Here is a 57,671-nt window from a genome sequence, read left to right on the forward strand (position 1 = left end):
CTTTTATTATTAATAAAAATGAAGCTCTTTCTGATGAAAACGCATTTCAATGGCGTAATTATCTCATTGATTGTTTTAAGAATGATATTTCTTTAGAAGAGCTATCCCTATATGAAGAAATCTTAGAAAGTATTAGATAACCCACAAAAATCTTTCACAATCCTTGCCGATATACGCCCTGCTTCCTCTACAAACTCGTTATAGGATATAGCATTACCCTCACCAGCCTTATCCGAGATGGCACGCAGCATTACAAAAGGAACTGAGAATAGATAACAAGTCTGTGCAATAGCAGCAGCTTCCATTTCTACAGCCTTAGCATCAGGAAAAGTATTAGCTATTTGCTGAAGCCTATTAGGGTCTGATATAAATGAGTCTCCACTCACTACCTGCCCGTAATGCATCGTATACCGATGCTTTTCTGCAACCTCTTTTATCACCCCCGAGTATAACTCATCTGCCTTAAAAGTCGGTGGCATCTGTGCTTGCTGACCTATTTTATAGCCAAAAGCCGTAACATCTACATCGTGATAACACACTTCTGTAGCCAAGATAATATCGTGCACTAAAGTACCTGCAAGCCCCCCTGCAGTACCTGTATTTACAATAAGTTTAGGATGATAGCGTTCTATAAGTAAGGTAGTTCCTACAGCAGCACTCACTTTTCCTATGCCCGAAAGTAGCACCACTACAGCTTTCCCCTCAAGAATACCCTCATAGAACGTAAATTTCCCTATTTTCGTTTCTTTACAATTACTAATAGCTTCCTTTAAAAGAGCTATTTCAAGTTCCATTGCACCTATAATTCCTATCATAATTTTCTACATTAAAAAAAAGTAGTTGTTTATAAGTTCAAAACAACTACTTTCATATTATCAATAAAAACTCCTCTTATTTATGTTCAACCAATAAAGGCTTCATATTCTCAGTCATAAAAGACTGTACTTTATTATCCTTATCACTATATATTAATAATGCTTTTATTTCAGGATGTTTAGATAAAAACGCTTTACTTTTTTCAAGTCCTATAAGCATAAACATTGTAGCATATGAATCAGATTGTCGTGATGATTTTGTTACTACAGTAGCACTTAGCATTTCACTTTCCAATGGTTTTCCTGTAAAAGGATTGATAATATGCACAAAACGTTTCCCTGTACCATCAATCCACACACGGCGAAAACTCTCATCAGTAGATACTGCCTCATTATCTAATTTCAAAGTAATTTCACTATAATTATCATCTAATTGATAAGGATCAACTACATCTATCACCCAAGTTTTTCCATCAATAATATTCTTGCCGCTTGCTTTTATCTCTCCAGCCACTTTCACCACATAATTATCTATCCCTTTCTTTTTCAAAAAGTCTCCAATAACATCTACGGTATAACCTCTCACTACTGAAGTCAAATCTATTTGAATAGGTTGAGATTCCTTCTTTACATAACCATCAGCATCTATTTTTACCTTATCAAAACCCACATAACGTTTTAAGCTGTCAAGCAACTCATCTGTAGGAAGTTCAGAGATAGGCTGTACCGATTCTCCTCCAAATCCCCATACTTTTACAAATATACCCACGGTAGGGTCATACATTCCTTCACTTTCTTTCCATACTTCACTAGCAGCAGTATACACTTTTTTAAAGTGTTCATCTGCCTTAGTAGGTACATATCCTTTATTAATTTTTGAAAGTATAGACTCTTCATTATAAACTGAGAGTGAGTTATCAATAACCCTTACAATTGAATCAACCGATGATTTCAAGCTAGTTGTATCAGTAGAAATATATTTAACCCTATATTCTACAGTCCCTGCTATACCTTCAAACTCTTGATATTTAGGAGTTTTCTTTTCCGAATCACATGAAAATAATAAAAGTCCCCCTAAAAATAATGTTAAAAATTTTGCTTTCATAGTTTGCCTTCCGATATAAAAAATAATTTAATTTTCTATTTAATATACAATCAATTTCTCAAAAGATTTTGTTTTAAAAATAAGTTCTTCATTCTTATCATTACTATACACCAATAATACCGCCATATCAGGATGTTTTTCCAAGAACATCTTACTTTTTTCCAATCCCATCACCATAAACATTGTTGCATAACCATCTGCATACATTGTCGTTGGGGCTACCACAGTAGCACTCAGCACATCACTCGGTGTTGATTTTCCCGTAATCGGATTTATAGAATGTACATATTTCCTGCCATTACTATCCACCCACACTTTGCGATAATTTCCAGAAGTTGCCAACCCTTTATCACTAAATTGAATTGTAGCTATCAATTCCTTATCATCTAAAGGTTTAATAGGATTTTCAACCCCTATAGTCCAAGGTTTATTATCCACTACATTCTTACCTCTCAAAAACATCTCCCCAGCTATCTCCACTATATAATTCTTTATCCCTTTGGTATTCAAGTACGCAGCTACTACATCCGAAGTATATCCTTGCGCTATAGCATTAAAATCAAACAATATATGGGAATCCTTTTTCCTTATATGATTATCATCTGTAAGCTGCACTTTATCAAACCCTACATACTGCTTCAGCTTCTCCAACGTTTCATCTGTAGGCAAGTCAGATTCTTCTATTTTTTTCTTACCAAATCCCCAAGCATTAACCAATACCCCTACGGTAGGATCAAAAAGCCCTCCACTTTCTCGCCATATCTGTTGTGATGCCTCAAAAACCGTCCTAAAATGATTATCAACTACCACAGTACTATCACCCTCGTTTATCTTTGTTATTGCCGACGCAGGAAGATAAGTTGATAGTGATAAATCTATTACTCTCAGTATAGAATCAATAGAAGGTTTCAAATCCTCTTTAGTGTCAGAAATATACTTAATATGATAAGTAGAGCCTTGCGCCTCTCCTTCTATCAAATAAATAGCCTCTCTGTTTTTAGGCTGGCAAGATATTAAAATTATAGTAACTAATGTTAATATTTTTTTCATATTTCACTTATCTCGGCGCAAAAGTACTCTTTATTTTTATAACTTACAAGAAAATAACAAATTATTTTTACATTTACATTAACAAACCATTAATTTCCTTTTAACCTCTTCTCCTTAGTTACTGATTTTTAGCTTTTTACAAATAGGAAGTATTTCCTCTTCCACCACTCTATAACGTTCTATCTCTGTTTTTGTGAGCCTCTTCCCATATGGCACTTCTTCAACCACAAAACCTACAGCACGTAATTTGTCAAAATAATCCAAACCATATACCCGCACGTGATCATACTGTCCAAATATACGTGTCCGTTCCTTGGGGTCTGTAATAGTCTCATCTTCAAAGGTAACCGCTCTATTATAATCCTGTGGCACCTGAAAAATCCCCCAACCACCTTGCTTCATTACCCTGTGTAATTCTTGCATAGCCTTCCTATCATTTGGAATATGTTCCAACACGTGATTGCAGAATATCACATCAAAGCTCTCATCTGCAAAAGGTAAGTTACATAAATCTGCTTTCACATCTGCCAAAGGCGAATTGAGATCTGTTGTAATATAATCAAGATTAGCCTGCTTCCTAAATCTTTTATAAAAAGCCTGTTCAGGTGCTACGTGCAACACCTTCAATGGTTTATCAAAAAAAGTAGTTTCTCTTTTCAAATACAACCACAATAGCCTATGCCTTTCCAACGATAAGGTTGAAGGTGATAACACATTAGCCCGCTTTTTAGTATAACCATATGGCAAAAAACGCCTAAACCTCTTCCCATCAATAGGATCTTCATATGTCTCTCCTCGCAAATAGAATGTCAAAAACGGACGTACTATATAGCTCAATTTTATAAGCCAAGTACGAGGAACTATATTTAATATCAAGCGAAACAAATCAATCTCTTTTTTTGCAGACAATTAATAATTGATAATCAGCCCTACACCCATTGTCCCTGACGAATAAACAGGATAAAGAGCTGCAGTAGCCAATTTTTTTTCTTCTTGCCGTTTTCCAGCAAACCATTTTGAAGTATAGGGTAAAAGCCAATAAGCCACTCTCACACTCAAAATACCAACACCAGCACCCACCAATACATCACCTATCCAATGACGATTATTGTAAATCCGCATAGCCCCTACTGTAGTTGCTATAGTATAACCTCCAATTCCTATCCATATATTGTCGTCTTTATACTCCTGCCAAAGCATCTCCATACCCGTAAATACATTGGCGGTATGCCCCGAAGGAAACGAATTATAAGCACTATTATCAGGTCTACGTATCTTAGCCGTATATTTTATTCCATTCACCACTGCACCCATAATAGCATACGCTGTAGCTCCCACTATAAGTCGTTCCTTGATGGTATGTTTTGGATTTACACCTAAATTACTGAATGCAAACACACTTGCCAAAGGTACATATTGTATATAATCATCAAAACGCAACTTTTCGCCCCCCGAATAATGATAAGCTTGTCGCTGCACATAACGATTAATGAAAGTAGCGTTAGAAATTACCCCTACTGTAATAAGTGAAGCAGGTAATAAACACTCTTGTACCTTTATACGTTTTTGCAATAATAAAGAAGATACCTGTAGGCTATCATTTTGTGCTCTTAATTCACAAAAAAATAAACAGCTTAAAATTATAAATACAGCTTTCAACAAAATAATAGTATATATTTTAAAGAATAAATAGTAGTAAAGTACCTATAACAATACGATAAATACCCCAAACTTTAAATCCAAATTTAGTAAGTATATGTATAAAAAACTTTACCGCTATCATCGCTACTACAAAAGCTACTATATTGCCTAAAATAAAAAGCCAAAAACTTTCTGATGAAGCCATTACCAATTCATATCCCTTTTGTTGAAGTTCTCCTTCAGCACCCCACTTTTTCAAAAAAAGCGAATACACCGTCACTGCCAACATCGTAGGTACTGCCAAGAAAAAAGAAAATTCAGCAGCAGCCTTACGCGTTAGTCCTTGTGTCATCCCCCCAATAATAGAAGCTGCCGAACGTGAGGTGCCTGGCATCATCGCCAAACACTGCCAAAAACCAATAATAACTGCTTTTTTCAGTCCTATTTCCTTTTCATTATCTATTCTCTGATGCTTAAACCATCTATCTACAAATATCAAAATAACCCCACCCAATATCAGTGTAATAGCAATAGCCTTTTGGTTACCAAGTACAGCCTCTATCTTATCATCAAAAAGCATTCCCAAAATAAGTGCAGGTACTACAGCACAAGCCAATTTAATATAAAAATTAAAATTAGAAAAATCAAAAAACTTACGCCAGTAAAGTACCACTATAGATAAGATCGCACCAAATTGTATTGATACCTGAAAACATTTCAAATACTCATCTTCAGGCACTCCCAATAGTGATGCCGTAAACCCCATATGCGCAGTAGAAGATATAGGTAAGTACTCTGTAAGCCCCTCAATAATCGCTATGATAATAGCTTGTAATGTATTCATTGTTATTTATTTTTTTCGTTAGTAGTGTTTTTAGGCTTTGTCTCTATCAGTATAGCATATATTTCCACTGCAAATCCTAAAAGTACCAAAGTAGGTGCTAAGTGAATACGCCTAAAACTAAATACCGAAAAATCAAAAACAGCCGGATTATCACTTCCTCCACCGCTCATCAGTATAAAACCAAGTGCAATGATAGCAAAACCCAGCAACATAAAAAAATAATTCTTTTCTTTAAACAAAAGGGTTGAATGGTGTTTCATCATATACAATTTTACTATTTAATAATATAATTCGTTCGTGTTCAAGTTCAAAAAACGCTGAGTAGCAAAAAAAGTACTCCCCCAGCTAATGAGTATCCCCATTACAAAAACACCTATAAAAACTACTGTAAGCACTGTAGCATCAAGCAGTACAGCAAAATCAGGATATGATTTTATGATAGAGAAAAGTGCCAAACTAAAAAAAGTTATTGCTACAAAAGCACTAAATATCCCCAACTTCACATTCGTATAAATAAACGGACGGCGTATAAAACTACGCGTAGCCCCCACAAGTTGCATCGTCTTAATAATAAAACGCTTAGAGTAAATCGATAGCCTTATAGATGCATTAATTAGTAATACCGAAACAAACGTAAATAACACACTAAATACCAAAGTTATAAACCCTATCCTATTTACATTTTCGTGAATAAGAGCTACCAACGACTGGTCGTACACCACTTCCGATACAAAAGTGTGTTGTTCCAAATCTCGTTTTATTTCCTGCATCTTATCAGGATCAGCATATTCAGCCTTCAAGCTCAAGTCTATCGCATTCTGAAGCGGATTAGTGCCTATAAAAGTTACAAAATCTTCCCCTATATCTTTACTAAAAGTTTCAGCTGCTTCTTCTTTTGATATAAATTTAATAGACTTCACAAAAGGTGCTACCGATAGCGTTTTCTGTAATTGCGTAATATCCACATCTTTCGCTTTATCTTTTATCAGAATCGTAACCGTTACCTGCTCTTTAAAATGGTTGGCTAACTTTTTAGTACTAAGTACTAAAAACATAAAAAACGCCAACAAAAAGAGTACCAAAGTAATACTCACTATCACCGAAAAATACGAAGTAAGTAATCTGCGTTTATTAAATGATTCTATTGAACCCGACATCCTTTTTCCTATAAAAAATATTAGCAATAATGGCGCAAAAATACAACTATTTTTTTAATTACAAAAAAGGTGTCCACAAAAAATTTCTTTTTCACGAACACCTCTCTTGTCATTCTCTATCATTCACATTAGGCTTTAGCCGCTTTACGTCTCTTTTTCTCTGCCTCAAGTAGCATCAATTCCCTACCCGTTTGCCCTGCTACCGAAGTATTTTCTTCAGCACGTCTAATCAGGTATGGCATCACTTCACGAACAGGACCAAAAGGCAAGTATTTAGCTACGTTATAATGCTCTTTTGAAGCATTAAAGCTAATATGATCACTCATACCATACAATTGTGCCAACCATACTCGCTTATCGTTAGGTTTCAAACCTTTTTCTTTCATCAAATTCATTAGCAAAGCCGCACTCTTTTCATTGTGAGTACCCGCAAATAGCGAAATACGATCTATATGATCCAATATAAAGCGAAGCATTGCATCATAGTTATCATCTGTAGCCTGTTTGTTTGCACAAATAGGAGTTGGGTAGCCCATTTCAGCTGCACGTTCATTTTCTTTCTCCATATAAGCACCACGCACTATTTTCATACCTATATAGAAGTCATCTTTCACCGCACGTTCGTAAAGCGCTTTCAAGTAAGGCAACCTATCGTGGCGATACATTTGAAGAGTACCATATACAATAGGCTCTTTTTTGTTGTATTTGCGCATCATTTCTTCCACAAGGTCATCTGCAGCTGTTTGCATCCAGCTTTCCTCAGCATCCACCAAAATAGGAATATTATATTCATAAGCTTTCTTGCAAGCAGCATCAAAACGTTCCCTGATGCGTCCCCATTCTTTCTTCTCTCCTTCAGTCAATTCTTTCCCCTCTGTAACTTTTTGGAAAACTGCAAATCTACCAAATCCTGTAGGTTTGAAAACCACAATTGGAATACCATCATTGCGGTGTTTATTCCCAAAATCAATAGTTTCCATTGTCTTTTTAAATGTAGCTTCCAATGACGCTTCATCGTCCTTACCCTCTACTGAGTAGTCCAAAACAGAACCTACTCCTTTTTCGTGCATTTTCTTAATTACAGGCAAGCAATCTTGTTCCGAAATACCTCCGCAAAATTGGTTAAATACCGTGCTGCGAATCATCCCTTCTACAGGAAGATGTAATTTCAACGAAAAATTCGTCAAAGCTGTCCCCACATTGATAAGTGTATTATTGCCTATCATTTTAAATAGCCAATAAGCCCAGTTTAGTTCCGAATCGCTTTTAAGCTCAAAAGCTGTCTTAGTGTCATTAAATTGTGTACCCATTTTAGTTCTCAGTTATTTGTTATTAGTTTTTAGTTTTACACCTCTTTTGTGCCGCAAAGATAAACTATTTCTTTTAATTACGAAAATTTTTTAATATATTTTTCAATATATTTTTTTTCATTTCTTCTATTTTCATTCTCATAATAAATTGAAGTTTATCATATAGGCTTTTAAATATTATGCAATATCCTTCTAATAATTGTTAATAATATTTATTGCAGTATCAAAAAAAGCTACCCAAAAAAGAGTAATTACATTTTTTTGGTAGCTTTTTCTATATGTTAGCTACTCATTAGGCGTGAATAGCTCGGTTTTCTGTAGCTGCAAGGGCAGCCTCTTTTATAGCTTCTGTAAAAGTAGGGTGTGCGTGACATATACGCGCTATATCTTCAGCACTTGCTTTAAACTCCATAGCAGTAACAGCTTCTGCTATCATATCCGCTGCACGAGCTCCTATTATATGAACGCCCAGCACCTCATCAGTTGTTTTATCTGCCAATATCTTTACAAAACCATCAGTATCCATACTTGCACGGGCACGCCCCAACGCACGAAAAGCAAACTGTCCTACCTTATAAGCTGTATTCTCTGCTTTCAATTGTTCTTCTGTTTTGCCCACCGATGCTACTTCTGGCCAAGTATATACTACCCCTGGGATAAGATTGTAATCCACGTGAGGCTTTTGTCCTGCCAATTGTTCCACTACCACCACACCTTCTTCTTCTGCTTTATGTGCAAGCATCGCACCTCGCACTACATCGCCTATAGCATAAATATGAGGCACATTTGTTTGTAAGTGGTCATTCACCACTACCCTACCTCGCTCATCTTTTTGTACTCCTGCAGCTTCAAGGTTTAGCCCCTCCGTATAAGGTCGCCTACCTACTGCTACCAAGCAATAGTCTCCTTCAAGTACAAGCTCCTCACCCTTAGGTGTATTCGCTTTCACAACCACCATATTACCATCTCGAGTTACTTCTTTCACCTGATGGCTTGTATAGAATGTAAAACCTTGTTTTTTCAGTACCTTGGTAAGCTCTCGTCCTAAGCCTTTGTCCATTGTTGGAATAATACTATCAGCGTATTCCACCACCGAAACTTTAGCCCCCAAACGATTGTACACTTGTCCCAATTCCAATCCTATAACGCCACCTCCTATTACTATCAAATGTTTAGGTACTTCTTTTAGCTTCAAAGCCTCTGTTGATGTAATTATTCGTTCCTTATCAATTTTTATAAAAGGTAAAGAAGCTGGTTTTGAGCCTGTAGCTATAATAGTATGCTTCGCTTCAATTACTTCTGCTTCCCCTTCCTTAGGAGTGATTTTTATTTGAGTAGGCGATACAAAACTCCCTACACCAGTAAAAACATCTACTTTGTTTTTCTCCATCAAAAACTTCACACCACCACAAGTTTGTTCCACCACAGCAGCCTTCCTCGCAACCATTTTTTCAATATCCAACTTCACTTCACCTGTAAGTTCAATTCCGTGATCTGTAAGATGTTTCATCACATCTTCATAGTGATGAGATGAGTCCAACAAAGCTTTAGAAGGAATACACCCCACATTCAAGCAAGTCCCTCCCAAAGTATCATACTTCTCTATAAGGGCGGTCTTAAAGCCCAATTGTCCCGAACGAATTGCCGCTACATAACCTCCAGGACCTGAACCAATAATAACTACATCATACATTTTCATATCGTATTGATTATTAATTATGTTTTTCTTTAAGTTAATTTATACATTCCGTTTTATTGCGCAAATGTATAACTTATTATTGAATTTTGCAAATATTTAATTCTTTTTTTTTCGTTTTTTATTTTTTATTCCTTAAAAAAAGAGATTTGAGAAAGTTACCTCTCTCAAATCTCTCATTATTAACATTTAAAAAATCTTAATTATTTATCATTTATGCTACTTCTGCTACGGACTCTGCCTCGTCTTTCACGGTATCATAAATAATAGGGGCTGCCACAAATATAGATGAATAAGTACCTACAAATACACCTATAATCATTGCAAACATAAAGCCTCTAAGTGTTTCTCCACCAAAAATAAAGATGGTAACCAATACCGCCAAAGTAGTAAATGAAGTATTCAATGTACGACTAAGGGTTGTGTTAAGAGCGTGGTTAATCTTCTCACGTGACCAATGTGGCTCACGCATCACCTCTCTTATACGGTCGTAAATAATCACCGTATCGTTCAGTGAGTAACCCACTACCGTCAATATCGCTGCTATAAACGCTTGGTCAATCTCCATATTGAAAGGCATAATACTATAAGTAAGTGAGTAAATACCAAGTACCATTAGCACGTCGTGTGCCGATGACACTATCGCACCCATCGAGAATTGCCATTTGTGGAAACGGAACAATATATACAAGCCTATTACAATTAGCGAACCTATTACCGACCAAAATGCACTGCTCTTAATATCCTCAGCTATCGTAGGCCCCACTTTCATAGATTGCATAATACCCACTTTATCAGTAGAACTCGCTTGTGCAAAACTTTCGTAAGTTGTTCCTTCAGGAAGGTATGATTGCAACCCTTTATACAACAATTCTTGTATTTCGTTATCCACTTCAGTACTTTCTTCTTGCACTTTATATTTTGTAGATATCTTCACTTGGTTAGGCGAACCAAAAGTTTTTACCTCTACAGTTCCCAAAGTAGTTTGTAATGATTGTGCAATCTGTGTAGGCTCTACTTCGTGTTGGAAACGTACCTGATAGGTTCTACCTCCCACAAAATCAATACCTTGGTCAAGTCCTCTTGTAAAGAGTGAAATTATACCTATTATCGAAAGACTTATTGAAATAGCATATCCCACTTTACGTTTGCCTATAAAGTTCAAATTTACATTCCTAAACCAGTTTTTGGTGATTGGAGTAGTAAAATAAAGTGGATGACGTTTCTCTACGCTATAATCAATAAGCAAACGTGTGATAAATATAGCTGTAAATAGAGTTGTCAAAATACCTATGATAAGTGTTGTAGCAAAACCTTGAATAGGACCACTACCAAAGAACAACAAAATCAACGCTGTAAGTCCTGTAGTAATATTAGAGTCTAAGATTGATGATAAAGCGTGTTTAAAACCATCTATTACTGCTTGGTCTACACTCTTTCCTTTTACAAGTTCCTCTTTCGACCGCTCAAAGATAAGCACGTTCGCATCCACTGCCATACCTATAGTAAGCACGATACCCGCAATACCTGGCAAGGTAAGTACCGCACCTATACTTGCCAACACTCCAAATATAAGAAGTATATTTACAAGTAATGCCACATCTGCATAAATACCTGCTCGTCCATAGTAGAAAATCATCCAAGCAAAAATAAATACTGTTGCTATCAAGAATGAGTTCATACCACTATCAATGGCTTCTTGTCCTAATGAAGGCCCTACTACTTCCGATTGTACTATGTTAGCTCCTGCAGGCAGTTTACCAGCTCGCAACACATTTGCAAGGTCTATCGCTTCATTCAAAGTAAAGTTACCTGTAATTTCTGAACGACCTCCCGAAATCGCACCTGTAGTAACCCCTGGTGCCGAATATACAGTATTGTCAAGTACAATAGCTATATTACCTCGTTCCGTAAATGCCTTACCTGTAAGTGCTTCCCAAATACGAGCGCCTTTTCCGTCCATTTGCATAGAAACTGCAGGCTTGCTATGCATATCATAGGTTTGGTCTGCTTGAGTGATCACACCTCCTGTTAGTGGCGCAGTGTTATCTCGGTTTCCTTTTAGTGCATAAAGTTCAACAAATGATGTTTTCTTTTCTGGTTTTCCCCATACAAATTTAGCGTATTGCAATTCCGCAGGCAACAAACGTTTAGCCTCGTTAGAACGCAAATAGCTGTTTATTTGCATAGTATCTTTTAAAGTTGCTGTAAAAATTACAGGCGAACCTTCATAAGTTTTTACTGGTTGCAACAAATCAAACAACGGATTTACTTTCCCTTGTTGTACAGAGTCCTTCTTCACATCTGTAAGTAGTGAGTCTATAGCACTATTAGCCGAAAGTGTATCTGCTGCAGCTGTTGTAGCTGTTGTTTTTACAGTACTCTTAAGCTGCTCATTAAGTGCCTGCATATAAGGAATTACCTCTGTATTTTTAAATGTTTCCCAAAACTCAAGTTGGGCTGTACTTTGCAAAAGCGACTTTACACGATCTATATCTTTAGCTCCAGGCAATTCTATTAGAATACGACCAGAAGCCCCCAATCGTTGAATATTAGGTTGTGATACTCCAAATTTATCAATACGTTTGCGCAATACCTCAAATGCCGATACGATAGATTCGTCCACTTTCTTCCTAATAATAGGACGCACTTCGCTATCGCTCATCTGAAAATTAATCTGATCACTAAGCGTTTTATTAGCAAATACATCTGGTGATGCTAATTTCCCCCCATTCTTTTCGTACGCTTCAAAAAACAAATCCAAATATGTCTTATCTGTCTTGCGTAACTGAACATCAGCATCTGCCAATGATTTATTAAATATCGGGTCTTTAGAATTGTTAGCAAGACCTTTTAATATGTCATGCACAGAAATCTGAAGTATCACATTGATACCCCCTTTAAGGTCAAGACCTCTGTTCAATTCTTTTTCCTTTACTTCCGCAAAAGTAAATTTAGCAATACCGATGTTATACACATCTTTACCTAACATAGAGTCTAAATACTTAGCTTCTACAGCTTCCCGCTTCCCAACGTAATCCTGCTGAGTATTAGGTACTTTTGCCTCAGCAAACGCCTTAGCTTCATCTTCTACTCTACCCGCTACATACGTAAATGAGAGCTGGTAGATACTTACAAGCCCAAACAGCAGTGTAAATAGTTTTATAAGTCCCTTGTTTTGCATTTTTTAAATTAATTACTAAACTTTTTAATCTTCAAACCGCAAAGATATACATTTTATAAAGAATACAAAAAACATTCGTAAAAAAAAACTATATTTTTTGTAATATTTTTTCTTTTTTGCCTGAAAATCAAAGATATAATAAAATTACTTTTTTCTTATAACTGATAGGTAGTCCCTTCTTTACCATCTTTTAGCTGAATACCAAGTGCTAAAAGCGCATCGCGTATTTTGTCTGAAAGTGCAAAGTCTTTATTAGCTCGTGCCTCCATTCGCATACCGATAAGTAATTGCAACACTCCATCCAGCTTGTCGTTATTACTGCTCACTTGTTCTTCACTTTGTAAGCCCAATACCTCAAATACAAAAGAGTTTATCAAGCTTTTCAGCGTTTCCAATTCTGCTACTGAAATCTTCTCTTCTCCATTTTTCACTTGGAAAATCCATTTTACAGCTTCAAAAATATGTGCTATGAGAATTGGTGAGTTAAAATCGTCCAAAAGCGCATCATAACACTTCTGTTTCCATTCTGTTATAGGTAGTGAAGTAGGTTGTTGTACATCTGTAGTAAGCTCATTTACTATTTTCACTGCCTCCATTAGCCTATTAAATCCTTTCTCAGCAGCAAGCATCGCCTCGTTAGATATATCTAATACACTGCGGTAATGTGCCTGCATAAAGCAAAAACGAATAATTGCTGGGGCAAAAGGTTTCTCAAAAAAAGTATTATCTCCAGTAACCAATTGCATCGGTAGTATATAGTTCCCTGTTGATTTACTCATACGTTGTCCATTCATCGTCAGCATATTAGCGTGCATCCAATAGCGTACGGGGCTTTCTCCGTGTCCTGCCTTCCCTTGTGCTATTTCACACTCGTGGTGCGGAAACTTCAAGTCCATTCCCCCTCCGTGAATATCAAATTGGTTGCCAAGATATTTAGTGCTCATCACCGTACATTCAAGGTGCCAACCTGGGAAACCATCGCCCCAAGGTGATGCCCAGCGCATAATATGAGCAGGCGATGCCTTTTTCCAAAGTGCAAAATCCTGTGGGTTGCGCTTCTCACCTTGCCCGTCCAAATCACGAGTATTAGCAAAAAGCTCTTCTATGTTCCTACGCGAAAGCTCTCCGTAGTTCAGCCCGCGTTTGTTGTATTCCAATACATCAAAATACACCGACCCGTTACTTTCATACGCAAAACCATCTTTCAAAAGTTTCTCTGTAAGCTGTATTTGTTCCAAAATATGCCCCGTAGCCGTAGGCTCAATGGTAGGCGGCAAAAGGTTAAACACTTCCAACACTTTATGAAAATCAACCGTATATTTTTGTACAATCTCCATAGGCTCAAGTTTTTCAAGCCTTGATTGCTTTACAAAGCGATCGTTATTCACATCTCCATCATCGGTAAGGTGTCCCGCATCGGTAATGTTCCTAACGTAACGCACTTTATATCCCAAAAATTTAAGCGTTCTATAAATAAAATCAAACGACATAAAGGTACGCACATTCCCTAAATGAACATTGCTATACACTGTAGGCCCACAAACATACATTCCCACATTATGCTCGTGCAGAGGTACAAACACCTCTTTCTCACCCGTCAATGAATTAAATATTTTTAATTGATATTCCATCGCTTATATTATATATTTTTGTTAGTAATTTCTTATTTTGCTATTTTTTATTTGTCCTCAAGTAATACTTCTCTTATTTTATAACGCTCCTCATTGTTTTTTGTCCTAAGAATCATCTCACCCAAAAAGCCTGCTATAAAAAACTGCGTTCCTATAACCATTGTTACTAAAGCAATATAAAATTCAGGACGATTGGCAATCAGTCGCCCATTGGTGTTAATAAAAAGTTTATCCATTCCCAAATAAGCAGCAAACAAAAAGCCTATAAAAAACATCAGTACGCCAAGTGCCCCAAAAAAATGCATCGGTCGCTTGCCAAAATGCGATAAAAAGCTAATTGTAATAAGGTCTAAAAAACCATTGATAAAACGGCTCATCCCAAATTTAGTAACTCCGTATTTGCGTGCTTGGTGTTGTACCACCTTTTCAGTAATACGCCCAAAACCTACATTTTTTGCCAATACAGGTATATAACGATGCATCTCACCCGATACATCTATATTTTTCACCACCTCATTCTTATAAGCCTTTAGTCCACAATTAAAATCGTGAAGCTGAAGCCCCGATGTTTTCCTCGCTGCCCAATTAAATAGTTTTGAGGGTAAATTTTTAGCCAATACCGAATCGTAACGTTTCTTCTTCCAGCCCGATACCAAATCATATCCCTCTTCAGTAATCATTTTATACAAAGAAGGTATCTCATCAGGACTATCCTGCAAATCAGCATCCATAGTAATAACTACCTCGCCTTTTGCTTGCTTAAACCCCGCATTAAGTGCTTGCGATTTGCCATAGTTGCGCAAAAAACGAATCCCCTGCACCCTTTTATCTGCTGCCGATAAGCCTTTTATTACCTGCCACGAACCGTCACTACTACCATCATCTACAAAAAGAATTTCATAGGTATAACTATGCGCTGTAAGCACTTTAGTAAGCCACTGATACAATTCAGGCAATGATTCTTGCTCATTAAGGAGCGGTATAACTACTGATATATCCACAATTTTTCGTTTAAGGCGCAAATATAAAAAATATTTGCTAAATAAAACTCCTTTTTTATCACCAATATTTAAAAAATATTAACCTCAAATTCTAATAAAATACCAAACTGTTGTTGCACTTGTTCTCTAACGTAATGCGCCACAGCCAATACCTCCTTGCCTGTAGCCTTACCGTAATTTACAAGCACTAAGGCTTGTTCAGTATGTACCCCCGCATCACCTTTGCGATATCCTTTCAGTCCGCAAGTATCTATAAGCCAGCCTGCGGGTACTTTCACTTGTTGTTCATCAATAGGATAATGAGGTATAGCAGAATATTTTTGCTGAAGTGCCACAAACGCCTCTTTGCTAATAATCGGATTTTTAAAAAAACTACCACTATTGCCTATCTGCGCAGGATTAGGCAATTTGCGCTCGCGTATAGCTATCACTGCTTTTGCAACATCAGAAGGCGTTGGTTGGGTAATTCCCTCTTGCTGAAGTTGTTGCTCTATAGCCCCATAAGTTGTGTGTAACCTATGATTTTTTTTCGTAAGTTTAAAGGTAACCGCTGTAATGATGTAATTCCCCTTTTCTTTCCCTTTAAACACCGATTCCCGATAACCAAAAGCACATTCTTCATTAGTGAAAACTCGTTTCTGCAAAGTGTGAATATTAATAGCCTCACAACTTTCCATCACATCTTTAATTTCCACCCCATAAGCCCCTATATTCTGTACAGGAGTAGTCCCCACATTGCCATAAATAAGTGCCAAGTTTTCAAGCCCTCCATAGCCCTGTTGCAAAGTGTATAACACAAACTGGTGCCAATTTTCACCAGCTTGTGCTTTCAGCCAAATGTGCGTGTCGGTTTCTTTTACTTTTTCAATACCTTTTAGTAATATATGAAAAACAGGTGCTTTAATATCCTGAGTAAGCAACATATTGCTCCCGCCACCCAAAACAAACGGATTTTTATATTGTTGTAGCGCAGCCAAAAGTGTTGCTTCAGAATCTATAGAAAGAAGAATATCCGCCTCAGCTGCTATATTAAAAGTATTCGGAATAAGCATTACAAATATGATTGATAAGGCAATATATTAAAGTCCCAAAGTGCTCATTAGTTGTGCCATTTTTTCAGTATCACTCGGCATTGGAGCATTGATAGATACAATTTTCCCGTCTTTATCTACAGCCATAAAGCGTGGTATATTCCTCAAGTCATACAAATTATTAAATAATTTTTTCACTTCAGGACTCGCATATAAGTGAACCCCACTCAGCTTTTTCTCTTTCACCATCGCCTTCCACGCCTCTTTATCTCGGTCTACCGAAATACTTACAAAAGTGATTGGCTTCCCTTTATACGCTTGTTGCAACTCCTCTAAGGCAGGCAATTGTTTTCTACAATCAGGACAATAAGTAGCCCATATATCTATAAAAATAGCTTTCCCTTCTAAGTTCAGCTGTTTATAGCTTACAGGTTTATCATTTATATCTACAACCCCTTCAAAAGGAGGAAAAGGCTGTCCCGCCTTTAGTCTATTTAGCTCACTAATAACATAGTCCAACATATCTTTTTGTTGAAGTTCAGCATCTTTTGTATTTTCTTTCAATAAAGCTATCAACGCCTCATTAGTTTCTTCCGATGAAATAGGCGAAATACCCTCCAATAGATCAAAAGCAAGGTTTTTTTTGATATTTTCTGACTTCAAAGTATTGAAATCAGCCAAAATTTTACCCCAAGGGTCATTAAACTCATATTTTCTTAAGTAAGTCCTAATCTTTTCTTTAAAAAGATTTGATACCAAGTCCTTATATGACGGATAAGCATCAAAATCCGCTGCGTTATCAGTATCTACTTTGCTGAGTTCTTCCTCTATTTTTTTGAATATAGGTGCATCTTCTTCAGCATAATCTAGGTGCTTTAAATAATATTCCGATTTAAAGTACAGCAAATAATAAGCATTATTTTTCTTTTCATTAGCTACAAAGTCTGCTGGTAAGTTTTTAGTGTTTGCCAGCAAGCTATCGTATTTTTTTTCAAAATCTCCTATAGTTTTTGCAAACTCAGCAGGTTCCATTTCCAAAAGAGGAGTAACTGATAAAGAGCTTAAATCACCTTTCTCTTGATAAGAAGGTACATTCATACTCGTTCTTGCTTGCTGATATGCTTTAATAGCCTCCTCAGGGTTATTACAAGCTACAACCCCCAATAAAACAAGTGAAATGACAAATATTTTCTTCATAGTAAAAAAGATTATTAAATAATGACAAAGGTACAACTTTTTTTTATTTGTACAACCAATTTTCACAAATTTGTTACCAACGCCAATTCAACCCATAAGTTTTATTTTTTATAATTACCATTCATCATCTTCAGATATATAAAAACTACCATTGCAAAACCATTCGTTACGTTCTCCTACTTTTAGGTGAGCATTTATATCTGTTTTTTCTTGATTCACTTCTACAATAAGTTCTCCTGCCTTATCTTCTTGCCCCTTAAATGCTTTCTCAAAAACATCCATTGCTTCTTTTACATTGAACTTGATAGAAGCTTTATAAATAATGCCTTTTTCATCATAAAATTTAATATATACAACAAAGGGTACTGACCTTTGAGCAATGGTTGTGTATCGAAATTTTTCAGGGATACTATATTTTTCTATTTGATTTTCACCCCATATTCTTTCACCAAATAATTCTTCTATTTCACGATTAAGACCTTGGTAATAATAAGAGTGAATGAATTTTGTTCTGTCTTTGGTAATAAGAGTCATTTTCCAAGGATAACGTTTTCTAAAGGTATCCCATATTCCATAAGGAATCTTAAGAATATCATCTTCTTTAACAGAACTTTCAGTAACAGGTGTACCGCATTCATTGTGTTTCATCAATATTTTCTTCTTAGGCATACCTAATTTTATAGCATAATCTCTATTTTCTATAGTATGCTCATCCAAGACAACATCTCCTGTTCTTTTATAATATTGACTTGCTTCTTCTTTAGTTACAAAATGAATATCTTTTGTCTTTTTTGCTTGGTAACGCCCTACTTCTACAACCCTACCATAGTTGTGTAACCAAACAAAAACTACTCCTCCTGGAGCTAAACCTACAGATATATTATACTCTTCTATTTTTGGAGCAGTATCATTCTCATTAAGAGAAAGAGTATACACCTTATCTTTTAAAAGTTCTGCTATCTTAACGCTGTCTAAAGGTTGATCTTCTAAGAGATATTCACATTTTTCTACATACGAAAGCCAAGAAACATCCAAGTGAGTAGGGATATCTTTAGCTTCACCTTCTTCGGCATTTTTAAAAAGACCTGGTGTTCCATTACTTATTGAAAAAAGGGGAAAAGGACAATCGTTTTCAAATATAAAATTTGAACTTGTTCCAAATTTACTAGCTCCATCTTTTCCATATACTACCCCGCGATAAGTTCTTATAGGGTAGCCCGCTACAGGTTTCACATAAGCGACCCAATGATATTCTTTATTCATATTTTCTTTTTCCTTTACTTTACAAAAAGTTAATGATAAAAGTAAAACTAATATGGTTATAATTAGATTTTTCATAAAAACAGATTAATAACATGTTCAACTCTCTACTAATATTTTCCTATAATTTTGTGGTTTAAAGGTACTATTTTTAAGACAATCATAAAAAGTTATAAAGCATCAAGTTGTTAATGAACTATTGACATTATATTTGAATAATTTATTAAACACTCATAACAAACATACGATTTCGTATCTAGAATCTGAATTAAGCGATATGAATTTGAAAGCCCATTCCAGCCCATAGGTTGATTTACAAATAATATGAGATTATCTTTTTGATAAACTTCAGCATTTTCACCATAATCTATAGCTATTTTATCAAAGTCTACAGGTAAGCTATCTATGAGAATTCTACTAATTTTTATAGTGTTATCATTAATTGTATAGTGTCTCTCATTTGATTTATAATCTAATGCTCTTAATCCTTGTATGAATTTTATCTTATTATTTCCAATAATAAATGTTTCAGAATAAGGATTTTTCTTATCTGTTGCCCAAGGAATAATACTGTCTACTGCTATTTTTTTGAATTGATTGAGATATTTATCTATAGCATCATTCCCTACTAATGATGTTATAGAAACTGTATCTATTATAGATGTTTTATGGATAGAATGGTCATTATTATTTTGTGGTCTCTTATTCGTATAATTACAAGAAAAGAACACAAAAAGAAGAAAACTTATCAGAATTATTTTTTTTCGTACCATCTTATTATAGTCTATAAAATTAAAACTTATGTAATTTCAATTCAGAAAAAGGTATTTCCTCTATCTTTGAAAGAGATAGTTTATTATTCTTATATTCAAGATAGATATAATAGTGATAGTTCCCCACAGGTGAATGAGAGAAATTTGTTAGATCTAACTTTAAAAGCGTTTTGTCTTTACGTTTTTGATACTTAATTTGCATAGGAACACAATGATAAATAGTCCTTATGTGTGTAGTATCTAAAATGACAAAATGGTTATTAAATTGAATTTTTGCTCTCTTTCTACCTAACTTTAAAAGCTCTTCTTTAAGATTTGCATCAAGGAGAGCAAAGGGAGAAGATTTCTCATTGAAATAGTCATTATCTTCTGCCATAAAAAGTTTTATTTTATCTTTAAAGAAAGTTTCTTCAAGCACATAATACCTATTACACAACTTTGTACTATCTTCTCTACAGTCAAAATTACCATTTTTAGAAAGAATTTCTATAAAATAATAATTATCATCCACTCTTCTAATACTATTTTGTGCACAGCAAGAGAATGCTATGAGCAGGGAAATAGTTAAAAACAGGTTATTTTTCATATCCAATAAAGTATTTTTGTTTTAGATGCAAAGATAATAAAAAGCAGTAAAGAACCTAATGAGAAACAAAAAATATTTTGCATATCGCTTTGTATATTAGGTATAACCAATTCTATAATATAGGAAGAAGTCCTTCTTTTTTACGCCTTATATTATCCATTTTGTCGCTTTCTTCACGTAGATTATCTATGTGCTGATAAGTGAATTTATCCAATGAAAAATTCTTGTATTTATAAGTCTTTTCATATTGATGATGTCCCCACGATTCTATATGAATGCTGTCTATACAATATTGAGAATTTACATAGATTTTTGAACCAAAATAATTATTACCAGACATATCTACATTTATTATAAATCCATTTTCATAAGTTGATAATGAATGAACACTATGATAACCAACAGAATATAAAACTTGTTTATAGATTTTATACTTAGCTTCATCATTGTCTTTTTTCGCCAAAAGTAACCATTCATACTCTCTGTTAGGAAGGCAATTTGTCGCTCCAAGTGTAGAATAATAAGGTCTTAATATAGCGATGCTATCATTATTGGGAGTTTTTATAGCTTCATCAATTTCATAAAAAGTAGAGATATAAAGATTAAATCTTTTTTGGTAATTAGAATACCTGTGAAAATCTTCCTTACAATCATAATCTTTTGGAGTTATAATCGTATCGTATTTATCGTTTGATTTAACTTTTTGAGTTGCAAGAATAAGGTTCTTGTGAGTGTTGTTATCTAATTTTATTGAATTCTTTTTGCTTATAAAAATAATAGCCAAAACTATAAAAGCAATACTTACTAATATATAAAAAATCTTTTTCATAAATTTATAGTTAAACGAAAATAGATTTCGAATAAATAGGCTTGTTTTTTAGGAGGCGTTTGCAAAACGCCCCTACATAACGCACTTCAAAAATTATTGATAATCAGAGTAGTCAACTTTGGCAAAGTGTGAAACTTTGCCAAAGTGTATACACCACGCACTGTAAAAGCAATTGATTATCGGGGTGTGGCGATGTGGATTTAGTATAACCAATTCTATAATATAGGGGAAAGTCCTTCTTTTTTACGCCTTATATTATCCATTTTGTCGTTTTTTTTACGTAGATTATTAATGTGATGATAGGTGAATTTATCCAATGAAAAATTCTTGTATTTATAAGTTTTTTCATATTGATGATGTCCCCACGATTCAATATGAATACTGTCTATACAATATTGAGAATTTACATAAGTATCCGACCGAAAACCACTAACGCCAGACATATAAACTTCTATTACAAATCCCTCTTTATATTTAGATATTTTTTGATATATATCAGGATATAAGACATCATTGTAGATTTTTGTTTTATTTTGGTTTTTTATGTTCTTACGCTGTATAATAAGTAATTTTTTGTGGATTTTCTCAGGGTAACAATCTCCCCAACCTTCAATATAAAAAGGGGTTAATGTGGCTAAACTATCATTGTTAAATAATACATTCTCATCTCCTATAATGTAAAATTTAGAAATATGATAATTATAACGCTTTTCATATTGCTTTACATCATAGTTGCAATTATATTTAAAAATATCCTTAGGAGCAAAAATAGTATCTATATTTTCGATTTTTGCTCTTTTGTTTAATTCCTTATCAAATTTGATAGGATAAATGCCCTTAAAAAAAGCAGATATCATAAAGAAATAAAAAACAAATTTAATTAGAAGATTTATCATCTTTATAAGGTTTTTAGAGTTATACTTCTTGATTTGTAGTTAAACGAAAATAGATTTCGAATAAATAGGCTTGTTTTTAGGGGGGCGTTTGCAAAACGCCCATACACAACGCACTTTAAAAACGATTGATTATCAGAGTGTAGCAATATGAATTTAGTATAACCAATTCTATAATATAAGTATTACCACTGGGGTCTTCTATCTCAGTAATAATACTCCTGATATTGTTAGAAATTTGTTAGAATGTTACATCTTCAAAAGTTGAACTTTTTTCTATAAAAGTAACTGTATTATTTCCCATATTTGTACTTTTTAAATGCGTTTTTTCAAAACTATTATCTAAGGATATTGTTTTTTGGGTCTCTTCCATAGATTTAACATTCGCTTCTGTAATTGAAAAAGAGAAACTATTAGGATTTGTAGATAAACGCTCTTTAAAAAAAGATATATCAGCGTAATTTTCGCCTTTTTTGTATGCTTTTTTTGTGATACTTACTATTCCTTTTTCATCATAAATATAGAAAACTAACCACTTTTCAAAGCCGTCGGCTTGTTGTTTTTGTGTAACTAAAACAGCTTTTAATATTTTGTAGTTGAATCTATATTTACTTTTCGAGCTTACTAAAAATAAATCTTCTAAGAGGAAATAATCCCCTAAACAATCATCTAAGAAATCTAATATTTCACTAATATCTTTTTGCTCTAAAATTTTAGTTTTCAGAAAATTATAGTATTGCTTTTCCAAAAAATATACGTCTTTTTTGTTTACTTCTATTTTATATTTCGAATCAAAGAATTTTAGATTTAATGTTGAGTCATCAACAAATAATGTGGCATTATTATTTTTGGTTATTAGATGTAATTTACAAGAATTATAACTACTTGCATCAGTATAAGCATCATACGACAACGCCTCTTTCCCCTTTTCATATACAAATTGATGAAAAATGGGGAAAGCTACACTATCTTGAGGAATATTATTTTCCCCTTCTATAGTATATTTATCATAAAGCATCCTAAAACGTAATTCTTCCTTTTGAGAATATGCATAAAAGCAACTCAACAATAGTATAAAATATAATTTTTTCATTCCTTTATTTTTTTGATAATTTCCAAAAAATGCCCCCTGCTGGCGCAAGCTTATAGCTCGTGCCTACTATAATAAGAGCGTGTCGCTCATTCCTTATCAATTACTTCCCCCCTTACTTGCGTAAATAATGTTTAAACTCACTTGTTAATTTTTTCTCTTTAAGTAAAGATATCATTTCAAATTGAGCTTTAATTTCATTTTGAACCAAAGTTTTTTGAAAATCCTTCCTTTGATAAAATATCCTTATCTTCATCTTGTAGCATTATGAAGCTGTCCAAAAAGTCTTTAAAAGAACTACTACGGCATATCCCCCTTTCGAAGGAAGTCCGCGAGCTGGCACAGAGGAGTATGTGTTAAGATGGGTATGTTAATAATCAATTAGTTACAAAAATATTCTATTTATTAATAAGCTTGTTTTAAGCTAAAGGAAAACTTTTCGGATAGCCTCTTGTTTTTACAAAAATCCAAAGATTTTATAATTACCATATTTCATTATCTTCAAATATCCAAAACTCTCCATTACAAATCCATTCCTCACGTTCCCCTACTTTTAAACGAACATTGACATCTGTCTTTGTTTCATTGACTTCTATAATAAGTTCTCCTGCCTTATCTTCTTGTCCCTTAAATGCCTTTTCAAAAACATCCATTGCCTCCTTTATATTAAATTCAACACCTACCCTATAGATAACATCTTTTTCATCATAAAACTTAATATTCACCATAGTAGGTACTGCTCTTGGGGCAAGTAATGTATATCGAAATCTTTCAGGAATGTGATATTTTTCTATTTGATTCTCTTTCCAAGTGCGCTCTCCAAATAATGTTTCCAATTCACAGTTAAGCCCTGAGTAACGATAGGAGTGAATATACTTACTTTTATCTTTAGTAATAAGCGTCATCTTCCAAAGATAACGCTTGCGAAAGCTATCCCATAACCCATAAGGAATGTTACAAATATCTTCCATAGTAACAAGAGTATCTAATGCTTGAGGGGTACCCCACTGGGCATACTTCATTAGTATTTTGCTCTTAGGCATTCCTAACTCTATAGCATAATCTCTTTGTTCTATAGTATGCTCATCCAAAATAACATCTCCTGTTCTTTTATAATATTCGTCTGCTTCTTTTCGGGTTACAAAGTGAATATCTTTTGTTTTTTTGGCTTGGTAACGCCCTACTTCTACAACCCTACCATAGTTGTGTAACCAAACAAAAACCGCTCCTCCAGGAGCTAAACCAACGGAAATATTGTACTCCTCTATTTCAGGGGCAGTATTATCCTCCCTCATTGAGGCTTTGTAGACCTTCTCCTCTAATAATTGTGCTATCTTAACACTATCTAAAGGCTGGTCTTCTAAGAGATATTGACATTCTTCTACATACGAAAGCCAAGAAACATCTAAGTGAGTAGGGATACCTTTAGCTTCACCTTCTTCGGCATTTTTAAAAAGACCTGGTGCTCCATCTCTTATTGAAAAAAGAGGAAAAGGGCAATCGTTTTCAAATATAAAACTTGTACTCGATCCAAATTTACTAGCTCCATCTTTTCCATATACTACCCCACGATAAGTTACTATAGGGTAGCCCGCTACTGGTTTTACATAAGCCACCCAATGATATTTTTTATTCATATCTTCTTTTTCTTTACAAGAAGTTAATGATAAAAGTAAAACTAATAGAGTTATAATTATATTTTTCATCGCTGTTTTTTATATTTTCCAAATTCATCTAATTCTGACCAAGGCACTTCTTCTATCTTTGAGGAAATACACTTATTACCCTTAAATTCTAAGCTAATAAAATAATCATATTCACCTGCAGTTGCATAAGAAAAATTCTCTAATTGGATTCTTACAAAAATTTTATCTCCTTTCTTCTTATAAAGAATAAAGGTAGGAGTACAAGTTCTTATAGATTCCAATAATTTTACATTTAAAGGAATTTGTTGTCTATTAATTTCTATAATAGGATTTTGCTTCTCCAATTTTAAGAAATCCTTTCTGAACTGTTTGAGTTCTTTGTCAGTACTTGGTCTTCCTAAGAACTGTTCTAATACATTATCGCTCTTTATAAATACATTGATGCTATCTTTCCCCATTTTCATATAGGAAACATAATACACTACGCTATCTTGCTTTCCTATAATTCTACAATAATCAATGCGTTTTTCTATTGATGTTTGTGAAAACAAAGAAAATGTACTGATAAAAACGAATACTAATGTTGTGATTGTTCTCATATTCTTGTTAAAACTTATGTAATTTCAATTCAGAAAAAGGTATTTCCTCTATCTTTGAAAGAGATAGTTTATTATTCTTATATTCAAGATAGATGTAATAGTCATAATTCCCAAAAGTTGAATGAGAAACATTTGTAAATGCTATTTTTAAAAGCGTTTTGTCTTTACGTTTTTGATACTTAATTTGCATAGGAACACAACTATAAATAGTCTCTATGTGTGTAGTATCTAAAATAACAAAATGGTTATTAAATTGAATTTTTGCTCTCTTTCTACCTAACTTTAAAAGCTCTTCTTTAAGATTTGCATCAAGGAGAGCAAAGGGAGAAGATTTCTCATTGAAATAGTCATTATCTTCTGCCATAAAAAGTTTTATTTTATCTTTAAAGAAAGTTTCTTCAAGCACATAATACCTATTACACAACTTTGTACTATCTTCTCTACAGCCAAAATTACCATTCTCAGAAGGAATTTCTATAAAATAATAATTATCATCCACTCTTCTAATACTATTTTGTGCACAGCAAGAGAATGCTATGAGCAAAAAAAATGCTAAAAATATATTATTTTTCATCTTCTTTGTATTTATAAAAAATTGTTGAACCAAAACCTTTTAATTTAAGAGTTTGATAAAGTTAATTATACTGATAATCAAACACTTTTAGTTACATTGTAAGAAAAATTTGCAAATCGTCCTCACAAAACAAAACTTTTCAGACAACCTCTGATAAGGTTCCGTTATAAATTTAACATAAAAAAACACCTCCTCACTTAAGTTTCTTTAAATGAGAGGTGTTAAAATTAAAATAATACATTTAGCAAACTTACTGCTCTTGTTCTATTTTTCGTTGTTTTGATATGCCAATTCCTGCAGAAATAACAATACATAAACAAACAAATGCATTAATTGTCATACCTAAAAATGTTTTTTCATCTGTATTTGCTATTAAAAGGTAAGCAATACTCGCACCCATTGTAGCTAAAGCAACTACAAATATAACGCTCCTTACATCTCTTTTTAAAAAAGTTTCCATAGACATCTATTTTTAGTTAAAAAAGTGATAAAATCAAATATATTCATTATTATAAGATTTTAAGAGTTAAGTTTGTTTTTTCAATAAGACAAAATTATTTTTTTGTGAGAGAGTCTAATATTAGGGAGTTTGTGTGAGAGAATGGGTAATAACTTTATTGAAGTTATTATAAATATTTTCTAATGTTTCTTTGATTAGTCCATTTTTTGGATTAGATAATTCTTCTTGAAACTCAAACTCTAATTCTTTTTCTTTGCCTATCAAATTTATTAGTGTTTTTACTAAAGAGTTAAAATCTATATCCCCTTCTGTGGGGATACTAATACTTTCCAATGATAATTCATCATCATTTTGATTAAAATTAACATCTATTTTATCACCCAATATACTAAATAACAAACTCTTACCACTTGATCGACCTCCTATAATTACATTTAGGTTAGGACTAAATTCCAGTTCTACTTTATTAATTAGTTTATCTTCTTTAAAAGATATTTTCTCTATATAGTTATCAAATCTTTTTAACTCTTTAACCTCTGATTCTTTTCTAATTCTTGATTTAGGGTCTATAAAAGCAAAACGAACGGACTCAAACGAGAGTTGACTTTAATACAATAAAATTGGTGATTTTCATCAGTTTTATTAGTACAAGGGTATTTATTGCAATTATGATTGTCTGAAAAATTTATATAAGGTATATCATCTTTCTTCTGAAAATCCAATGTTTTTAGTCTGTCAAAACCTTCATTATATTTCTGATCTGTATGAATGTGTAAATCTACTTTAAACCAATCAGAATACTTTTTCATTTGCTTATTTTTTTGCAAAGATAGCATTTTATTTCAATAACACAAAATTATTTTTCTTTTTCAGTGAAGCTGTTTAAACTTTTTTCTATCTGAAAAGAAAGTTTCTTCAAGCACATAATACATATTACTTACTCATATTCATAGACAATGAATCTTCCTTTTAAATTGGAAGATGTTTTAATTTTTTTCTCCCCTTTGACAAATGAAAAATCACGGATAGTATCATTGTTATCTATGATATAGTGTTCATTTTTATCTAAACTAATATGATACAAGTACATTTCCTCTTCAAAAGGAAGAGTTTCTCCATAAATATTTTCTCTTTCATAAAGAACATATCCTTCTGAACCTGATCTAAAAAACCTTATCGGTTCCCCTTTTGCATTATATTCTATAACAATCTCTCCAAAATATTTTTGCCCCTCTAAGAGATATATTGTATTTTCTGAAAGATTCAGATTTTTTTCTTTATGTAATAATATATATTTCGCTCTTATATACTTAATTTGAGCAAAAACATCATCTTGATTACTCTGATTACTATACTTATTCCTACACATAATCAGACTAATGGCTAACAAAAATAATAAAAACTTTTTTTTCATTTTTTTATTTCCTTAAATTCTTCCCTCGAGGACAATTTACTGAACAACAAATTTTTACTCTAAAGAGCCCCTAAAAAATTGCACTTACTACTGGAACTTACAAGATGGTATGGTGAATCTATTAAGCAAAAAGAAAAGAAAATTAGATATGTCTTGCGTTCAAGTTCCTCAAAAAAAGTTTAAACACGTTACATTTTAAATATTTTTAGGTCTGTAGAAAAGATTGTAAAAATCTACTTGTTCATTATTTTCTATATCAAAGTAGATAAATGTGTCTTTTTCTTTTTTATAAGACAAGATTTTTTCTTCAGTATAGAGGTCTTCAAAATAAAAGGAAATCCTACCATATGAAATGCCCATATCTAAATAGAATGACTTTCTGTTTGTGTATTCTTCGTAGCCGACAGTTAATTCTCTAACATCAACTGCTCCATTAGTTTCAGTAGCGAAATAGATGTCATTTACATCATACAATTTGTTCACTCCTTTTTCTCTCTTGTAATTAGATATTTTACAAAAAGAAAGCTTTATAAAACCTCTTTGCTTGCTATTTTTTTGGTAAGTTCAAAAAAATAGGGTTTTCTATAATTATTGTGAAAGCATCAGTTTGATGATAAAAAGCCATTACTAATTGTTCTTCAAAGATGTGTTCTTCAAAAAATAGTTCTATAAATTCAACTTTTTTCATAGTGAAATATTCTAAAAAATTTCATTACAATCCATTATAAGGAATATGCGAATCAGGATCTGCTTTTGAAATTACATTACCTAATTCATCTAAGAATTCCCCTAATGGTACATTCAAACTACAAACGTAATTTTTTATTTTGTTGATTTTTGTTATTCAATAGATTAAATTTTACTTTGTTGTTAAGGATCTACAAATATACTTCTTTTGAACTCTTAAATATTTTTTAAAAAGAAACTAGTTTCTCTCCATTAATTTTTATTTCCTCCCCAATAAAAAGTTTATTTAAGAAAAAAATAGTTTCTTTTATTTCTTCTAAAGTGTAACTTGTATTTTTAGGAAGATCTAAAACAAAATTATTAAAGAGATACTGTGAGTAAGACCCCAATTTAGCTGAACAAGAAGCTTGTTTCTCATATTCTTTTTTACCATTCCATAAACCAATGCGAGTTCCAAACTCTTCATCTTCTTTATCTAATTTTTCTTTTAAAATATTTGTTATACATTCTTTGTTTATAAAAACTTCTTGTTTTAAAGAGCTTTGTAAATTATTTCCTAAGCAATAAAACTTGGAAAATATATCAGGAAATCTCATTGAAAGATGATCCAAAGAAGTAACCACCTTATCAGTAATACTTTCAATAGACTCTTTTCTTGCTCCCCATATAATACTTATTGACTCTATTTTTGCATATTTCATAGTATCGGCATTTTTTTATAAATTAATTCAATTCCTTTAGCGGAATGTATTTGCCTTTGAACCAGCTATAAAATCTCCATTCTTAACAAAATTTTTATATCCTTATTTAGCACTTACTACTCCATTAAAAACATTTTTTTATTTAGGTAGTTTAAAATCTTCAGCTAACTCACCTTCTTTCCATCGTTTCATCCTAAAAATAGAATCCCATTCGCCAAATTTTGGATAAGGCTCCCAATTACTCTCCACATTAACGGGAGAAGAAGCTACATATTTTTCTGTCATCCCTTCTCCTCTAACATCAAAAATTTTAGTAACTTCCATATAACCTTCTGGGGTAAAAGTATAAGATATATAGTCTTTATTTTCCCAATCATCATCCACCATTTTTTCTGGATAGATAAATACTTCTACTTCCACCAAGAATAAATTTCCTTTTTTAAAACGTTGTTTAATAGAATCTGTCTTATAGGTAGTATCATCACTTTGAAAAGAATACTGTAAATATACTCTATTGTGTTCGTCTATAAAACAAATAGTAAAGTACATACCTATTACTTCGGCATAAGCATAAAACTGATTGTTATGTTCTAATAAAGCTGTTATATTATACATTCTGGCTATTTCATCTGTTTTTTGTTCAAAGAGCTTAGGTGTCCTTAAAGAAAAGTTTTCTAACCTCATTTGTTCTACAAAATATTTATTTTGTTCATAAGCATATTTAGCCCATTTTTCTGTATTTTTTGTATTTTCAGCAAGTATTTGAGGTAATATTTTAAACTCTTTCCCTTTATAGAAATTTTTGTAATACGAACAAGTATCTTCCTCAGATTGTAATTCGTAGTATTCTCTATTCCAATTTTGATAGATAAATTTTAACTTTTGCATATTTTATTCTTAATTATTTCCACCCCCCCCCGCTGGCGCGAGCTTGCAGCTCGTGCCCAATTCAAAATTCAAAATTCTCTCACCTGTCCCATTCGTCCCACCCGTCCCACAATTCAAAATTCAGAATTCACAATTCATAATTTACCAATTCCCCTCGCACTATTTAGAGCACATTATAGGCTTAAAAAATGCTTATCTCTATGGTGGATAAAGAAAAATAGAGGGGCAGTTCTTTTGTATTGTATTGATTGTTAATGAAAAAAAAATTTAACAACACATCTGAAACATTACCCTTTTGTATAGAAAGACAATATATCACCATAATTATATATGTTACTTATGCGTTCTATAACTATGAAGTTGTTTATACTTTTTCCTACAATAAAGTAAAAGTTCCCGAAAATTAGTAATTTTGTGTTTGAAAAAAAAGAACACCAAAATTCAGGAACTTTGGGCAAAGATACAATAAATAATTAGATTATTCCCTTCTTAAGTGTAGGAAAGTAAAAATGGTAGTCATAAACGTTGTCGCCAAAAAGGAGAATCTGCAGGTTGGCTTGATAGATATAAAAGTTTGATAATGAGATATGAGTATCTTGATGTAACTTAGATTGGAATGCTCCTATTAGGGGTTATCTCCAAGTTTCTCAAAAAAGTTTAAACACGTTTCATAAAAAAAATCCGACCCTTTCTTATAAGAAGGTCGGATTTTTTTATATGAATGCAAATTAACCACCGAAGTCGTCAAAACGAATGTTTTCGTCTGGCAAACCAAAGTCTTGTCCCATTTTCTGAACGGCTTTGTTCATCATTGGCGGACCACAGAAGTATAATTCTATATCTTCAGGCGCATCGTGTTTGCTCAAATACTGCTCAATTACAGCATTGTGTACAAAGCCCAAGAATCCATCACCGTCAGGGTCATTAATATCTTTCTTCACTTTCCAATTGTCTTCTGGCAGTGGTTCAGAAAGTACAATAAAGAACTTAAAGTTAGGAAACTCGCGTTCCAATTCACGGAAATGTTCTATATAGAACAACTCACGTTTTGAACGTCCACCGTACCAATAAGTTACCTTACGTCCTGTTTTCAGAGTTTTGAACAAGTGGTACAAGTGAGAACGCATTGGCGCCATACCAGCACCACCACCCACGTATAGCATCTCTGCTTTAGATTCGTTGATGAAGAATTCACCATAAGGACCCGAAATAGTTACCTTATCACCTGGCTTACGTGAGAAGATGTATGAAGAGGCTACCCCTGGGTTCACATCCATCCAGCCTCCTTTAGCTCTGTCAAATGGAGGTGTAGCAATACGCACGTTTAGCATAATTCTACGTCCTTCAGCAGGATAAGAAGCCATAGAGTAAGCACGCTCTGCAGGTTCTGGATTTTTCATCACCAATGGCCATAATTTAAATTTATCCCACTCCATCTTAAATTTATCAGGCTCACCTGGGTGTTCTTTAGGGTGTGCAGTAATATCTATATCACTGTATTTCACCTCACAAGCTGGGATTTCTATTTGTATATATCCACCTGGTTTGTAGTCCATATCTTCAGGAATTTCCACCACAAACTCTTTGATGAATGATGCCACGTTGTAGTTGCTTACTACTGTAGCTTCCCATTTCTTAATACCAAACACTTGTTCTGGTACGCCTATCTCCATATCTTGTTTTACCTTCACTTGGCAAGCCAAGCGTACCCCTTCTTTCAGCTCTTTTTTAGTAAAGTGAGGAGTTTCGGTAGGAAGTGCTTCACCACCACCTTCATATACGTGGCATTCACACTGCAAGCAAGAACCCTTACCACCACAAGCCGATGGCAAGAAAATCTTTTCATTACCTAAGGTTGAAAGTAATGAGCCTCCTATAGGCACTTCTATTACTTTATCTTTATTAATTGTAATTTTTACAGGCCCCGATGGGGTTAGCTTTTGTTTCACATAAAGCAAAATTGCTACCAACAAAAGGATTATTACTAATAACCCTACCACCGTTACCGTAATAGTTGTTAATATTTCACTTGCTAAAATCATTACTTAAATCTTTTGTATTATTAGCTAATTTATCTGTATTCACTTCTTGGCGAACTGTAGTTTCCTTTTTAGGCTCTTCTTTTTTGCTGCTACCACCTGTAAGCATACCACCAAAGCTCATAAAGCCTATAGCCATTAGCCCTGTAGTAATAAAAGTGATACCCAAGCCACGTAAAGGAGCTGGTACGTGTGAATAACGTATCTTCTCACGTATAGCTGCCAACGCCAAAATAGCAATAGCCCAACCTAATCCTGAACTCACCCCGTAAGCTACTGAAAGCCCAAATGAGTGAATCACTTCAGCACGCGATTGCATAAAAAGAGAACCTCCTAAGATAGCACAGTTTACAGCTATCAGTGGCAAGAAGATACCCAATGAGTTATACAATGATGGTGAAAACTTCTCTACTACTATCTCTACCAACTGTACCATTGTAGCTACAGTAGCTATAAACAAAATGTAGGTAAGGAAGCTCAAATCATAATTAGCGTATTCTTCACCCAACCAGCGCAAAGCACCTTCTTTAAGTATATACTCATTAAGTAACCAGTTCATAGGTACTGTAAGAGTTTGTACAAACACCACAGCAGCTCCTAATCCTATAGCAGTCGACACTTTTTTAGATACAGCCAAGTACGAACACATACCCAAAAAGGTAGCGAAAATCATATTCTCTACGAATATCGATTTAAAAATCAGTGTTAAATATTCTAACATTTTCTTTTCTTTTTAAATGATTAATGACTGTCTTCTATTAAGGCTTTGTTGCGTGAGCGTTGCACCCATACTACAATACCATAAGTTACCAAAGCCATAGGGGCTAACAACATAAAACCGTTGTTTTCGTAGCCCAAAGCATAAGCGCCTGTTTTCTTGATAGGGTCTCCCAATATTTGGAAACCTAACAAAGTACCAGAGCCCAATAGTTCGCGGAAAAAGGCTACAATAAGCAAGGCAATAGAGTATCCTCCTGCATTACCTATAGCGTCTAAAAACGATTTCCCTGGAGGGTTACCCAAAGCAAATGCCTCAAAACGTCCCATCAAAATACAGTTGGTGATGATAAGCCCTACATATACTGATAACTGTTTGCTAAGGTCATATACAAAGGCTTTGAGCACAAAATCCACCACAATTACCAAGGCTGCCGCTACTATTAGCTGAGCAATAATACGAATTTTAGGCGGAATTACATTTCTAAGCAAAGAAATGGTTACGTTACCCATTACCAATACAAAGGTAAATGAAAGACTCATTACGATAGCTGCTTTCAGCTGAGCTGTAATCGCTAAGGCAGAGCAAATACCCAACACTTGTACCGTTACGGGGTTATTATCCCACAAGGGGTCTGTTACTAATTTTGCATCTTTTTTTGATAGTCCCATAGTCTATTATTTGTTTAAACTTTTAATATAGGATATATAAGGCTCTATGCCATCGCTTATCATCGCTTGCACTCCATTACCAGTAAGGGTAGCTCCTGCAATAGCATCAATTTTCCCATCTTCTTTACGTTTATTTTCAGGGTCGCCATTGCTTTTTGAAATTTGAATGCTTTGGAAGTTACCTGCGGCATCCAATAAATGTTCTCCGATAAAGTCGTCCATAAAGAAACGCTCTTTGATGTTCGCTCCTAAACCTGCCGTTTCTCCTTTGTGGTCAAAGAAAACACCACGTACAATAAGGTCTTTATCTACAGCTATATATCCCCAAATAGCATCCCACAAACCACGTCCGCTTACGGGAATTATATAGAGGGTATTACCATCTTTTTCAGCTACGTAAAGAGGTAAACCTTCACGATGACCGTTGAAGTTGATAAGGTCGTTAGCACCTTCTACTTTTTCAGCGGTATTTCCTTTGATAAGGTATTGCTCTTTCACATAGTTAGGAAACTCTTTTTCAGCATCGGTAGTAGAAAGAAACTCTACTTTACCTCCTCCAAGCTCACCTTCGTTGTGATTTACGCCCATAGCATAGAGGATATTCTGTTTCTTTTCTAACTTTTTATTGTTGCTGATATCGCTACTTAACGCTGACGAGATACCAGCGAGCAACGCACCTACGATTACCACCATTATAATGGCGAAAATCACTGTATACGAATTACTTTCTGTCTTGATTGCCATAATTATGCGGTTTTAGCAGTTGATAATTTTAAACGTTTTTTCCTACGAGATACATTAGCTTGTACTACAAAGTGGTCTATAGTAGGTGCTAATACGTTCATCAATAAGATAGCAAGCATCACTCCTTCAGGATAAGCAGGGTTAAAGCAACGAATAGCAATTGCCACAAAGCCCGCTAAAAATCCGTAAATATACTTACCTGTATTGGTTTGTGCCGCTGTTACAGGGTCAGTAGCCATAAATACAGCCCCAAAAGCTAATCCTCCTATAAGTAAGTGCTGATAAGCAGGCAAGCTCCACAATGCATAAAACTGTGTACCTTCCATACTCGGAGCTAAACAATTAAATATAGCAGCCATTACCCAAGCACCTACAAACATACTAATCATCACACGCCAAGAAGCGATTTTAGTAAATATAAGGAATAAACCTCCCAAAAGAATAAGAATTGTAGAAGTTTCTCCCACTGAACCTGGCATAAACCCAAAGAACAAATCCGATACCTGATAAGTACCTGTCTGACCTTGTGCCAAACTACCCAATACTGTTTCACCCGAAACAGCATCCAAATTAGCACCCGCAGCAATGTCTTTAGCACGTTGTACAGCTCCTTCTACCCATACTTTATCCCCTGTCATTGAAGTAGGATAAGCAAAGAATAAGAAAGCACGAATGGTAAGCGCAGGATTCAAAATATTCATACCTGTACCGCCAAATACCTCTTTACCAATAATTACTCCAAAAGCTACTGCTACTGCCAACATCCAAAGCGGAATATCTACAGGAACAATTAGTGGCACCAACATACCTGTTACCAAGTATCCTTCTTCCACTTCGTGCTTGCGAATAGTAGCAAAAATAAACTCAATGCCCAAACCTACAACGTATGACACTACTACTAATGGCAATACTTTGGTTGCACCAATGCAAAGATTGGTAAGATTCCAAAAATTACCACTAAAGAATGCCATACCTGCCTCTGGAGACAATGTGCCAAAAGCTACTTGATGCTGATAGCCAGCATTGAAAATACCAAAAATCAAACAAGGAATAAGCGCCATAATAACGGTATTCATTGTTCGTTTTAGGTCATCAGCAGCCTTAATGTGGGTACCCCCGTGGGTTACCTCATTAGGCGTATAAAGGAAGGTATGAAGCGCGTTGAAAGTGGTCTCCATCTTCGTCCCCTTATACTTTTCTTTTAATGTATTTAATTTACTTTTTAAACTCATTTTCTTAATGAATAAGTTAATTATTTCTTTTTATTGATTTGCGAATTAGTTTTAAAGCCCAATCGTAATGGCTTGACGTCGATGAAACTAAGTAAGAGCCGAGTGAGGTCGTACCCGTCCAATGATACTTTTTCTTAGTGAAAAGTTCCTCATCAGTGTGTTGCTGTATAAGTTGGAACACTTTATTATGAGAAGCTTCAAAAAGTGAGAGTATCTCAGCAAGTGATACTTTTTGACTTTGCTCCCATATTTCTCGGTTGAGTTTAGGAGTGTCAGAAAAAGTATAACCCTCTTTGGGTATTTTAGGTTTTTCACCTCGCATTCCTACCTCATACCAGTTTAGGAATAATAAATGCCAATGATATAAGTGTCCTATAACATCGCGAATATTCCTATTCATAGTACCTTCCGGAAACGCTTTTTCTTTCTGTTGCTCAGGCAGTGTTTCTATCAAAGAAACTAACTTTTGGTAATTTTCTTTAGCTAAAAACTCTAAATCTTGTTTCGTTGCTGGTCTTGCCATCAGTAGCTATTTTAACCTAATTCTGCCATCATTAAATCAAGTCCGTCTCTGATGATTTGTTGATGTGGCTGTTTAGAAACACATACAAATTCAGTAAGAGCAAAGTCCTCAGGAGCTACTTCGTAAGCACCAAGGTTTTCTAATTCGTCCAAATCCTTATATAAACAAGCTTTGAGCAGTTGCATAGGATAGATATCTAAAGGAAAAACTTCTTCATACATACCTGTTTGTACAAAAGCACGATGCTCACCATTAGTATTGGTATTCAAATTGTACTTTTTCTTAGGGTTTAGCCAAGAGAAAGTAAGCGCACGTGTAAGCGAAATTTTGTTGCTTATAGGTTTTGCCCATCCAAACAAATCATAGTCATTACCTTCTGGAATTGCTGTGATTTGATCAGCGTAAAAACCTAAAAAGTCACTTTCACTTACCTTAACACCTGTAAGCACATCACCACTGATAATACGAGTATTAGCAGGATCTTTCACTCCACCGTCTATCACTCCGTCAATCTGAGCTCCTGCCAAAGCAGTTACGTAATGAGGCTTATTCATATTAGCCCCTGTCAGTGCTACTGTGCGAGTAATGTTCAGCTTGCCTGTCAAGAATAGTTCTCCTATCACTACCAAATCTTGCGGATTCACTACCCATACCACCTCACCTTTATTAATAGGACTAATATGAGCTATTTGAGTGCTCACATTCCCTGCTGGGTGCGGACCTGATACGTTGTGTACCTCAATGTTTTTAAGATTGCGGAAAGGAGACAACGAGCTGTCTTTGAAGACCGACACGTGTACTTTGCCAGAAGTAAGTTTTGACAAGGCTGTAAGTGCTTCTTGCAGCTGCTTTTCCTTACCCTTAAGTACATAGTCGTAATCGGGTGCTAACGGATTGGTTTTGCAAGCCGACACGAAGATAGCTTTTGGCTGAATGTCGGGGTTGGCAATCACGTCATAAGGGCGTTGTTTGATAAAAGGCCAAGCTCCTGAAGACAAGAGATGCGCTTTTATAGCTTCACCCTCCATTTCATTCACTTTTTTCTCCCCAAAGTCTTTGAACGTTTGTTCTGCGCTGGGCTCTATACGAATCTCCAACACTTTACGCCTTTCACCACGTACTATTTCTTTTATAGTACCACTTACAGGCGATGGAAACATAATACGCTCATCACTCTTTGAAAAGAATAGTGCTTCACCTGCTTTCACCTCGTTACCCTCACGTAATATCAGTTTAGGCACTACTCGATGAAAATCACTGGGTTTTATAGCATATAGCTTAGAAAGCGGCTGATGCTGGGTCGTCTTATCAGCTTCGCCCTCTAAGTGTATATCCAACCCTTTTCGAATGCGGATGTCGTTTGACATATCTAAATATAATTAGTTAGTTTTGTTAAATTTGGCGACAAATATACGAATATTAATTGATAAAAAAATAATGTTTTTACATTTTGTATATAAAAAAGAATGTGTCTAATTAAGACACCTCCTCCTCTACTCTTTCCTATTTAGTAAATTGTATAGTTTTTATCAGTAAAAAAACAATGTAATCCATTGTTTTTCAGTGTAAAATAGAATTATTTTCCAGAAAAAAACGAGTCTACAAACTCATACTTATTGAATATCTGTAAATCATCAATCCCTTCACCTACTCCTATATATTTAACAGGAATCTGAAATTGGTCAGAAATACCTATCACTACCCCTCCTTTAGCAGTACCGTCCAATTTGGTAACCGCCAAGGCTGTAACTTCAGTAGCTTTGGTAAATTCTTTGGCTTGCTCAAAGGCATTTTGCCCTGTTGAACCGTCCAATACAAGTAATACTTCGTGAGGCGCATCAGGAATTACCTTCTGCATCACTCGTTTTATTTTACTAAGCTCATTCATTAGGTTAATTTTGTTGTGCAAACGCCCTGCGGTGTCTATTATCACTACATCGGCATTTTGTTTCACAGCAGAACTAAGGGTATCATAAGCTACAGAAGCTGGGTCGCTCCCCAGTTGTTGTTTAATCATCGGTACACCTGTACGATCTGCCCACACCTGCAACTGGTCTATGGCTGCCGCACGAAAAGTATCTGCCGCACCCAATACCACTTTGAGTCCTTTTTTAGTAAACTGACTTGCCAATTTGCCTATAGTGGTGGTTTTACCCGCACCATTCACGCCAACCACCATCATTACATATGGCTTTTTGTCAGCTGGGAAAGAAAACTCAGTAGCTTCGCCCATATGAGTTTCTGAAAGCAATCCTGCTATTTCCTCTCGTAAAATAGTGTTCAGTTCCGAAGTACCTAAATATTTATCTTTAGCAACCCGCGCTTGTATACGATCTACAATTTTTAAGGTGGTATTTACCCCCACATCACTCGCAATGAGCACTTCTTCAAGATCATCAAGTACATCATCATCTACCTTTGATTTTCCTATAATTGCTTTACCAAGACGGTCAAAAAACGTATTTTTTGATTTTTCTAACCCTTTGTTAAGCGTTTCTTTTTTTTCTTTAGAAAAGATATTTTTCAAAAATTCAAATGCCATAACTATATTTTTAAAAAAAGTTGTGCAAAGGTAATAAAAAAACTTTATATATGCAAAAAAGCTGTCTCACGACAGCTTTTCAGATATGATAAAAATAGAGAAAATTTAATTATTTCTTCTTTAAAAATTCATCAACAAGTTCAGGAGCCATTACACTTTCCACGAAAGTATAAGCACCCGTTTTAGGTGATTTCACCATTTTTATAGCTTTAGTAAGCTTTTTTGATTTACCTTGTAAAGTTGCTACTGTTTTCTTTGCCATAACCTTTTAATTATTTAATTTCTTTATGAACAGTTACTCGTTTAAGGATAGGATTGAACTTCTTAAGCTCCAATCTATCAGGGGTATTTTTCTTGTTTTTGGTCGTGATGTAACGTGAAGTACCAGCTACGCCACTATCTTTGTGCTCTGTGCACTCCAAAATAACCTGTATTCTATTTCCTTTCTTAGCCATTTTGTGTCGTCTTTTATTAGTTAATATATCCGTTGCGTTCTACTTCTTGTAGCACTGCATAAATACCTTTTTTGTCAATGGTTTTGATTGCAGCTGCCGATACCTTAAGGGTAATCCACGCATTCTCTTCTGGAATGAAGAAGCGTTTAGTGCGAAGGTTCACGTTAAATTTACGTTTCGTTTTGTTCATTGCGTGCGACACGTTGTTGCCCACCAATGCTTTCTTGCCTGTTAAGTCACAAACTCTTGCCATTTTTTCTCTATTTATTAATGTGTTATTTGTATTCGGGGTGCAAAAGTACAATATTTTTTTTATTTAGCAAAACTTTTTTTATCAAAATTATTTTTTTCAAGATGATAAATTTTTAAATACTTTGATAATCAATCTATTAACTAAAAATATACCATTATTCAAAAAATTACACTCGCTAAAGAAATTTGTAAAAATAATCTGTTTTCCCCTGTCAATCAAACTATCCTTTGAGCGAACCTTCAGCGAAGGATGAGCGAAGGTTGAGCGAAGGAAAGTCGGCGAGCTGGCGCAGCCGAGTATGTGACGAAGGAAAGTCGGCGAGCTGGCGCAGCCAAATATGTAATCAAATACCAATAATAAAAATAGTAGGACGCTTGTGCAAATCAATAGAAGTAGAACGCCATTGGCGAATAGTGAGTGTTTGTATATGCTCTGTAGGCAGTGTAATATCACAAGCTACGCACAACAAGGTATTGTCGTGCAAAGTAGTAGTAAGCTCATTCAAAAGCTGGGTATTGCGATAAGGTGTTTCTATAAACAACTGCGACTGTCCCTCTTGGGCTTTGCGTTCCAATGCCTTCAGGCTACTCTTGCGTTGTTGTTTATCTATAGGAAGATAACCATTAAAGGCAAAATTTTGTCCGTTGAGTCCACTTGCCATCATTGCTAATAAAAGAGAAGAAGGCCCTACCAGCGGAACTACTTTAAGTCCTTTTTGGTGAGCAAGGCGTACAATATCGGCACCTGGGTCGGCAATTCCTGGGCATCCTGCTTCAGAAATAATACCAGCAGAGATACCTTCCAAACACGGAGTTATAAAAGGTAGCATATCGTTATGAGGCTGATGTTTATCTATAACAGCAATTCGTAAATCGGCTTGTACCTTATCAGGAGCGATACGTTTGATAAACTTTCTCGCCGATTTTTCATTCTCTACAATAAAATAATTTAATGTTTGTACTACTTCTTCTATTTGTGAAGGTAATACACTGAGGGTACTATCACCTAATAAATTGGGAATTAAATAAATATGACTCATTTTTAGTTATTAGTTTTTAGTTGTTATCTACAAAAAAAGTAAATAAGAGCTGCAAGTTTGTAGTAATAAAGTAGTTGCGAAAGGCAAAGGTACAAAAAAAGTGGGATTAGCCATTATTTTTTGTGGTTTCATTTTTTATTTATACTTTTGTAATACCAATTTGTATAATAGATGATAAAAGACAGTTTATGAATCATTTGAATAATATAAATAGTACCAACGATACAATTGTGGCTTTGGCAACTGCTATAGGGGTAGGTGCTATTGCAGTAATACGTCTTTCAGGAAATAAAGCTATTGATATAGCTGATAAAATATTCAGTACTGTACACGGAAAACGATTGATAGAAGTGCCCTCTCATACAGTGCATTTGGGTACTCTTAAAAGTAAAACTGAAGTAATAGACGAATGCTTGGCTACTATCTTCAAGGGACAAAAATCATACACAGGCGAACCGGTGGTGGAGTTTTCCTGCCACGGCAGTAGTTATATAGTACAAGAGATTATAAAGCTTTGTCTGCAAGAAGGTTGCCGTTTGGCTGAAGCAGGTGAATTTACCAAACGGGCATTTCTAAACGGAAAATTGGCTCTAAACCAAGCTGAAGCCGTTGCCGACCTTATCATCTCTGATAGTTATGCAAGTCATCAGGTGGCTTTGCAACAAATGAGAGGTGGTTTTACTACCGAAATAGAACATTTACGAAAAGAGTTACTCAATTTTGTATCACTTATTGAATTAGAATTAGATTTTTCAGAAGAAGATGTAGCTTTTGCTGATAGAGAACAATTCAGAAAGCTACTAACAACCATAAAAACTACCATTGAGCGGCTGTTACATTCGTTTTCAGTAGGTAATGTACTAAAAAATGGTATTGCAGTAGCAATAGTAGGCAAACCTAATGCTGGCAAATCGACTTTGTTAAATGCTTTGCTAAATGAAGAACGTGCTATTGTTTCAGATATAGCGGGAACAACGCGCGATACGATTGAAGAAACTTTACATATAGGAGGTATTAGCTTCCGATTTATAGATACAGCAGGTATAAGAGAGGCAAAAGACCAAATAGAGGCTATTGGTGTACAAAAAGCCAAAGAAAAAATGGCTTTAGCACATATATTGCTTTACTTATATGATGAAAATGACAACAAGCCTGATGAAATTATTAGTTTTATAAAAGAAAACTACCGAAAAGACCTAAAAATAATACTACTCCACAACAAAATAGACCAATATGAGGCTACGTATAGCGATAGTTTGAGCAATTTTGATGCTACCCTAAAAGCAGCTTTGATGCCTGAATACACTACTACTCTTTTAGGCATTTCAGCGCGTGATCACCAAAATTTAGATTTGCTTACAAAAGAACTGACAGCATACGCAAATACGTTAGTTGTGGGGAATAATGCAGCTATAGTAACCAATCTACGTCATTATGAAGCACTTAAAGAAGCCCTACAAGCTATTGAGAAAGTAGAAGAAGGATTAGCATTAAATCTTTCAGGCGACCTTTTAGCAATAGATTTGCGCGAAGCTCTGTACCACTTAGGCAGTATTACAGGAGCCGTAACCAACGATGAGGTTTTAGGTCATATCTTTAGTAAATTCTGTATCGGAAAATAGTTGAATAGTAAGTTAGGAGATGAAAATACTTAGTGTTTCTCTTTATAATATAGCCTCTATTGAAGGCCCTTTTACAATTGATTTAGAAGCCGAACCACTGAAATCGGCAGGTTTATTTGCTATTACTGGAGCTACAGGAGCTGGTAAATCTACTATTTTAGATGCTATTTGTTTGGCTCTTTACAACGATACACCTCGCTTAGCTACAACCAAAGTTAATCAGGTAATCACCGATGGCAATAGCGATTTGCAGGTTAATAACGTAAAAAACCTGCTGCGCAAAGGGGCTGTATCGGGCTATGCCAAAGTTGCCTTTCAGGCAATAGACAACAAAATATACGAAGCCGAATGGCAGGTACGCCGTGCTCGTGGTAAACAAGGGGGCAGCCTGCAAAGCGAAACTATTTTGCTATACAATTGCACCGATAATGAGCCCTTTGCCGAAAATAGAAAAACCATTGTTTTAGAACGTATCAAAGAATTGATAGGTTTGACTTTTGATGAATTTACAAAATCGGTAATTTTAGCTCAAGGTGATTTTACTTCCTTCTTAAAAGCAGATGATAACAAACGCTCCGACATTTTAGAAAAACTTACAGGTACTGAAATCTACACTCAAATATCACAGAAAATATACGAAATTTATAAGCAACATAACTACGAACTTAGTCTATTAGAAGCCCAACGCAAAAACACTACCTTTTTATCAGAAGAGGAAAAAGAACAAATAAAAACGCACTTGGCTACTGATGAACTTAACTTAGAAAAACTACAAGCAGAAATTGCATTGTTAAGTGAACAACAAAAGTGGTTTGCCGATGAGCAACAGTTTATCCGTCAGTATAACGAAGCTCTTGCTATAAAAGAAAAAGCTATAGACGAAAAAGAACGCGAAGCAACTCGTTTTGCCGAATTGGCAATGATAGAGGCTATACAAGCTATTAAGCAGGAGGTAGTGAGCAAACAGCAAGAAGCAGATAACCTAATCGCTATAAAACAACAAATAGACAAAGATAAAGCTGAAAAAGAAAATCTATCTTCCGAAGAAAAAACACTATTGAGTAATCTTACTACTTATCAAAAAGATTTTACCGAGCTAAATGAGCAATATAAGCAAGATAAACCAGTTATTGAAAAGGCTAAAAAGCTGGACATACTGATTGCCGAGGCGGAACGTACCTTAGCTGAAAAAGAACTACAACTGCAAAACAAGGAAAAAAAATTAGCCGAAAAAGAAGCCGAAGCAGCATTGGTTGCCGAGAATATAAAAAAAGGTGAAAATTATAAACAAGAACGTGAAGCGTGGCTATCAGCACATATAAATCAAGTAGTTATAAAAGATAACTATCATTGGTTATTGAATTTAGCTACCGAAAAGGAAACTTTACAAACGTATATTGAAAAAAATAAGCAGGAGCTGGCAATGTTGAATACAGAACCACTGCAAAAGGAAGTAAAGGTTTTAGAAACAGAACTGACTTCTGCACAACAAGAACTACCTATAGCTCAAGCGGCTTACCAAACAGCAGAGCGTATTGTACAAAAAACGCAGTTGGAAAACTCTCATAATATCGTACTTTTGCGACAAAATTTAACTGAAGGTGAAGCGTGCCCTGTATGCGGTTCGCTGCATCACCCCAATGCACAACAAGAGGTACAAGAACAGCTGATAAAAGTAGTAGAGAAAGAACGTGATGATGCAAAGCAAAAAGTAAATGAGCTAACCAAAACTATAGCTGCAAAAGGTGAAAAACTACTAAAACAACACAACGCACTAAATGAACTCACTGCCCAAAAAGAAAAAATAAAAAGTAGGAGCGAAGAGTACCAACAGCGAATAAAGGATTATAGAGCTCAACTACAAGAATTGGCTCTTACTGAAGAGTGGATTACCCTATGGGAAACTACAACTAATACTTTTATAGAAAACATAAACCTCCTAAAACAAAAATGGGACAAAGAAGAAAGTTCATTACAAAAAGCCAAGGAACGCTTACAGAAATTAGCTAACGACAAGGCTGCCTTAACTGCCGAAATAACTACTTTACAACAGGATATTATACCTTTGCAGAAAACTTTGCAATTTGATAGTGAGCAACATATGGATTTGAAGGCAGAAAGAACGGGGTTATTAGGTAACAAACCTGCCCAAGAGGTAGAAATGGTTTATGAAAAAAAACTAAAACACCTCGTTGCTGTAATTGATGAGGCACAAAATGCTTATAACACACTTTTGCTTAGCATTACGGCTAATGAAACTTCTCTATCTTCATTAACTGCCCAAAAGGAGCAAACTGAAAAAACATTGACCGCAGCTACCGATGCAATAGAGCAATGGGTAACTACCCACTACCCTACCGAAAAAACGTATCTATACCAACATTTAGATAAATGGGCTGCCTATTCACACGAATGGTTACAACAAGAACGAACAGCTTATCAAGCGCTAAATGAGCGTATTGCTAAATATACTACCATAGCCGAAGAACAGCAAAAAACGCTGCAGGCACATAGTAAAAAGAAACCATTAACACTCAGCGAGTCCGAGACGAAAGAAGCTTATCAAACCAAAAAAGAAACACAAGAGGTGCTACACACTGCCGTAATAAACTATAAAAGCCAATTGCTAAACGATGCTGCACAGCAAAAGGCAATGCAAGTACTATTGCAACAAATAGCTCAAAAAGAAGAGATTACAAAGCAATGGGGGCAGCTAAATAACCTGATAGGAAGTAGTAACGGGGCTAACTTCAGGCGTTATGCACAAGAATACACCTTAGACCTGCTATTGCAATACGCAAATATGCAAATGAAGCTCATCAATAAGCGCTACACCTTACAGCGCATTGCAGGAACACTCGGGTTGCAGGTAATAGATAACGATATGGCAGCCGAAATACGCTCTGTGTATTCGCTATCAGGAGGAGAAAGTTTCTTGGTATCGCTTGCCTTAGCATTGGCACTTTCGTCATTATCATCAACAAAAATGAATGTAGAGACCTTATTTATAGACGAAGGATTTGGCTCACTGGATGCCGAAACATTACAAGTGGCTTTAGATGCTTTAGAACGTTTGCAAAATCAAGGGAAAAAAGTAGGCGTCATCTCGCACATACAAGAAATGGTAGAGCGTATTGCTGTAAAAGTAGAAGTTCAAAAAGAAGGTAATGGAAAAAGTAGGATAACAATTAATGGTTAATCGGCTATTTACCTGCTATTCATCCCTTATTCAGAGCATAGTTTCACCGAACCTTAAACGAAAGATAAACACTAATCATTAAAAACATTAATAATTATTTCGTATCTTTGCGCCCTAAAATTAAAATACTTTGATGAACCCTAACGAATCTTATCATATACCCGTACTCCTCAATGAAAGTATTGAGGGGCTGGCAATTAAAGAAGATGGCACCTATGTAGATGTTACCTTTGGCGGTGGCGGACACTCTCGTGCTATCCTTAGTAAATTAGGCGAAAATGGTAGGCTTTACGCCTTCGACCAAGACGCTGATGCTGCCAATAATCGTATAGATGACCCTCGTTTTACTCTCATTCAGCAAAATTTTAAGTTTATAAAACAATATTTGCGCTTTTATAAGGTAGCGCAAGTAGATGGAGTATTAGGTGATTTTGGGGTATCCTCTCATCAGTTTGATATAGCAGAACGTGGTTTTTCTACCCGTTTTGACGGAGCGTTGGATATGCGTATGGATAGACAAAGCGCACTATCGGCACAAGAAGTGGTAAATGATTATAACGAAACCGATTTAGCTACACTCTTTTATACCTATGGCGAGCTGAAAAATGCACGAGCTATTGCACGGGCTATAGTCTCTTTTAGAGAAAATCAACCTATTACTTTAGGAAGTGAGCTGCAAGAGGCACTAAAACCTCTACTTCCCAAACATAAGGAAAATAAACTATTAGCACAAATATACCAAGCAATTCGTATAGAGGTGAATGGTGAAATTACTGCCTTAGAGCAATTTCTACTTCAGCTACCCGAAGTAGTAAAAGTAGGCGGACGCATTAGCTTGATAAGTTATCATTCATTAGAAGACCGTTGCGTAAAGCGTTTTATACGCGATGGACAATTAGAAGGGACACCCGAAAAAGACTGGTATGGCAACGTAAAAGTACCTTTTAAAAAAGTAGGAGGGCTTATAGTTCCTACTGAAAACGAAATAAATAACAACAACAGAGCTCGGAGTGCCAAACTGCGTATAGCAGAACGTGTAGCCTCCTCATAAAATATCTTTGATATGGAAGCTGAAGAAGAAAAAATAAAATTATTAGTACTACAACGCCTAATGTCGTACAACGTTTGGCTGTTTGTTTGCTTTATAGCAGTTTTAATTATCATCAGAATTGGTTATTCACACTCGGCAGATAGAAAGGTAAACCAGATAACCCAACTAAACGAAGAAGTGAATAGTCTCAAAAGCCAGTTTGTTGATATACGCTCTAAGTTACAAAAAGAGCGATTAGAGTCGTCATTATTAGAGCGTTTGGAAACCAGAGGATTAAAACAGCCTGCCAAACCTCCGCAAAGGATTAAGGTATCTGTAAAAGAATAAGAAATGGAAGACGAAAAACCCAAAAAAAAGAAAAAAAAATCTAAAAAGAAACAAAAAGACCATATACAAGACCATAGGCTTAGCCTAACGCGTACGTATGTGGTGGGGGGTGTATTTTTAGTTGTTCTTTTAACTATAGCGTTTAATCTTGTGCGTTTAGTAATAGAGGGAGATGCCTATCGTACAAAAGTAGAGGAAACTACAATGCGTGAAGCTGAAATTATGCCCAACCAAGGGAATTTGTATTCTGATGATGGTAGTTTGTTGGCTACTTCAGTTACACGCTATAATGTGCGCTGGGATGCTCGTACTCCAAAAAAAGAGCTTGTAAATAAACATATTAGGGCACTTTCAGATTCTCTATCTAAAATGTTTGGACGCCGAAGCAGTTTCTACCAAGAAAAATTCAAACGGGCTATGGCTCAGGGTAACCGCTATATGTGGGTGGCTGGTAATTTAGATTATAGCGAATATATACGTATCAGAAAGTTTCCACTATTTGATTTAGGCCCTTTCAAAGGAGGACTTATCATAGAGAAAAATATTACAAGGCGTTACCCCTTAGAAGAAATAGCGCAACGAAGTATAGGCTATGCGCGTACAGATGAAACAGGCTATACAGTGCGTGTGGGGCTGGAAGGGGCTTATGCTAACTATTTATTAGGAACCAAAGGTAAACGCATTGAACAAAAAATAGCAAAAGACCAATGGAAAATAGCAAGTGGATTCAATATCATAGAGCCTAAAGATGGATATGATGTGGTATCTACTATCAATATCAATATTCAAGATATAGCACACCACGCTCTGCTTCAGCAACTAAAAAAATATAAGGCAAAACAAGGGTGTGCTGTAGTGATGGAGGTAAGTACAGGCGAAATAAAAGCAATGTCAAACCTAAAACTAACTTCTAATGGTAGTAAATATGCTGAACTTTACAATTTTGCTGTAGGCGAAGCCCACGAACCTGGTTCTATATTCAAACTGATGACAGTGGTAGCTGCAATGGAAACAAGTAAAATAGACACCTCATATGTAGTGGATATTAGAGACGGAAAACAGCAATACCACGATTCTAAATTTGAAGATTCACAACATAAATTTAGAGGGCCTATTAGTATCAATAAAGCTTTTTCGGTATCATCAAACGTGGGAATGACAGAATTAGTATACAATCTATTTGATAAAAACCCAAGTTTGTTTACCAATAAACTATTGGATATGAACTTAAACCAAACACTAAATTTTCCTATATTAGGAGAAGGTGAGCCTGTAATACTCACACCTCGTGATAAAAAATTGTGGAGTGGTGTAAGTTTGCAATCTATATCAATAGGTTATGCGGTAAAGCTAACGCCACTGCAAAGCCTTACGTTTTACAATGCGATTGCTAATAGTGGGGTAATGGTGAAACCGCGGATGATAAAAGAAGTAAAAGAGTGGAACAAAACAATAGAGAAGTTCAACGTAGAGATTATTAATAAGAAGATATGTTCTAAAGAGACAGCAGAACGTGCTAAGGGAATGCTTGCCGATGTAGTGCAACGCTCATACGGCTCTGCTCATAGGCTCTATTCACCTGACTTTTCTATGGCAGGCAAAACGGGAACTGCTCGTAAGAACTATGCAAATGTAGATAAATCAAAACTGAACTATATATCGTCATTTGCTGGTTTCTTTCCTGTAGATAACCCTGAATACTCGTGTATAGTAGTAATTGATGAGCCCGATAAAAGTGTAGGTATTTATGGGGCTGATGTGGCAGGACCTGTATTTAAGAGCATTGCCCATAAAATCTATACTAACTCTTTACTAATGGCATCGGTGAGTGATGTAGATAAAGTATCAAATACAACTCAGCAAAACTATAATGATTACTATATAAAAGCAGATAAATACAAAACTATTATGCCCGACCTTAAAGGTATGAGTGCTATGGACGCAGTCTCTCTACTTGAAAATATGGGATTACGGGTAAAAATTGCTGGTAATGGAAAAGTAACAGAGCAATCTATAGAAAAAAATACTAAAGTAGCAAGAAATAGTCTTGTATATTTGCAATTAGAATAACTTTTGACAATGATTTTAGAGCAATTACTAAAAGGAATAGCTATAAAAGCTACTCTTTATGTAGAGGGGTTTGAAGATAAAGAGATTACATCTATTTGCTTCGACTCACGCGAAGTGAAACCAGGTTGTATGTTTGTAGCTATAGTAGGTACAAACTCCAACGGACATATTTATATAGACGAAGCAAGCCGAAAGGGAGCGGTAGCTATAGTTTGTGAGAAGTTGCCGCAACTTCTATTCCCTGATATTAGCTATATAGTTGTACCTAACAGCCATAAGGCTTTGGCTTTATTAGCTTCAAATTACTACGAAAACCCGTCTAAAGAGCTAACTTTAGTGGGGGTTACGGGCACTAATGGAAAGACTACTATAGCTACGCTTTTATATCAGCTTTTTAAGAAAAGAGGTGAAAAGGCTGGATTGTTATCTACAGTAGCTGTATATGTAGATGAGGATCGTTATGAAGCTACACACACCACCCCCGACCCACTACAGCTGAATCGTTATCTAAGGGCAATGGTAGCTCAAGGAGTACAATATTGCTTTATGGAAGTAAGTTCGCACGGTATAGACCAAGGACGTACTGAAGGACTGCTATTTGCTGGGGGGGTATTTACAAATTTAACTCGCGACCATTTGGATTATCACGAAACCTTTGCAGCTTATAGAGATGTAAAAAAACGCTTTTTTGATAATTTACCTGCTACTGCTTTTGCTCTTGTAAATAATGATGACAAAAATGGTGCTTATATGTTGCAAAACACTAAGGCTCACAAATATACTTATGCCTTAAAAACAGCTGCAGATTTTAAAGCGTATATTATTGAAAACAGATTTGACGGACTATTATTACGTATCAATCAGCAGGAAGTATGGACAAAACTTATAGGAGAATTTAATGCATATAACTTGTTGGCTGTATTTGGGGTGGCTACTCTTTTAGGTGTAGATAAAATAGAAGCGCTTACATTACTTAGCAGTATAAGCCCCGTTGCAGGGCGTTTTCAGTATGCCGTTTCGGCTACAGGGGTAGTTACTATTGTAGATTACGCCCACACCCCTGACGCTCTTGAAAATGTGCTAAAAACAATAAATGATATACGCACTCACAACGAGACACTTACTACTGTAGTGGGCTGCGGTGGCAATAGAGACAAAGGAAAACGTCCTATAATGGCAGATATAGCCACTACACTAAGTGATAATGTAGTACTTACCTCGGACAACCCACGTAATGAAGAACCAGAGGCTATACTTGCTGAAATGGAACAGGGAGTACAAGCGCAGCATTTTCATAAATTGCAAACCATAACCGATAGACGGCAAGCTATACAAGCCGTATGCAAAAGTGCAAAAAAAGGCGATATTATACTTATTGCAGGCAAGGGGCACGAGACTTACCAAGAGATAAAAGGCATAAAACACGACTTTGACGACTTTAAAATAGTGCAAGAATATTTGGCTCTATATAAGAAATAGGATTATAAATAGCACTGATAATAAGATTATTACAAAAAAAAAGAGAATGAATTGTAAAAAAACTTGTTTTTTATTTGCTTATTAATAATAGCTTTTATACCTTTGCGAGTGCGTATTATATAAAAACGAAAGACTATGCCTGGACAAAACATCAATAAACCTACCCCTATTAACCAAGAAGTAGTATGGGATAAAACCAAAACCATTATTAGTAAAACTGATAAGTTTGGAAATATTACTGATGTAAACCAAACTTTTGTAGACGTATGTGGATATACTGCTAACGAGCTTATAGGTAAACCACATAATATTATACGCCACCCCGATATGCCCAAGATTATATTCAAGATTACTTGGGATAATATCTTAGCAGGACGTAACTTTCACGCTATCATAAAGAATCTTTCAAAATCGGGGAAGTACTATTGGGTAATTACAGATTTTGAAGTGGGTCGTAATATTATGAATGAGGTAGTGAGTATCACTGCCCGTAGGCGTGCCATTCCAGACTATGTAGTTACTGACCATATAGAGCCTTTATACCAAACTCTATTGAAACTTGAAAAGATAGGTGATATGCCACTTAGTAATCGCTATTTCAAAGGTTTCTTAGAGAAACAAGGTAAGTCATACATAGAATATGTAATGAGTATCCTTGAAGGTACAAGTGCTGCTAATCCTTCGGATATGCAATTTGACCCTATAGGAGGTACTAACACTACTGATGAGATTTCAGACGATATATTTAGTGAAGAACACCCATCGGAGAATACAAACATTACACAGCGCAAGAGTTTCTTTGCTAAATTGTTCTCTACAAATTAGTAGTAATAATTGATGAGAGAAAATAAGTACAAAAGGCAATAAACAACAATAGAAATACCTTAAGTTTGAGTATTATTAAATACAAAAAAACTACCAAGTTTCACAACTTGGTAGTTTTTTTATTGTAATTAAAGGAAGATTTAAGCTTCTTTTATTTCTTTTTTATCGCTTTTATCGGTGTTTTTGAGTTTAGCAGATAGTTCCATAGAGATAGCTGTGCGCTCAAATTTTATTTTTCCTGAAAGGGTTTCGAGTACACAAGTATCATCGGTGAGCTCTACAATGCGCCCGTGCATACCGCTTTTGGTGATTACTTTATCGCCTTTCTTCATTTCTTTGATAAAGTTTTTTTCTTGTTTTTGTCGCCTCATTTGGGGGCGAATCATCATAAAATAAAGCACCGCAAATACCAATATATAAGGTGCTAATTGATTTAATGTTTGCATTCGTTATTAATTTAAATTATTGTATTTATCATTTGTTATAGGAGTCCTCGTCCTATTTTTTTTATTTCGTCACTTTCGGTGAGCTGTTTATGAACAGTAGTTAGTATACCATTGATAAAGAAGTTACTTTTGGAGGTGGAATAGTCTTTGGCAAGCTCTAAATATTCATTAATGGTTACTTTGACTGGAATACTTGGAAAATAAAGAAACTCGCTGACTGCCATTTTAATAAGGATAAGGTCGAGGATGGCTACGCGTTCTTTATCCCAATTGGTTAATTTGCTTTCTACTAATTTTTTTAGCTTATCATCATTGAGTACTGTTTTTTTAAGCAAATCGGTGAGGTATTTTTTTTCTTCATCACTATTATATAGTGAAGGGGTGAAATACTTTTGTGGGGGATTAGGGCGTAAATTGGTGAGTAACTTTACAATATAACTATTTACTACAGGATAATCATCTGTCCAAGTAATATTGTAGTCATCAATAAAGTCGTAGAGCTCGTCATTTGGGGCTATAATTTCTTCAAATATAGCGATGACGAAGTCTTTATCGGTATTAAAGTCGTTTTTTTGGGTACTGTATTGCTCGTAGATGCTACTGGAGCATATGTCTTTATAGAGGTTTTTGACGTATTCGTAATGTACATCAAAAAGATTTATATGGGCATTTTCAATAGCATCTTGTAGTGCGTTATTTTGGGAGATAGCACATAGAAGTTGGTTATTAACAATGGCTAAATGGGTGTTGTTATTGGTGGTTAGGTATTTTTTTTGAGCTATATTATGTTGATGGGTAGCGTATTTATGGATTTCGGTAAGTAATGAAAATTGTAGTAGATACAAATCGTACAAATTGGCTGCACTTTCTTCTAAGAATTTCAATTCTTTATCTAAATCTTGACTTTGGCTTTGTTGCAAAGCATATACCGACTGCATTACTTTAGCCCTAATATGTCGTCTTGTAATCATAATTTGTGAGAACTTCTTTAAGCTTGTTTTTGAGGTTGCAAAGGTACGAAAAAACGTGTAATTAGCAAGTAAAAAAGGATTATTTTTAGGGTAAATGTTAATATTTTGCTAATTTTGATGTTTTTTAGGGTTAATTTTTTGGTATGATAAAATATATTCTTACTTTTGTGCGAATTAACTTCATTTAAAAAGTTATCATATGAATAAAACAGAATTAATTGATGCTATTGCAGTAGCATCAGGTGTATCAAAAGCTGATACAAAGAAGGCTGTGGAAGCGTTTTTCTCGACAGTAGAAGATGCTCTTAAAAAAGGTGACAAGGTGTCTATCGTAGGATTTGGTTCTTGGCAGGTAGCTGACAAAGAAGCAAGAGAGGCTAGAAACCCTCGCACTGGCGAAGTTATCAAAGTACCTGCTAAAAAGGTTGTAAAATTTAAGGCAGGAGCTGAATTAGCCGATGCTGTAAACAACTAATTGCTCACTACAAAAGTCCCTTTGCCTTTAGGAGAAAGGGACTTTTTTATTTTTGAATTATGTCACATACTCAGCTGCGCCAGCTCGCTGACTTTCTTTCGCTCAACCTTCGCTTATCCTTCGCTTATCCTTCGCTCAAGGTTCGCTCAAGGTTCGGTGGAACTAGTGGACTAATGAAAGTAATGGGAGTGATGTGATGATGAAATGTGAATCAAAAATAAACAACAACTAAAAACTAATAGTAAGATGAAAATGAAAAAAATAGTGGTGCTTACGGGTGCTGGGGTGAGTGCAGAAAGTGGAGTGAATACTTTTCGGGATGCAGGAGGCTTATGGGAGGGCTACCGTGTGGAAGATGTAGCTACGCCACAGGGATTTGAAAATAATCCTGAATTGGTATTGAACTTTTACAATGAGCGCAGGCAGCAACTATCTACTGTAAAGCCTAATAAGGCGCATCTTTTGATTGCTGAACTACAAAAGGACTACGAGGTGGTGGTGATTACTCAAAATGTAGATGACCTTCACGAACGTGCGGGAAGTAAGCATATTATTCACCTACACGGGGAACTGCTAAAGATGCGTGAGGTGGATAACGATATGGTTACTTACCCTTGTAATCACGATATAAAAGTGGGTGATTTGGGGGTAAATGGAAAACAATTACGTCCGCATATTGTATGGTTTGGCGAAGATGTACCTATGATTATCAGGGCAGTAGAAGAGGTAGAAACTGCTGATATTGTATTGGTAATAGGTACTTCGCTACAGGTATATCCGGCAGCAGGACTGATGCATTACGCTCCTGAAGGTACGCCTATTTATTATATAGACCCTCACCCAAGTATTGGCAGCAGTGGTAATATTACGGTTATTGCCGAAAAAGCGAGTGTAGGGGTAGAAAAAGTGATTGATTTAATTAAAGAAAGATATAAAAATGAGTAATTTTCCTAAATTTTTATTGGCAGACAACACTGATTTTCCTGATGATATCTTTGTTGTGCATTTGGAGTTTCCGCGTTTTGTACTAAATGTAGATACCAATGAGGTGGAATGGCTTGAGGAGTTTGAAGAGGAGGACACCAAGGAACTTGAAACTGAAAGTGAGCGCCTGATAGAAGAGGCTTTGGCTTTTTACGAACGTGAGATTATACGTATTGAAAGAGACGAATATTAGTGATGAAACAGTTAAAAAAACTTATCAGTGATAAAAAATCTTTGCTATGTGTGGGTTTGGATACTGATATGGCAAAAATACCTGCACATTTGCTAAAAGAGGAAGATCCTATATTTGCTTTTAACAAGGCTATTATAGAGGCTACGCATTGTTTTGCGGTGGCTTATAAGCCTAATACGGCTTTTTATGAGGCGTATGGAGAGAGAGGGTGGTCATCTCTAAAAAAGACTATTGCTTACCTGAATGAGTATTATCCTGATATTTTTACGATTGCAGATGCAAAGCGTGGAGATATTGGAAATACTTCGAGCCGATATGCGAAGGCTTTTTTTGAGGATTTGAACTTTGACAGTGTAACGGTAGCTCCGTATATGGGAAAGGATTCGGTAGAGCCTTTTTTAGCTTTTAAAGATAAATATACGATACTATTAGCTCTTACATCAAATGAAGGTGCTTATGATTTCCAGACGCAGCTTGTAGATGGAGAACCTCTTTACAAGAAAATTTTAAGGACGTCATTGGGATGGAAGAACAGTGAGCAACTGATGTATGTGGTGGGTGCTACAAAGGCTGAATATTTGAAAGAAATACGCCAGATAGTGCCTCATCATTTTTTACTTGTACCTGGTGTGGGTGCGCAAGGGGGTAGTTTGGAAGAGGTGTGTAGTTATGGGATGAATGAGGACTACGGCTTGCTAATTAACTCATCGAGAGGGATTATTTATGCTTCGGAAAAAGAGGATTTTGCTGAAGTGGCTGCCCAAAAGGCTGCTGAATTGCAGCAAGAAATGGCTAAATTTATCAAATAACGAATAACAATCTTTTTATGATTACATTTTTAACAAAAGAAAACATTACTCCGCAAATAGAACAAGATGCTCATAATTTATTTGCACAACTGAGCCGACGCTACCAGCGTAGCCTTAGAGAACTATTTGAAGATGAGGAAAAAGCTCCTTACATAGTGGGATATGTGGAGGATGGACGACTAAAGGCGATGGCTTCGATGGCTATTTACCAAGTAATTTCGGGCTACAAGGGCTGGATAGAAGATGTGGTGGTAGATGCTTCGCAACGTGGAAAAAAATTAGGTACGCAGCTAATTCAGCAACTCATCAAAAAAGGAGAATCTTTGGGCTTAGGGGAAATATTGTTATTTTCTTCACCTGATAATGTAGCTGCTATTAAGCTATATGAAAATGAGGGGTTTAAGCATAAAGGAGTGGAGGTATTGGTGAAAGCTTTAAAAGAAATCTACCCTCCTGAAAGCTAATGATTGGATTTTGTTTTGTAATTTTGCAGCCTTATAGATAATAGATAAACGATGGAATTGATAAGAGAGCAACTTGTGCTTCCGAACAATGGCAAGAAATTGTTATTGCACTCTTGTTGTGCGCCTTGTTCGGGGGAGGTGATAGAGGCTATTCAGGCTTCAGGAATAGATTTTACTATTTATTTTTATAATCCTAATATTCACCCTTTAAAAGAATATGAATTACGCAAGAATGAGAATATTCGTTTTGCTGAAAAGTGTGGGATTCCTATTGTAGATGCTGATTACGACAGCGATAATTGGTATGAACGGGCTAAGGGTATGGAGATGGAGCCTGAACGAGGTATTCGCTGTACGATGTGTTTTGATATGCGTTTTGAACGTACGGCTCTTTATGCACACGAAAATGGATTTGATACCATTAGCAGTTCGCTGGGTATTTCGCGCTGGAAGAACTTTGACCAGATAAATGATAGTGGCTTGCGAGCTGCTGCTAAATATGAAGGGCTTACTTATTGGACGCATAACTGGCGCAAGAAAGGAGGTTCGGCACGGATGCTGGAAATAAGTAAGCGAGAGCACTTTTATATGCAGGAATATTGTGGCTGTGCTTATTCGTTGCGAGATACTAACAAATGGCGTTTGGAACACGGAAAAGAGCGTATAAAAATAGGTGAAAAATACTACGGAATAAACTAAAACCCATAATAATATTGATTTCAGCACAAGAATTTTCGGAAGGAAGAATTATTTTGATAGATAAGCCCTTACATTGGTCGTCATTTCAAGCGGTAAATAAGATAAAATGGGCTATCATTAAGCATTATAAACTTAAAAAAATAAAAATAGGGCACGCTGGGACTTTAGACCCACTTGCTTCGGGGTTGCTTGTGCTATGCACAGGTAAATATACCAAGAAAATTACTGAAATACAGGACGCTACTAAAACCTATACGGGGACTATTACTTTGGGGGCTACTACTCCCTCATATGATATGGAAACTGAAGTGGATACCCACTACCCTACTGCTCATATTACTCCTGAAATGATAGAGCAGGTGCGGCAACAATTTACGGGGGAACTACTGCAGACTCCTCCTGTATTTTCGGCTATCAAAAAAGAGGGAAAGCGCTTGTACGAGTTTGCTCGTGAAGGTGAGGTGGTGGAAGTACCGCAACGGACTATTTATATTCACAACTTTGAGATTGATGCTACTAACTTTCCTGAGCTTCACTTTGAGGTAACTTGTAGTAAAGGGACTTATATTCGTTCGCTAGCGAATGACTTTGGCAAAGCTTTAGGTACGGGAGGTTACCTATCGGCATTGAGACGTATAAGGATAGGAGACTACAAGGTGGAGGATGCATTATCACCAGATGCGTTTGTAGAGGCTTATATTCCTGATTTGAGGGGGGGTAATGTTAAGCCTTTGGAGGCTAAGGAGGTGACACCCTCGTTTAAAAAGAAGAAAAAAAACAATTGGTTGGAGCGTGAATGGCAGCAATTTACAGGTATGTTTTCACGAGGTGACAAGGCAATAATGCTTACTTTATTGATACTTTTTGGGACAGTTATTACCCTGATGGCTACGCAGTTGCAACATAAACCTAAAGAAATTTTGATAGAGATGGTGCAATTACCTGATGATGTACCCTTACCTCCTACTCCTATCGATGAGCTTCCTACCTCGCCTACTCCTAATACTTTATCTTCAAACAATCTAACTACTAATGCTTACAACCAAGCAAATCCTCTGCTACAACATTCTACTGATGAAATAAAGACTTTAGATGAGTTGCTGAACGAGCGTATGGCTACTGAAATGGCTACTGCCAAAGATGAGTTGCTAAGTAGCGACCGCACTACTACGGACTTTGTGGTGAATGAAAAAACTAGTGCTGATATAAAGGTGCGTGAAACTGACAAAGTGAATAAAAATACACTTGTAAAATACAGTTTACAAGGCAGAACGGGGGTTATTCCTAATCCTGTATTTACTTGTGAGGCTGAAGGGCAGGTGGTGGTTATCATTACAGTAAATGATAATGGTAGAGTTACAAAAACGAGTATAGACAGACAGCAATCTACTACTGATAACGATTGCTTAATAGATAACTCTCTACGCTATGCCCAACAGGCTAAATTTAATGTTAATATTCAGAAAAAAGAACAAATTGGTTCTATAACTTATATTTTCCAACGTAAAAGATAAAAACTATGACACTTTCCAGACTTATTTACTTATTTATTCTTTCATTTGTTGTAATTGCTTGCAAAAATGCTTCGGATGTAAAGACTGAAGATGCTTTTACCATAGAATTGTCTCCTAAAAAAAGGGCGTACCAAATGGGAGATACGCTTGAAATAAAACTTACTCACCCGCGTTTTGATAGTAAAATAACACAGGCTACTTACAAAATTCATCAACATTCGCTAACGCTTACTGATAACAAGGTGATTTTGGGCGACTTACTCTT

The 57,671-nt window shown here is 35.3% G+C and carries 61 protein-coding genes (2 of these 61 cut by a window edge); 16 read left to right on the top strand and 45 right to left on the bottom strand.

What is annotated here, in order from left to right:
* A protein-coding gene (locus J4N46_RS10170) for a M16 family metallopeptidase (protein WP_236013941.1) crosses the window boundary here: on the top strand, positions 1–140 show its 3' portion. 2,569 nt of this gene lie to the left of the window's left edge; the window shows 140 of its 2,709 coding nt (coding positions 2,570–2,709); the start codon falls outside the window, past its left edge; its stop codon occupies positions 138–140.
* Here J4N46_RS10170 and J4N46_RS10175 read toward each other — a convergent pair.
* The 43 genes from J4N46_RS10175 to J4N46_RS10385 form a co-directional block, all read right to left on the bottom strand.
* Complete coding sequence (locus tag J4N46_RS10175) at positions 123–818, bottom strand: 5'-methylthioadenosine/adenosylhomocysteine nucleosidase (protein WP_208059288.1); 696 nt, start codon at positions 816–818, stop codon at positions 123–125. The two genes, J4N46_RS10170 and J4N46_RS10175, sit on opposite strands and share 18 nt — an antisense overlap.
* A 73-nt stretch (positions 819–891) precedes the next feature.
* Positions 892–1,920 (bottom strand): FAD:protein FMN transferase, encoded by a 1,029-nt coding sequence (locus J4N46_RS10180; RefSeq protein WP_208059196.1) that lies wholly within the window; start codon positions 1,918–1,920, stop codon positions 892–894.
* 39 nt (positions 1,921–1,959) lie between these two features.
* Positions 1,960–2,970 carry an FAD:protein FMN transferase gene (locus tag J4N46_RS10185; RefSeq protein WP_208059197.1) on the bottom strand — a complete coding sequence of 337 codons (1,011 nt, stop codon included), beginning with the start codon at positions 2,968–2,970 and terminating at the stop codon, positions 1,960–1,962.
* A 114-nt stretch (positions 2,971–3,084) separates the two neighbouring features.
* Positions 3,085–3,861, bottom strand: coding sequence for a class I SAM-dependent methyltransferase (locus tag J4N46_RS10190; RefSeq protein ID WP_208059290.1), 777 nt, complete (start codon positions 3,859–3,861; stop codon positions 3,085–3,087).
* An 18-nt stretch (positions 3,862–3,879) separates the two neighbouring features.
* Positions 3,880–4,542 (bottom strand): phosphatase PAP2 family protein, encoded by a 663-nt coding sequence (locus tag J4N46_RS10195; RefSeq protein WP_236013944.1) that lies wholly within the window; start codon positions 4,540–4,542, stop codon positions 3,880–3,882.
* Between the two features lie 106 nt (positions 4,543–4,648).
* The gene (locus J4N46_RS10200; protein ID WP_009416712.1) at positions 4,649–5,455 is read right to left on the bottom strand and encodes an undecaprenyl-diphosphate phosphatase; all 807 of its coding nucleotides are present in this window, start codon (positions 5,453–5,455) and stop codon (positions 4,649–4,651) included.
* Positions 5,456–5,457: 2 nt separating this feature from the next.
* Complete coding sequence (locus tag J4N46_RS10205; RefSeq protein ID WP_208059199.1) at positions 5,458–5,715, bottom strand: DUF3098 domain-containing protein; 258 nt, start codon at positions 5,713–5,715, stop codon at positions 5,458–5,460.
* An 18-nt stretch (positions 5,716–5,733) separates the two neighbouring features.
* Entirely contained in the window at positions 5,734–6,612 is an 879-nt protein-coding gene (locus J4N46_RS10210) for a cell division protein FtsX (RefSeq protein WP_034557645.1), read from the bottom strand.
* A 128-nt stretch (positions 6,613–6,740) separates the two neighbouring features.
* The gene (locus J4N46_RS10215) at positions 6,741–7,922 is read right to left on the bottom strand and encodes a proline dehydrogenase family protein (protein WP_208059200.1); all 1,182 of its coding nucleotides are present in this window, start codon (positions 7,920–7,922) and stop codon (positions 6,741–6,743) included.
* 292 nt (positions 7,923–8,214) lie between these two features.
* Positions 8,215–9,621, bottom strand: a complete 1,407-nt coding sequence (lpdA, locus tag J4N46_RS10220) for a dihydrolipoyl dehydrogenase (protein WP_208059201.1) — start codon at positions 9,619–9,621, stop codon at positions 8,215–8,217.
* Positions 9,622–9,832: 211 nt separating this feature from the next.
* Complete coding sequence (gene secDF, locus J4N46_RS10225; protein ID WP_208059202.1) at positions 9,833–12,802, bottom strand: protein translocase subunit SecDF; 2,970 nt, start codon at positions 12,800–12,802, stop codon at positions 9,833–9,835.
* Positions 12,803–12,957: 155 nt separating this feature from the next.
* Complete coding sequence (gene cysS / locus J4N46_RS10230; protein WP_208059203.1) at positions 12,958–14,433, bottom strand: cysteine--tRNA ligase; 1,476 nt, start codon at positions 14,431–14,433, stop codon at positions 12,958–12,960.
* A gap of 47 nt (positions 14,434–14,480) precedes the next feature.
* Positions 14,481–15,434, bottom strand: a complete 954-nt coding sequence (locus J4N46_RS10235) for a glycosyltransferase family 2 protein (RefSeq protein ID WP_208059204.1) — start codon at positions 15,432–15,434, stop codon at positions 14,481–14,483.
* 68 nt (positions 15,435–15,502) lie between these two features.
* The gene (gene murB / locus J4N46_RS10240; RefSeq protein WP_208059205.1) at positions 15,503–16,486 is read right to left on the bottom strand and encodes a UDP-N-acetylmuramate dehydrogenase; all 984 of its coding nucleotides are present in this window, start codon (positions 16,484–16,486) and stop codon (positions 15,503–15,505) included.
* Positions 16,487–16,513: 27 nt separating this feature from the next.
* Positions 16,514–17,662, bottom strand: coding sequence for a TlpA family protein disulfide reductase (locus J4N46_RS10245; protein ID WP_208059206.1), 1,149 nt, complete (start codon positions 17,660–17,662; stop codon positions 16,514–16,516).
* A 114-nt stretch (positions 17,663–17,776) separates the two neighbouring features.
* Positions 17,777–19,000, bottom strand: a complete 1,224-nt coding sequence (locus J4N46_RS12730) for a DUF2931 family protein (protein ID WP_236013947.1) — start codon at positions 18,998–19,000, stop codon at positions 17,777–17,779.
* A 110-nt stretch (positions 19,001–19,110) separates the two neighbouring features.
* The gene (locus J4N46_RS10255) at positions 19,111–19,695 is read right to left on the bottom strand and encodes a hypothetical protein (protein ID WP_009416701.1); all 585 of its coding nucleotides are present in this window, start codon (positions 19,693–19,695) and stop codon (positions 19,111–19,113) included.
* Positions 19,696–19,714: 19 nt separating this feature from the next.
* Entirely contained in the window at positions 19,715–20,281 is a 567-nt protein-coding gene (locus J4N46_RS10260) for a hypothetical protein (RefSeq protein ID WP_208059207.1), read from the bottom strand.
* 112 nt (positions 20,282–20,393) lie between these two features.
* The gene (locus tag J4N46_RS10265; protein WP_208059208.1) at positions 20,394–21,110 is read right to left on the bottom strand and encodes a hypothetical protein; all 717 of its coding nucleotides are present in this window, start codon (positions 21,108–21,110) and stop codon (positions 20,394–20,396) included.
* 215 nt (positions 21,111–21,325) lie between these two features.
* Positions 21,326–22,006 carry a hypothetical protein gene (locus tag J4N46_RS10270; protein ID WP_208059209.1) on the bottom strand — a complete coding sequence of 227 codons (681 nt, stop codon included), beginning with the start codon at positions 22,004–22,006 and terminating at the stop codon, positions 21,326–21,328.
* A 238-nt stretch (positions 22,007–22,244) separates the two neighbouring features.
* On the bottom strand, positions 22,245–23,096 hold the full coding sequence (locus J4N46_RS10275; protein ID WP_208059210.1) for a hypothetical protein: 852 nt from the start codon (positions 23,094–23,096) through the stop codon (positions 22,245–22,247).
* A gap of 479 nt (positions 23,097–23,575) precedes the next feature.
* Positions 23,576–24,799, bottom strand: a complete 1,224-nt coding sequence (locus J4N46_RS12735; RefSeq protein WP_236013949.1) for a DUF2931 family protein — start codon at positions 24,797–24,799, stop codon at positions 23,576–23,578.
* Positions 24,796–25,338, bottom strand: a complete 543-nt coding sequence (locus tag J4N46_RS10285) for a hypothetical protein (RefSeq protein ID WP_208059211.1) — start codon at positions 25,336–25,338, stop codon at positions 24,796–24,798. The genes J4N46_RS12735 and J4N46_RS10285 overlap by 4 nt, the downstream gene beginning before the upstream one ends.
* 7 nt (positions 25,339–25,345) lie before the next feature.
* Positions 25,346–25,912, bottom strand: a complete 567-nt coding sequence (locus J4N46_RS10290) for a hypothetical protein (protein ID WP_208059212.1) — start codon at positions 25,910–25,912, stop codon at positions 25,346–25,348.
* A gap of 250 nt (positions 25,913–26,162) precedes the next feature.
* Positions 26,163–26,372 (bottom strand): hypothetical protein, encoded by a 210-nt coding sequence (locus J4N46_RS10295; RefSeq protein ID WP_208059213.1) that lies wholly within the window; start codon positions 26,370–26,372, stop codon positions 26,163–26,165.
* A gap of 120 nt (positions 26,373–26,492) precedes the next feature.
* Complete coding sequence (locus J4N46_RS10300; RefSeq protein WP_208059214.1) at positions 26,493–26,756, bottom strand: hypothetical protein; 264 nt, start codon at positions 26,754–26,756, stop codon at positions 26,493–26,495.
* 553 nt (positions 26,757–27,309) lie between these two features.
* Positions 27,310–27,786: a hypothetical protein gene (locus J4N46_RS10305; RefSeq protein WP_208059215.1), complete on the bottom strand. Its 477-nt coding sequence runs from the start codon at positions 27,784–27,786 to the stop codon at positions 27,310–27,312.
* Positions 27,787–27,981: 195 nt separating this feature from the next.
* Positions 27,982–28,269, bottom strand: a complete 288-nt coding sequence (locus J4N46_RS10310) for a hypothetical protein (protein WP_208059216.1) — start codon at positions 28,267–28,269, stop codon at positions 27,982–27,984.
* 64 nt (positions 28,270–28,333) lie between these two features.
* Positions 28,334–28,474 carry a hypothetical protein gene (locus J4N46_RS10315; RefSeq protein WP_208059217.1) on the bottom strand — a complete coding sequence of 47 codons (141 nt, stop codon included), beginning with the start codon at positions 28,472–28,474 and terminating at the stop codon, positions 28,334–28,336.
* A 226-nt stretch (positions 28,475–28,700) separates the two neighbouring features.
* On the bottom strand, positions 28,701–29,174 hold the full coding sequence (locus J4N46_RS10320; protein WP_208059218.1) for an Imm52 family immunity protein: 474 nt from the start codon (positions 29,172–29,174) through the stop codon (positions 28,701–28,703).
* A 138-nt stretch (positions 29,175–29,312) separates the two neighbouring features.
* Positions 29,313–30,062 (bottom strand): hypothetical protein, encoded by a 750-nt coding sequence (locus J4N46_RS10325; RefSeq protein ID WP_208059219.1) that lies wholly within the window; start codon positions 30,060–30,062, stop codon positions 29,313–29,315.
* 728 nt (positions 30,063–30,790) lie between these two features.
* Entirely contained in the window at positions 30,791–32,104 is a 1,314-nt protein-coding gene (nqrF, locus tag J4N46_RS10330) for an NADH:ubiquinone reductase (Na(+)-transporting) subunit F (RefSeq protein WP_009414711.1), read from the bottom strand.
* Complete coding sequence (gene nqrE, locus J4N46_RS10335; protein ID WP_208059220.1) at positions 32,088–32,822, bottom strand: NADH:ubiquinone reductase (Na(+)-transporting) subunit E; 735 nt, start codon at positions 32,820–32,822, stop codon at positions 32,088–32,090. The genes nqrF and nqrE overlap by 17 nt, the downstream gene beginning before the upstream one ends.
* Before the next feature lie 20 nt (positions 32,823–32,842).
* Positions 32,843–33,490 (bottom strand): NADH:ubiquinone reductase (Na(+)-transporting) subunit D, encoded by a 648-nt coding sequence (locus J4N46_RS10340; protein ID WP_009414709.1) that lies wholly within the window; start codon positions 33,488–33,490, stop codon positions 32,843–32,845.
* Positions 33,491–33,496: 6 nt separating this feature from the next.
* A complete protein-coding gene (locus J4N46_RS10345) occupies positions 33,497–34,234 on the bottom strand; it encodes a Na(+)-translocating NADH-quinone reductase subunit C (protein WP_009414708.1) in 738 nt (245 codons plus the stop codon).
* Between the two features lie 2 nt (positions 34,235–34,236).
* Positions 34,237–35,466, bottom strand: coding sequence for an NADH:ubiquinone reductase (Na(+)-transporting) subunit B (locus J4N46_RS10350; protein WP_208059221.1), 1,230 nt, complete (start codon positions 35,464–35,466; stop codon positions 34,237–34,239).
* Positions 35,467–35,482: 16 nt separating this feature from the next.
* The gene (locus J4N46_RS10355; RefSeq protein ID WP_208059222.1) at positions 35,483–35,989 is read right to left on the bottom strand and encodes a DinB family protein; all 507 of its coding nucleotides are present in this window, start codon (positions 35,987–35,989) and stop codon (positions 35,483–35,485) included.
* Positions 35,990–36,000: 11 nt separating this feature from the next.
* A complete protein-coding gene (locus tag J4N46_RS10360; RefSeq protein ID WP_208059223.1) occupies positions 36,001–37,356 on the bottom strand; it encodes a Na(+)-translocating NADH-quinone reductase subunit A in 1,356 nt (451 codons plus the stop codon).
* 209 nt (positions 37,357–37,565) lie between these two features.
* The gene (gene ftsY / locus J4N46_RS10365) at positions 37,566–38,531 is read right to left on the bottom strand and encodes a signal recognition particle-docking protein FtsY (RefSeq protein ID WP_208059224.1); all 966 of its coding nucleotides are present in this window, start codon (positions 38,529–38,531) and stop codon (positions 37,566–37,568) included.
* Positions 38,532–38,640: 109 nt separating this feature from the next.
* Entirely contained in the window at positions 38,641–38,793 is a 153-nt protein-coding gene (locus J4N46_RS10370; RefSeq protein WP_002680984.1) for a DUF4295 domain-containing protein, read from the bottom strand.
* A gap of 10 nt (positions 38,794–38,803) precedes the next feature.
* A complete protein-coding gene (rpmG, locus tag J4N46_RS10375; protein WP_009414703.1) occupies positions 38,804–38,986 on the bottom strand; it encodes a 50S ribosomal protein L33 in 183 nt (60 codons plus the stop codon).
* Positions 38,987–39,002: 16 nt separating this feature from the next.
* On the bottom strand, positions 39,003–39,239 hold the full coding sequence (gene rpmB / locus J4N46_RS10380; protein WP_009414702.1) for a 50S ribosomal protein L28: 237 nt from the start codon (positions 39,237–39,239) through the stop codon (positions 39,003–39,005).
* 343 nt (positions 39,240–39,582) lie between these two features.
* A complete protein-coding gene (locus J4N46_RS10385; RefSeq protein ID WP_208059225.1) occupies positions 39,583–40,278 on the bottom strand; it encodes an SAM-dependent methyltransferase in 696 nt (231 codons plus the stop codon).
* Positions 40,279–40,466: 188 nt separating this feature from the next.
* Here J4N46_RS10385 and mnmE point away from each other — a divergent pair, with 188 nt between their 5' ends.
* The 7 genes from mnmE to J4N46_RS10420 all read left to right on the top strand — a co-directional run bounded on the left by mnmE (position 40,467) and on the right by J4N46_RS10420 (position 50,851).
* Positions 40,467–41,900 (top strand): tRNA uridine-5-carboxymethylaminomethyl(34) synthesis GTPase MnmE, encoded by a 1,434-nt coding sequence (gene mnmE, locus J4N46_RS10390; RefSeq protein WP_208059226.1) that lies wholly within the window; start codon positions 40,467–40,469, stop codon positions 41,898–41,900.
* Between the two features lie 19 nt (positions 41,901–41,919).
* Complete coding sequence (locus J4N46_RS10395; protein WP_208059227.1) at positions 41,920–45,099, top strand: AAA family ATPase; 3,180 nt, start codon at positions 41,920–41,922, stop codon at positions 45,097–45,099.
* Positions 45,100–45,232: 133 nt separating this feature from the next.
* Complete coding sequence (gene rsmH / locus J4N46_RS10400; protein WP_208059228.1) at positions 45,233–46,150, top strand: 16S rRNA (cytosine(1402)-N(4))-methyltransferase RsmH; 918 nt, start codon at positions 45,233–45,235, stop codon at positions 46,148–46,150.
* Positions 46,151–46,210: 60 nt separating this feature from the next.
* Positions 46,211–46,477 carry an FtsL-like putative cell division protein gene (locus J4N46_RS10405; RefSeq protein WP_157049190.1) on the top strand — a complete coding sequence of 89 codons (267 nt, stop codon included), beginning with the start codon at positions 46,211–46,213 and terminating at the stop codon, positions 46,475–46,477.
* A gap of 3 nt (positions 46,478–46,480) precedes the next feature.
* Positions 46,481–48,547, top strand: a complete 2,067-nt coding sequence (locus tag J4N46_RS10410; RefSeq protein WP_236013950.1) for a penicillin-binding protein — start codon at positions 46,481–46,483, stop codon at positions 48,545–48,547.
* A gap of 9 nt (positions 48,548–48,556) precedes the next feature.
* Positions 48,557–50,026: a UDP-N-acetylmuramoyl-L-alanyl-D-glutamate--2,6-diaminopimelate ligase gene (locus tag J4N46_RS10415; protein WP_208059229.1), complete on the top strand. Its 1,470-nt coding sequence runs from the start codon at positions 48,557–48,559 to the stop codon at positions 50,024–50,026.
* 135 nt (positions 50,027–50,161) lie between these two features.
* Positions 50,162–50,851 (top strand): PAS domain-containing protein, encoded by a 690-nt coding sequence (locus tag J4N46_RS10420; protein ID WP_208059230.1) that lies wholly within the window; start codon positions 50,162–50,164, stop codon positions 50,849–50,851.
* A gap of 140 nt (positions 50,852–50,991) precedes the next feature.
* Here the strand turns inward: J4N46_RS10420 and yajC are convergent, their stop codons facing one another.
* Positions 50,992–51,297: a preprotein translocase subunit YajC gene (gene yajC, locus J4N46_RS10425; RefSeq protein WP_009414693.1), complete on the bottom strand. Its 306-nt coding sequence runs from the start codon at positions 51,295–51,297 to the stop codon at positions 50,992–50,994.
* Positions 51,298–51,332: 35 nt separating this feature from the next.
* A complete protein-coding gene (gene nusB, locus J4N46_RS10430; RefSeq protein ID WP_208059231.1) occupies positions 51,333–52,268 on the bottom strand; it encodes a transcription antitermination factor NusB in 936 nt (311 codons plus the stop codon).
* A gap of 199 nt (positions 52,269–52,467) precedes the next feature.
* Between nusB and J4N46_RS10435 the strand changes: the two genes are divergently transcribed.
* From J4N46_RS10435 to J4N46_RS10470, 8 genes are all read left to right on the top strand, one after another.
* A complete protein-coding gene (locus J4N46_RS10435; protein WP_009414691.1) occupies positions 52,468–52,743 on the top strand; it encodes an HU family DNA-binding protein in 276 nt (91 codons plus the stop codon).
* Between the two features lie 246 nt (positions 52,744–52,989).
* A complete protein-coding gene (locus tag J4N46_RS10440) occupies positions 52,990–53,688 on the top strand; it encodes an SIR2 family NAD-dependent protein deacylase (RefSeq protein ID WP_208059232.1) in 699 nt (232 codons plus the stop codon).
* The gene (locus J4N46_RS10445) at positions 53,681–53,920 is read left to right on the top strand and encodes a hypothetical protein (RefSeq protein WP_208059233.1); all 240 of its coding nucleotides are present in this window, start codon (positions 53,681–53,683) and stop codon (positions 53,918–53,920) included. Before J4N46_RS10440 ends, J4N46_RS10445 begins: the two co-directional genes overlap by 8 nt.
* Positions 53,921–53,922: 2 nt before the next feature.
* A complete protein-coding gene (gene pyrF / locus J4N46_RS10450; protein ID WP_208059234.1) occupies positions 53,923–54,729 on the top strand; it encodes an orotidine-5'-phosphate decarboxylase in 807 nt (268 codons plus the stop codon).
* Between the two features lie 17 nt (positions 54,730–54,746).
* Positions 54,747–55,193, top strand: a complete 447-nt coding sequence (locus J4N46_RS10455) for a GNAT family N-acetyltransferase (RefSeq protein ID WP_208059235.1) — start codon at positions 54,747–54,749, stop codon at positions 55,191–55,193.
* Positions 55,194–55,244: 51 nt separating this feature from the next.
* On the top strand, positions 55,245–55,892 hold the full coding sequence (locus J4N46_RS10460; protein ID WP_009414685.1) for an epoxyqueuosine reductase QueH: 648 nt from the start codon (positions 55,245–55,247) through the stop codon (positions 55,890–55,892).
* A gap of 14 nt (positions 55,893–55,906) precedes the next feature.
* Entirely contained in the window at positions 55,907–57,406 is a 1,500-nt protein-coding gene (truB, locus tag J4N46_RS10465; RefSeq protein WP_208059236.1) for a tRNA pseudouridine(55) synthase TruB, read from the top strand.
* A 5-nt stretch (positions 57,407–57,411) separates the two neighbouring features.
* Positions 57,412–57,671: the 5' portion of a glutaminyl-peptide cyclotransferase gene (locus J4N46_RS10470; RefSeq protein WP_208059237.1), read on the top strand. It continues 796 nt past the right edge of the window; the window shows 260 of its 1,056 coding nt (coding positions 1–260); it begins with the start codon at positions 57,412–57,414; its stop codon lies off the right edge, out of view.

The sequence above is a fragment of the Capnocytophaga bilenii genome, from assembly GCF_017565765.1.
Lineage (GTDB): Bacteria > Bacteroidota > Bacteroidia > Flavobacteriales > Flavobacteriaceae > Capnocytophaga > Capnocytophaga bilenii.

Bases quoted from the DNA above. Each gene is read 5' to 3' on its own strand.
- J4N46_RS10295 (WP_208059213.1), bottom strand. From the start codon at position 26,372: ATGGAAACTTTTTTAAAAAGAGATGTAAGGAGCGTTATATTTGTAGTT.
- J4N46_RS10415 (WP_208059229.1), top strand. From the start codon at position 48,557: ATGATTTTAGAGCAATTACTAAAAGGAATAGCTATAAAAGCTACTCTT.
- J4N46_RS10370 (WP_002680984.1), bottom strand. From the start codon at position 38,793: ATGGCAAAGAAAACAGTAGCAACTTTACAAGGTAAATCAAAAAAGCTT.
- mnmE (WP_208059226.1), top strand. From the start codon at position 40,467: ATGAATCATTTGAATAATATAAATAGTACCAACGATACAATTGTGGCT.
- J4N46_RS10245 (WP_208059206.1), bottom strand. From the start codon at position 17,662: ATGAAGAAAATATTTGTCATTTCACTTGTTTTATTGGGGGTTGTAGCT.
- J4N46_RS10255 (WP_009416701.1), bottom strand. From the start codon at position 19,695: ATGGTACGAAAAAAAATAATTCTGATAAGTTTTCTTCTTTTTGTGTTC.
- J4N46_RS10265 (WP_208059208.1), bottom strand. From the start codon at position 21,110: ATGAAAAAGATTTTTTATATATTAGTAAGTATTGCTTTTATAGTTTTG.
- J4N46_RS10385 (WP_208059225.1), bottom strand. From the start codon at position 40,278: ATGAGTCATATTTATTTAATTCCCAATTTATTAGGTGATAGTACCCTC.
- J4N46_RS10215 (WP_208059200.1), bottom strand. From the start codon at position 7,922: ATGGGTACACAATTTAATGACACTAAGACAGCTTTTGAGCTTAAAAGC.
- J4N46_RS10200 (WP_009416712.1), bottom strand. From the start codon at position 5,455: ATGAATACATTACAAGCTATTATCATAGCGATTATTGAGGGGCTTACA.
- nqrF (WP_009414711.1), bottom strand. From the start codon at position 32,104: ATGATTTTAGCAAGTGAAATATTAACAACTATTACGGTAACGGTGGTA.
- J4N46_RS10360 (WP_208059223.1), bottom strand. From the start codon at position 37,356: ATGTCAAACGACATCCGCATTCGAAAAGGGTTGGATATACACTTAGAG.
- nqrE (WP_208059220.1), bottom strand. From the start codon at position 32,822: ATGTTAGAATATTTAACACTGATTTTTAAATCGATATTCGTAGAGAAT.
- J4N46_RS10455 (WP_208059235.1), top strand. From the start codon at position 54,747: ATGATTACATTTTTAACAAAAGAAAACATTACTCCGCAAATAGAACAA.
- J4N46_RS10435 (WP_009414691.1), top strand. From the start codon at position 52,468: ATGAATAAAACAGAATTAATTGATGCTATTGCAGTAGCATCAGGTGTA.
- J4N46_RS10210 (WP_034557645.1), bottom strand. From the start codon at position 6,612: ATGTCGGGTTCAATAGAATCATTTAATAAACGCAGATTACTTACTTCG.
- J4N46_RS10315 (WP_208059217.1), bottom strand. From the start codon at position 28,474: ATGAAAAAAGTTGAATTTATAGAACTATTTTTTGAAGAACACATCTTT.
- secDF (WP_208059202.1), bottom strand. From the start codon at position 12,802: ATGCAAAACAAGGGACTTATAAAACTATTTACACTGCTGTTTGGGCTT.
- rsmH (WP_208059228.1), top strand. From the start codon at position 45,233: ATGAACCCTAACGAATCTTATCATATACCCGTACTCCTCAATGAAAGT.
- J4N46_RS10405 (WP_157049190.1), top strand. From the start codon at position 46,211: ATGTCGTACAACGTTTGGCTGTTTGTTTGCTTTATAGCAGTTTTAATT.
- J4N46_RS10445 (WP_208059233.1), top strand. From the start codon at position 53,681: ATGAGTAATTTTCCTAAATTTTTATTGGCAGACAACACTGATTTTCCT.
- J4N46_RS10355 (WP_208059222.1), bottom strand. From the start codon at position 35,989: ATGGCAAGACCAGCAACGAAACAAGATTTAGAGTTTTTAGCTAAAGAA.
- J4N46_RS12735 (WP_236013949.1), bottom strand. From the start codon at position 24,799: ATGAAAAATATAATTATAACTCTATTAGTTTTACTTTTATCATTAACT.
- J4N46_RS10180 (WP_208059196.1), bottom strand. From the start codon at position 1,920: ATGAAAGCAAAATTTTTAACATTATTTTTAGGGGGACTTTTATTATTT.
- J4N46_RS10460 (WP_009414685.1), top strand. From the start codon at position 55,245: ATGGAATTGATAAGAGAGCAACTTGTGCTTCCGAACAATGGCAAGAAA.
- murB (WP_208059205.1), bottom strand. From the start codon at position 16,486: ATGCTTATTCCGAATACTTTTAATATAGCAGCTGAGGCGGATATTCTT.
- J4N46_RS10350 (WP_208059221.1), bottom strand. From the start codon at position 35,466: ATGAGTTTAAAAAGTAAATTAAATACATTAAAAGAAAAGTATAAGGGG.
- cysS (WP_208059203.1), bottom strand. From the start codon at position 14,433: ATGGAATATCAATTAAAAATATTTAATTCATTGACGGGTGAGAAAGAG.
- J4N46_RS12730 (WP_236013947.1), bottom strand. From the start codon at position 19,000: ATGAAAAATCTAATTATAACCATATTAGTTTTACTTTTATCATTAACT.
- J4N46_RS10410 (WP_236013950.1), top strand. From the start codon at position 46,481: ATGGAAGACGAAAAACCCAAAAAAAAGAAAAAAAAATCTAAAAAGAAA.
- pyrF (WP_208059234.1), top strand. From the start codon at position 53,923: ATGAAACAGTTAAAAAAACTTATCAGTGATAAAAAATCTTTGCTATGT.
- J4N46_RS10395 (WP_208059227.1), top strand. From the start codon at position 41,920: ATGAAAATACTTAGTGTTTCTCTTTATAATATAGCCTCTATTGAAGGC.
- J4N46_RS10305 (WP_208059215.1), bottom strand. From the start codon at position 27,786: ATGAAAAAAAAGTTTTTATTATTTTTGTTAGCCATTAGTCTGATTATG.
- ftsY (WP_208059224.1), bottom strand. From the start codon at position 38,531: ATGGCATTTGAATTTTTGAAAAATATCTTTTCTAAAGAAAAAAAAGAA.
- J4N46_RS10185 (WP_208059197.1), bottom strand. From the start codon at position 2,970: ATGAAAAAAATATTAACATTAGTTACTATAATTTTAATATCTTGCCAG.
- J4N46_RS10320 (WP_208059218.1), bottom strand. From the start codon at position 29,174: ATGAAATATGCAAAAATAGAGTCAATAAGTATTATATGGGGAGCAAGA.
- J4N46_RS10420 (WP_208059230.1), top strand. From the start codon at position 50,162: ATGCCTGGACAAAACATCAATAAACCTACCCCTATTAACCAAGAAGTA.
- J4N46_RS10340 (WP_009414709.1), bottom strand. From the start codon at position 33,490: ATGGGACTATCAAAAAAAGATGCAAAATTAGTAACAGACCCCTTGTGG.
- rpmB (WP_009414702.1), bottom strand. From the start codon at position 39,239: ATGGCAAGAGTTTGTGACTTAACAGGCAAGAAAGCATTGGTGGGCAAC.
- yajC (WP_009414693.1), bottom strand. From the start codon at position 51,297: ATGCAAACATTAAATCAATTAGCACCTTATATATTGGTATTTGCGGTG.
- J4N46_RS10440 (WP_208059232.1), top strand. From the start codon at position 52,990: ATGAAAATGAAAAAAATAGTGGTGCTTACGGGTGCTGGGGTGAGTGCA.
- J4N46_RS10345 (WP_009414708.1), bottom strand. From the start codon at position 34,234: ATGGCAATCAAGACAGAAAGTAATTCGTATACAGTGATTTTCGCCATT.
- J4N46_RS10260 (WP_208059207.1), bottom strand. From the start codon at position 20,281: ATGAAAAATAACCTGTTTTTAACTATTTCCCTGCTCATAGCATTCTCT.
- J4N46_RS10285 (WP_208059211.1), bottom strand. From the start codon at position 25,338: ATGAGAACAATCACAACATTAGTATTCGTTTTTATCAGTACATTTTCT.
- nusB (WP_208059231.1), bottom strand. From the start codon at position 52,268: ATGATTACAAGACGACATATTAGGGCTAAAGTAATGCAGTCGGTATAT.
- J4N46_RS10290 (WP_208059212.1), bottom strand. From the start codon at position 25,912: ATGAAAAATAATATATTTTTAGCATTTTTTTTGCTCATAGCATTCTCT.
- lpdA (WP_208059201.1), bottom strand. From the start codon at position 9,621: ATGAAAATGTATGATGTAGTTATTATTGGTTCAGGTCCTGGAGGTTAT.
- J4N46_RS10270 (WP_208059209.1), bottom strand. From the start codon at position 22,006: ATGATAAATCTTCTAATTAAATTTGTTTTTTATTTCTTTATGATATCT.
- J4N46_RS10275 (WP_208059210.1), bottom strand. From the start codon at position 23,096: ATGAAAAAATTATATTTTATACTATTGTTGAGTTGCTTTTATGCATAT.
- rpmG (WP_009414703.1), bottom strand. From the start codon at position 38,986: ATGGCTAAGAAAGGAAATAGAATACAGGTTATTTTGGAGTGCACAGAG.
- J4N46_RS10205 (WP_208059199.1), bottom strand. From the start codon at position 5,715: ATGAAACACCATTCAACCCTTTTGTTTAAAGAAAAGAATTATTTTTTT.
- J4N46_RS10325 (WP_208059219.1), bottom strand. From the start codon at position 30,062: ATGCAAAAGTTAAAATTTATCTATCAAAATTGGAATAGAGAATACTAC.